At 65.7% G+C, this 51,750-nt stretch carries 46 protein-coding genes and 2 pseudogenes; 33 read left to right on the top strand and 15 right to left on the bottom strand.

Translation table 11 applies throughout. The features are described from left to right. Positions 1 to 94 precede the first annotated feature (94 nt). The 3 genes from QMX82_RS14365 to QMX82_RS14355 are packed head-to-tail and all read left to right on the top strand — an operon-like array spanning position 95 to position 3,017. Positions 95 to 1,387, top strand: a complete 1,293-nt coding sequence (locus QMX82_RS14365; protein ID WP_282284686.1) for an L-fuconate dehydratase — start codon at positions 95 to 97, stop codon at positions 1,385 to 1,387. Then, on the top strand, positions 1,384 to 2,244 hold the full coding sequence (locus QMX82_RS14360; protein ID WP_282284684.1) for an amidohydrolase family protein: 861 nt from the start codon (positions 1,384 to 1,386) through the stop codon (positions 2,242 to 2,244). Before QMX82_RS14365 ends, QMX82_RS14360 begins: the two co-directional genes overlap by 4 nt. Next, entirely contained in the window at positions 2,241 to 3,017 is a 777-nt protein-coding gene (locus QMX82_RS14355) for an SDR family oxidoreductase (protein ID WP_282284682.1), read from the top strand. The genes QMX82_RS14360 and QMX82_RS14355 overlap by 4 nt, the downstream gene beginning before the upstream one ends. A 732-nt stretch (positions 3,018 to 3,749) precedes the next feature. On the opposite strand, the gene QMX82_RS14350 is transcribed toward QMX82_RS14355, so the two are convergent. Together QMX82_RS14350 and QMX82_RS14345 are read right to left on the bottom strand one after the other, a co-directional pair. After that, positions 3,750 to 3,887 carry a hypothetical protein gene (locus tag QMX82_RS14350; protein ID WP_166655913.1) on the bottom strand — a complete coding sequence of 46 codons (138 nt, stop codon included), beginning with the start codon at positions 3,885 to 3,887 and terminating at the stop codon, positions 3,750 to 3,752. A 60-nt stretch (positions 3,888 to 3,947) separates the two neighbouring features. After that, positions 3,948 to 4,511, bottom strand: coding sequence for a TetR/AcrR family transcriptional regulator (locus tag QMX82_RS14345; protein ID WP_158893508.1), 564 nt, complete (start codon positions 4,509 to 4,511; stop codon positions 3,948 to 3,950). 73 nt (positions 4,512 to 4,584) lie between these two features. Between QMX82_RS14345 and QMX82_RS14340 the strand changes: the two genes are divergently transcribed. From QMX82_RS14340 to QMX82_RS14280, 13 genes are all read left to right on the top strand, one after another. Beyond that, positions 4,585 to 5,457, top strand: a complete 873-nt coding sequence (locus QMX82_RS14340) for an alpha/beta hydrolase family protein (RefSeq protein WP_282284676.1) — start codon at positions 4,585 to 4,587, stop codon at positions 5,455 to 5,457. A 123-nt stretch (positions 5,458 to 5,580) separates the two neighbouring features. Further along, entirely contained in the window at positions 5,581 to 6,699 is a 1,119-nt protein-coding gene (locus QMX82_RS14335) for a Re/Si-specific NAD(P)(+) transhydrogenase subunit alpha (RefSeq protein ID WP_282284674.1), read from the top strand. A 35-nt stretch (positions 6,700 to 6,734) separates the two neighbouring features. Next, entirely contained in the window at positions 6,735 to 7,049 is a 315-nt protein-coding gene (locus tag QMX82_RS14330; protein ID WP_133861386.1) for an NAD(P) transhydrogenase subunit alpha, read from the top strand. Position 7,050: 1 nt separating this feature from the next. Continuing rightward, positions 7,051 to 8,487, top strand: coding sequence for an NAD(P)(+) transhydrogenase (Re/Si-specific) subunit beta (locus QMX82_RS14325; RefSeq protein ID WP_282284672.1), 1,437 nt, complete (start codon positions 7,051 to 7,053; stop codon positions 8,485 to 8,487). Positions 8,488 to 8,692: 205 nt separating this feature from the next. Next, on the top strand, positions 8,693 to 9,007 hold the full coding sequence (locus QMX82_RS14320; RefSeq protein WP_208693939.1) for a type II toxin-antitoxin system RelE/ParE family toxin: 315 nt from the start codon (positions 8,693 to 8,695) through the stop codon (positions 9,005 to 9,007). 5 nt (positions 9,008 to 9,012) lie between these two features. Beyond that, entirely contained in the window at positions 9,013 to 9,300 is a 288-nt protein-coding gene (locus tag QMX82_RS14315) for a helix-turn-helix domain-containing protein (RefSeq protein ID WP_208693938.1), read from the top strand. Between the two features lie 137 nt (positions 9,301 to 9,437). Continuing rightward, positions 9,438 to 10,175: a hypothetical protein gene (locus tag QMX82_RS14310; RefSeq protein ID WP_282284669.1), complete on the top strand. Its 738-nt coding sequence runs from the start codon at positions 9,438 to 9,440 to the stop codon at positions 10,173 to 10,175. Positions 10,176 to 10,239: 64 nt separating this feature from the next. Beyond that, positions 10,240 to 10,548, top strand: a complete 309-nt coding sequence (locus QMX82_RS14305) for a DEAD/DEAH box helicase family protein (protein WP_282284667.1) — start codon at positions 10,240 to 10,242, stop codon at positions 10,546 to 10,548. A 20-nt stretch (positions 10,549 to 10,568) separates the two neighbouring features. Next, a complete protein-coding gene (locus tag QMX82_RS14300; RefSeq protein WP_282284664.1) occupies positions 10,569 to 11,408 on the top strand; it encodes a DEAD/DEAH box helicase in 840 nt (279 codons plus the stop codon). A gap of 186 nt (positions 11,409 to 11,594) precedes the next feature. Beyond that, positions 11,595 to 12,737, top strand: coding sequence for a hypothetical protein (locus QMX82_RS14295; protein WP_282284662.1), 1,143 nt, complete (start codon positions 11,595 to 11,597; stop codon positions 12,735 to 12,737). A 627-nt stretch (positions 12,738 to 13,364) separates the two neighbouring features. Beyond that, positions 13,365 to 14,486, top strand: a complete 1,122-nt coding sequence (locus QMX82_RS14290) for a hypothetical protein (RefSeq protein ID WP_282284660.1) — start codon at positions 13,365 to 13,367, stop codon at positions 14,484 to 14,486. A 124-nt stretch (positions 14,487 to 14,610) separates the two neighbouring features. Next, positions 14,611 to 15,090 (top strand): hypothetical protein, encoded by a 480-nt coding sequence (locus QMX82_RS14285; protein WP_208693934.1) that lies wholly within the window; start codon positions 14,611 to 14,613, stop codon positions 15,088 to 15,090. Between the two features lie 69 nt (positions 15,091 to 15,159). Continuing rightward, positions 15,160 to 15,990 carry a glucose 1-dehydrogenase gene (locus QMX82_RS14280; protein WP_282284658.1) on the top strand — a complete coding sequence of 277 codons (831 nt, stop codon included), beginning with the start codon at positions 15,160 to 15,162 and terminating at the stop codon, positions 15,988 to 15,990. Positions 15,991 to 16,181: 191 nt separating this feature from the next. Here the strand turns inward: QMX82_RS14280 and QMX82_RS14275 are convergent, their stop codons facing one another. Continuing rightward, positions 16,182 to 16,433 (bottom strand): hypothetical protein, encoded by a 252-nt coding sequence (locus tag QMX82_RS14275; protein ID WP_208693932.1) that lies wholly within the window; start codon positions 16,431 to 16,433, stop codon positions 16,182 to 16,184. Between the two features lie 359 nt (positions 16,434 to 16,792). On the opposite strand from QMX82_RS14275, the gene QMX82_RS14270 reads away from it, so the two are divergent. Next, the gene (locus tag QMX82_RS14270; protein ID WP_442969392.1) at positions 16,793 to 17,839 is read left to right on the top strand and encodes an alpha/beta fold hydrolase; all 1,047 of its coding nucleotides are present in this window, start codon (positions 16,793 to 16,795) and stop codon (positions 17,837 to 17,839) included. A 9-nt stretch (positions 17,840 to 17,848) separates the two neighbouring features. On the opposite strand, the gene QMX82_RS14265 is transcribed toward QMX82_RS14270, so the two are convergent. After that, a complete protein-coding gene (locus tag QMX82_RS14265; RefSeq protein ID WP_282284654.1) occupies positions 17,849 to 18,349 on the bottom strand; it encodes a GNAT family N-acetyltransferase in 501 nt (166 codons plus the stop codon). A gap of 180 nt (positions 18,350 to 18,529) precedes the next feature. Here QMX82_RS14265 and QMX82_RS14260 point away from each other — a divergent pair, with 180 nt between their 5' ends. Continuing rightward, positions 18,530 to 19,090 (top strand): carboxymuconolactone decarboxylase family protein, encoded by a 561-nt coding sequence (locus QMX82_RS14260; RefSeq protein WP_208693929.1) that lies wholly within the window; start codon positions 18,530 to 18,532, stop codon positions 19,088 to 19,090. 13 nt (positions 19,091 to 19,103) lie between these two features. Here QMX82_RS14260 and QMX82_RS14255 read toward each other — a convergent pair whose 3' ends face one another. Further along, positions 19,104 to 20,273, bottom strand: a complete 1,170-nt coding sequence (locus tag QMX82_RS14255) for an MFS transporter (protein ID WP_282284649.1) — start codon at positions 20,271 to 20,273, stop codon at positions 19,104 to 19,106. 96 nt (positions 20,274 to 20,369) lie between these two features. Between QMX82_RS14255 and QMX82_RS14250 the strand changes: the two genes are divergently transcribed. The 4 genes and pseudogenes from QMX82_RS14250 (at position 20,370) to QMX82_RS26045 (ending at position 24,957) form a co-directional block, all read left to right on the top strand. Further along, a complete protein-coding gene (locus QMX82_RS14250) occupies positions 20,370 to 21,263 on the top strand; it encodes a LysR family transcriptional regulator (protein WP_282284646.1) in 894 nt (297 codons plus the stop codon). A gap of 184 nt (positions 21,264 to 21,447) precedes the next feature. Beyond that, on the top strand, positions 21,448 to 22,860 hold the full coding sequence (locus tag QMX82_RS14245) for a sugar porter family MFS transporter (protein WP_282284643.1): 1,413 nt from the start codon (positions 21,448 to 21,450) through the stop codon (positions 22,858 to 22,860). 153 nt (positions 22,861 to 23,013) lie between these two features. Continuing rightward, positions 23,014 to 24,102: pseudogene (locus tag QMX82_RS26050) on the top strand (cache domain-containing protein); the annotation flags it as partial. Positions 24,103 to 24,189: 87 nt separating this feature from the next. Next, positions 24,190 to 24,957 carry a methyl-accepting chemotaxis protein gene (locus QMX82_RS26045; protein WP_410003716.1) on the top strand — a complete coding sequence of 256 codons (768 nt, stop codon included), beginning with the start codon at positions 24,190 to 24,192 and terminating at the stop codon, positions 24,955 to 24,957. Positions 24,958 to 26,347: 1,390 nt separating this feature from the next. Here the strand turns inward: QMX82_RS26045 and QMX82_RS14235 are convergent. Continuing rightward, a complete protein-coding gene (locus tag QMX82_RS14235) occupies positions 26,348 to 27,784 on the bottom strand; it encodes a dihydrolipoyl dehydrogenase (RefSeq protein ID WP_282284639.1) in 1,437 nt (478 codons plus the stop codon). Between the two features lie 234 nt (positions 27,785 to 28,018). Between QMX82_RS14235 and QMX82_RS14230 the strand changes: the two genes are divergently transcribed. Then, on the top strand, positions 28,019 to 28,540 hold the full coding sequence (locus tag QMX82_RS14230; RefSeq protein ID WP_208693923.1) for a hypothetical protein: 522 nt from the start codon (positions 28,019 to 28,021) through the stop codon (positions 28,538 to 28,540). A gap of 351 nt (positions 28,541 to 28,891) precedes the next feature. Further along, positions 28,892 to 29,944, top strand: coding sequence for an acyltransferase family protein (locus QMX82_RS14225; protein ID WP_133861401.1), 1,053 nt, complete (start codon positions 28,892 to 28,894; stop codon positions 29,942 to 29,944). Between the two features lie 19 nt (positions 29,945 to 29,963). Here QMX82_RS14225 and crcB read toward each other — a convergent pair whose 3' ends face one another. Both crcB and nhaA read right to left on the bottom strand, forming a co-directional pair. After that, positions 29,964 to 30,341 carry a fluoride efflux transporter CrcB gene (gene crcB / locus QMX82_RS14220; protein ID WP_133861402.1) on the bottom strand — a complete coding sequence of 126 codons (378 nt, stop codon included), beginning with the start codon at positions 30,339 to 30,341 and terminating at the stop codon, positions 29,964 to 29,966. 12 nt (positions 30,342 to 30,353) lie between these two features. After that, the gene (gene nhaA / locus QMX82_RS14215; RefSeq protein ID WP_282284630.1) at positions 30,354 to 31,523 is read right to left on the bottom strand and encodes a Na+/H+ antiporter NhaA; all 1,170 of its coding nucleotides are present in this window, start codon (positions 31,521 to 31,523) and stop codon (positions 30,354 to 30,356) included. Between the two features lie 257 nt (positions 31,524 to 31,780). Between nhaA and QMX82_RS14210 the strand changes: the two genes are divergently transcribed. After that, complete coding sequence (locus QMX82_RS14210) at positions 31,781 to 32,938, top strand: HPP family protein (RefSeq protein WP_282284628.1); 1,158 nt, start codon at positions 31,781 to 31,783, stop codon at positions 32,936 to 32,938. Positions 32,939 to 32,941: 3 nt separating this feature from the next. Here QMX82_RS14210 and QMX82_RS14205 read toward each other — a convergent pair whose 3' ends face one another. After that, on the bottom strand, positions 32,942 to 34,567 hold the full coding sequence (locus tag QMX82_RS14205) for a methyl-accepting chemotaxis protein (protein WP_282284625.1): 1,626 nt from the start codon (positions 34,565 to 34,567) through the stop codon (positions 32,942 to 32,944). 157 nt (positions 34,568 to 34,724) lie between these two features. Between QMX82_RS14205 and QMX82_RS14200 the strand changes: the two genes are divergently transcribed. The 4 genes and pseudogenes from QMX82_RS14200 (at position 34,725) to QMX82_RS14185 (ending at position 37,158) form a co-directional block, all read left to right on the top strand. After that, a complete protein-coding gene (locus QMX82_RS14200; protein WP_133861405.1) occupies positions 34,725 to 35,156 on the top strand; it encodes a DUF4398 domain-containing protein in 432 nt (143 codons plus the stop codon). 29 nt (positions 35,157 to 35,185) lie between these two features. Further along, positions 35,186 to 35,569 (top strand): annotated as a pseudogene (locus QMX82_RS14195) (DUF4398 domain-containing protein); the annotation flags it as partial. 105 nt (positions 35,570 to 35,674) lie between these two features. Then, on the top strand, positions 35,675 to 36,682 hold the full coding sequence (locus QMX82_RS14190; protein ID WP_208693918.1) for a zinc-dependent alcohol dehydrogenase family protein: 1,008 nt from the start codon (positions 35,675 to 35,677) through the stop codon (positions 36,680 to 36,682). Between the two features lie 83 nt (positions 36,683 to 36,765). Beyond that, positions 36,766 to 37,158, top strand: coding sequence for a response regulator (locus QMX82_RS14185; protein WP_208693917.1), 393 nt, complete (start codon positions 36,766 to 36,768; stop codon positions 37,156 to 37,158). Here QMX82_RS14185 and QMX82_RS14180 read toward each other — a convergent pair. Continuing rightward, positions 37,155 to 37,538: a response regulator gene (locus QMX82_RS14180; protein WP_208693916.1), complete on the bottom strand. Its 384-nt coding sequence runs from the start codon at positions 37,536 to 37,538 to the stop codon at positions 37,155 to 37,157. The genes QMX82_RS14185 and QMX82_RS14180 overlap by 4 nt on opposite strands. Before the next feature lie 244 nt (positions 37,539 to 37,782). Here QMX82_RS14180 and QMX82_RS14175 point away from each other — a divergent pair, with 244 nt between their 5' ends. Continuing rightward, on the top strand, positions 37,783 to 41,124 hold the full coding sequence (locus tag QMX82_RS14175) for a PAS domain S-box protein (protein ID WP_282284614.1): 3,342 nt from the start codon (positions 37,783 to 37,785) through the stop codon (positions 41,122 to 41,124). A 738-nt stretch (positions 41,125 to 41,862) separates the two neighbouring features. Here QMX82_RS14175 and prpF read toward each other — a convergent pair. From prpF to QMX82_RS14155, 4 genes are all read right to left on the bottom strand, one after another. Further along, a complete protein-coding gene (gene prpF, locus QMX82_RS14170; RefSeq protein ID WP_282284612.1) occupies positions 41,863 to 43,014 on the bottom strand; it encodes a 2-methylaconitate cis-trans isomerase PrpF in 1,152 nt (383 codons plus the stop codon). 21 nt (positions 43,015 to 43,035) lie between these two features. Continuing rightward, positions 43,036 to 43,926: a YghX family hydrolase gene (gene yghX / locus QMX82_RS14165; protein ID WP_208693913.1), complete on the bottom strand. Its 891-nt coding sequence runs from the start codon at positions 43,924 to 43,926 to the stop codon at positions 43,036 to 43,038. Between the two features lie 271 nt (positions 43,927 to 44,197). Further along, complete coding sequence (locus QMX82_RS14160) at positions 44,198 to 44,980, bottom strand: nucleotidyltransferase domain-containing protein (RefSeq protein WP_208693912.1); 783 nt, start codon at positions 44,978 to 44,980, stop codon at positions 44,198 to 44,200. Next, entirely contained in the window at positions 44,980 to 47,334 is a 2,355-nt protein-coding gene (locus QMX82_RS14155; RefSeq protein ID WP_442969391.1) for a DNA polymerase II, read from the bottom strand. Before QMX82_RS14155 ends, QMX82_RS14160 begins: the two co-directional genes overlap by 1 nt. Positions 47,335 to 47,521: 187 nt before the next feature. On the opposite strand from QMX82_RS14155, the gene QMX82_RS14150 reads away from it, so the two are divergent. Both QMX82_RS14150 and QMX82_RS14145 read left to right on the top strand, forming a co-directional pair. Continuing rightward, on the top strand, positions 47,522 to 48,214 hold the full coding sequence (locus QMX82_RS14150) for a 3'-5' exonuclease (RefSeq protein WP_261793957.1): 693 nt from the start codon (positions 47,522 to 47,524) through the stop codon (positions 48,212 to 48,214). A 94-nt stretch (positions 48,215 to 48,308) separates the two neighbouring features. Beyond that, the gene (locus QMX82_RS14145; protein WP_282284603.1) at positions 48,309 to 49,352 is read left to right on the top strand and encodes a zinc-dependent alcohol dehydrogenase family protein; all 1,044 of its coding nucleotides are present in this window, start codon (positions 48,309 to 48,311) and stop codon (positions 49,350 to 49,352) included. Here QMX82_RS14145 and QMX82_RS14140 read toward each other — a convergent pair. Then, positions 49,349 to 49,840 (bottom strand): hypothetical protein, encoded by a 492-nt coding sequence (locus QMX82_RS14140; RefSeq protein ID WP_178083908.1) that lies wholly within the window; start codon positions 49,838 to 49,840, stop codon positions 49,349 to 49,351. The genes QMX82_RS14145 and QMX82_RS14140 overlap by 4 nt on opposite strands. Before the next feature lie 387 nt (positions 49,841 to 50,227). Here QMX82_RS14140 and QMX82_RS14135 point away from each other — a divergent pair, with 387 nt between their 5' ends. After that, entirely contained in the window at positions 50,228 to 51,247 is a 1,020-nt protein-coding gene (locus QMX82_RS14135; protein WP_282284601.1) for a branched-chain amino acid aminotransferase, read from the top strand. Positions 51,248 to 51,750: the final 503 nt, after the last annotated feature.

The following is a 51,750-nucleotide window of genomic DNA, read 5'->3' as shown; positions in this document are numbered from 1 at the left end:
CCCCCCTCCACACCCCCCCCCCCGCCCCCGCTTACAGCGCCCGCCCCCGGGGCCGGGCTCGCTCAGCCCGCGAAATCCCCTCGAGGACAGCGCCATGCCAACAACAATTACCGGCCTGCAGATCGAAGACATCCGCTTCCCCACCAGCCAGGCGCTGGATGGCTCCGATGCCATGAACCCCGATCCGGACTACTCCGCCGCCTACGTCATCCTGCAGACCGACCAGCCGGGGCTGGAAGGCCACGGCCTCACCTTCACCATCGGCCGCGGCAACGAGATCTGCTGCGCCGCCCTGCGCGCCCTGGAGCCGCGGGTGCGCGGCCTGACCCTGGAGTGGATCCAGGAAGACCCGGGGCGTTTCTGGCGCCACATCACCGGCGACAGCCAGTTGCGCTGGATCGGCCCGGACAAGGGCGCCATCCACCTGGCCACCGGCGCGGTGGTCAACGCCGCCTGGGACCTCTGGGCGCGCGCCGTGGGCAAGCCGGTCTGGCGCCTGGTCGCGGAGATGAGCCCCGAGGAGCTGGTGCGCTGCATCGACTTCCGCTATCTCACCGACTGCATCACCCCCGCAGAGGCCCTGGCCCTGCTGCGCCAGCGCGCCGAAGGCAAGGCCGAGCGGCTGCAACGCCTCGAAGCCGAAGGCTATCCCTGCTACACCACCTCGGCCGGCTGGCTCGGCTATCCCGACGACAAGCTGCGCCGCCTCTGCCAGGAGGCCATCGACGCCGGCTTCTCCCATATCAAGCTCAAGGTCGGCCGCGACCTCGCCGACGACATCCGCCGGGTGCGCATCGCCCGCGAGGTGATCGGCCCCGAACGCCACCTGATGATCGACGCCAACCAGGTGTGGGAAGTCGGCGAGGCCATCGACTGGGTGCGCGAACTGGCCTTCGCCAAGCCCTGGTTCATCGAGGAGCCCACCAGCCCCGACGACGTGGAAGGCCATCGCGCCATCCGCGAGGCGGTGGCGCCGGTCAAGGTGGCCACCGGCGAGATGTGCCAGAACCGCATCCTCTTCAAGCAATTCATCATGCGCGGCGGCCTGGACGTGGTGCAGCTCGACGCCTGCCGCCTGGGCGGCCTCAACGAGGTGCTGGCGGTGCAGCTGATGGCCGCCAAGTACGACCTGCCGGTCTGCCCCCATGCCGGCGGCGTGGGCCTCTGCGAATACGTGCAGCACCTGGCGATGATCGACTACCTCTGCGTCGCCGGCACCCACGAGGGCCGGGTGGTGGAATACGTCGACCACCTCCACGAACACTTCGAGGACCCCTCCCGGGTGCGCGGCGCCGCCTATCTCGCGCCCCAGGCGCCGGGGTTCTCCATCGCCATCAAGGCCGCCTCCCGGGCGCGCTATCGCCATGCCGGGGAGCAGCCGTCATGAGTCCGCGCCTGGATGCCCACCAGCATTTCTGGCGCTATCGGCCGGCCGAATTCGCCTGGATCGACGGGCGCATGGCCGGGCTGCAAAGGGACCACCTGCCCGCCGATCTGCAACCGCACTTGCAGCGGGCCGGTTTCGACGGCTGCGTCGCCGTCCAGGCGCGCACCCTGGAAGAGGAGACGGACTTTCTGCTCGACCTCGCCGCCCGGACGCCCTGGGTGCAGGCAGTGGTCGGCTGGACCGATCTGCGCGCCGCCGACCTGGTGGCGCGCCTGGAACGTCGCCAGGGCAGTCGTCACCTGCGCGGTTTTCGCCATCCGGTGCAGGACGAGGCCGATCCCGGCACCTGGCTGGCCGATGCCGCCGCCAACCAGGGCGTCGCTACCCTGCAGCGGCATGGCTATCTCTATGAACTGCTGATCCACGCCGAGTCCCTCCCCGCCGCCACCGCCTTCGCCGCCCGCCACGACCACGGCGTGCTGGTGCTGGACCACCTGGGCAAGCCGCCGGGCCGGGTGGCGCCCGCCGACTACGCCCGGCTGCTGGCGCCCCTGGCGCGGCTGCCCCATGTGCATTGCAAGCTGTCCGGGCTGGTCACCGAGGCCGACTGGCACGGCTGGCAGGCGGAGCAGTTGCTGCCCTATGCGCGCATCGCCCTGGAGGCCTTCGGGCCGGAGCGGCTGCTGTTCGGCTCCGACTGGCCGGTCTGCACCCTGGCCGCCAGTTACGCCGAGGTGGTCGACCTGGCCGAACAGGCGCTGCTGGATCTCACGCCCAGTGAGCGCGAAGCGGTCTTTGGCGGCAACGCAGCCCGCCTCTATGGCCTCGGCACCCAGCCACGGGAGAAGGTGGCATGAATCTGCAGCTGACCGACAAGGTGTTCCTGGTCACCGGCGGCGGCTCCGGCATCGGCGCCGCCATCTCCCTGGCCCTGGCCGCCGAGGGCGCCATCCCGGTGATCCTCGCCCGCGAGCCGCTGGCCGCCGATTTCGCCGCGCAACTGGCCGAACGTCAGCCCAGGGCGCGGGCCTTCACGGTGGAGCTGTGCGACGAAGCTGCCTGCGAGCGGACCGTGGCCGCGGTAAAGGATGCCTATGGGCGCATCGATGGACTGGTCAACAACGCCGGGGTCAACGATGGCGTGAGTCTCAGCGCCGGTCGCGCCGCCTTCGTCGCCTCCCTGGAACGCAACCTGGTGCACTACTACCATCTGGCGCACCTCTGCCTGCCGGCGCTGCGCGCCAGCACCGGCGCCATCGTCAACATCGCTTCCAAGACCGCCCTTTCCGGCCAGGGCGACACCAGCGGCTACACCGCGGCCAAGGGCGGCGTGCTGGCCCTGACCCGTGAGTGGGCCGCCTCGCTGCTGGACGACGGCATCCGCGTCAACGCAGTGATCCCCGCCGAGGTGATGACGCCGCTCTACGAACGCTGGCTGCAGGGCTTTCCCGACCCGGCCGCCAAGCTCGCCGCCATCACCGCGCGCATCCCCCTCGGCCGCCGCATGACCACCCCGGAGGAGATCGCCGACACTGTGGCCTTTCTGCTGTCGCCACGCTCCAGCCATACCACCGGCCAGTGGCTGAGCGTGGACGGCGGCTACCTGCATCTGGATCGGGCGCTGACGTGAAGACGTGGCCGTAGGTTGGCGCTGAGCACAGCGAAGCCCAACAAGGGGGCAGGCGCCCTCACCCCGACCCTCTCCCAGAGGGAGAGGGAGAGGGAGCGGTTCAGTGGATCGTGTTCAGGTTCGGCGTTAGCCGGGATCATCAGCGCGTGAAAACGTTGCGCGCGCTCGACGTAGGTTGGCGCTGAGCACAGCGAAGCCCAACAAGGGGGCAGGCGCCCTCATCCAATCCTCTCCCAGAGGGAGAGGGGGCGGTTCAGTGGATCCTGTTCAGGTTCGGCGTTAGCCGGGATCATCGGTGCGTGAAAACGTTGCGCGCGCTCGCCGTAGGTTGGCGCTGAGCACAGCGAAGCCCAACAAGGGGGCAGGCGCCCTTCCTCCAACCCTCTCCCAGAGGGAGAGATGGCGGTTCAGTGGATCCTGTTCAGGTTCGGCGTTAGCCGGGATCATCGGCGCGTGAAAACGTATCGCGCTCGACGTAGGTTGGCGCTGAGCACAGCGAAGCCCAACAAGGGGGCAGGCGCCCTCACCCCAACCCTCTCCCAGAGGGAGAGGGAGCGGTTCAGTGGATCCTGTTCAGGTTCGGCGTTAGCCGGGATCATCGGCGCGTAAAAAAGCCGCGCGCTCGACGTAGGTTGGCGCTGAGCACAGCGAAGCCCAACAAGAGGACCACGGCAAGGCACCTGTAGCGTGGACAACGGCGCAGCCTTGTCCACCCGCCGGGCACCCAACCCGCTAACGCTTCGGACTCAAGGGACTGTCGTCCTGATCCTCGCGCTCTTCGGTGGTGGTGGTGTTCGCCGAATCCGGCACGTCGCCGTATTCGTCGTAGTCGTGGGGGGTCTGCTGGTCGTCCGCGGGTTCGGGATTCATGAGGTACTCCAATAAAAGAAGTGCCCTCGGTGGAGTCCGCCAGCCCAGGTGGCGTTCCCGCTAGACCAGCGCCACCAGACGTTCGGCCACCCGGTCGAAGGGGTCGATGCTGCGCTGGGCCCGGCACAGCGGGATCACCCCCTGCACCGCCGCCACCAGCAGCGTGGCCAGCCCCGTGGCCGCTTGCGCTGTATGGCCATGCTCGACCAGCGCCACCTGCAAGCGCGCTTCCCAGCGGCGATAGATGCCCGCCGCCGCGTCCAGCTCGCGCTGGGCGATCTCGTCCACCGGCTCTTCCACCGCCACCGCCATCACCGGGCAGCCGACGCGAAAGTCCGAGTCCAGCAGGATGTCGCGCCACAGGCGCAAAAAGCCCTGGATCCCCGCCAGGGCCCCGGCCTGCAGCTGCCGCTCCAGATCGCGACTGACCTGGGCGCCGGCCAGCTCCACCGCCTCCACCACCAGCTGGTGCTTGCCACCGGGAAAGTGATGATAGGTGGACCCCAGCGGCGCCTCGGCGCGCTTGATGGTCTCGCGAATGCTGGTGGCATTGAGGCCGTGCTGCGCCAGCATGGCCGACGCCGCCACCACCACCCGTTCCCGTACCGTCGACTGCTCGGTCATCCATTCTCCTTGCTATGACAGTCGTCATAATCTACCGTCCAGCCATTATAACAACTGTCATAGGGACCACCCCATGCCCAGCGACGCCCTCGTCGAGGATTTGATCACCGCGGACGGTTATCGCCTCAGCACCAGTCGCTTTCCCGCCCAGGGGCCGCTGCAGGGACGGCTGATCGTCGCCGGCGCCACCGCCGTGCCCCAGGGCTTCTATCGGCGCTTCGCCCAGCACGCCGCGGCGCGTGGCTTCGAGACCCTGACCCTGGACTATCGCGGTGTCGGCCGTTCGGCGCCGGCCTCGCTCAAGGGCTTTCGCATGGACCTGCTGGACTGGGCGCGCCAGGACCTCGCCGCCGCCGTGGACGCCATGGCCCAGGGCGACGTCCCCCTCTACCTGGTCGGTCACTCCTATGGCGGCCATGCTTTCGGCCTCCTGCCCAACCACGCCAAGGTCGCCGGCTTCTATGTCTTCGGCACCAGCGCCGGTTGGTACGGCTACATGCCGCCATTGGAAAGACTCAAGGTGCTGACCATGTGGAAACTGGTGCTGCCGGTGCTGACCTGGTGGAAGGGCTACTGCCCCTGGAGCGCCCTGGGCCTGGGCGAAGACCTGCCGCGCGACGTCTATCGCCAGTGGCGCCACTGGTGCAGCTATCCCCACTACTTCTTCGACGACCCGGCCATGCGGGGCATCGAAGCCGGCTACGCCGCGGTGCGCACGCCCATCGTCGCGGTCAACGCCCTGGACGATCTCTGGGCCACGCCGCGCTCGCGCGACGCCTTCATGCAGGCCTATCGCAACGTCGACCTGCAGCGCGAAGACCTCGATCCCCGCCAGCACGGCGGCGCCATCGGCCACATGGGTTATTTCCGCGCCAGCGCCGAGCCACTCTGGGACCGCGCCCTGGACTGGTTCGCCGCCCTGCCCCGGGCACCGGGCGTGAACTGAGCCCCGAACCGGCCGCCCCAGGGCGTGCCTGTCGCTTTTCCAAAAGCTCTCCGTCGTTTCCGGACAGTCATCCCGCTGCCCCAGGTCCCATTGTGGCGGCACGAATAACAAGGAGAAATACCCGTGCTGATCGGCATCCCGATGGAAACCGGTGCGGGGGAAACGCGCGTGGCCGCGACCCCCGAAACCCTCAAAAAACTGATCGGCCAGGGCCACCAGGTGGTGGTGCAACGGGGTGCTGGCGAGCGCGCCAGCGTGCCCGACGCGGCCTATGCCGCCATTGGCGCCCAGCTCGGCGATGCCGCCGCGGCCCTGGGCGCCGACCTGGTGCTCAAGGTGGCGGCGCCCGATGCCGCCGAGCTGGGGCTGATGAAGCCCGGCGCCGTGCTGATCGGCATGCTCAATCCCTTCGCCCAGGAGATCCTGGACCAGCTCAACGGCCGCGGCCTCACCGCCTTCGCCCTGGAAGCGGCGCCGCGCACCTCCCGCGCCCAGAGCCTGGACGTGCTCTCCTCCCAGGCCAACATCGCCGGCTACAAGGCGGTGATGCTGGCCGCCGACCACTATCCGCGCTTCATGCCCATGCTGATGACCGCCGCCGGCACGGTGAAGGCCGCGCGGGTGCTGATCCTCGGCGCCGGGGTGGCCGGCCTGCAGGCCATCGCCACCGCCAAGCGCCTCGGCGCGGTGATCGAGGCCTCGGACGTGCGCCCGGCGGTCAAGGAGCAGATCGAATCCCTCGGCGCCAAGTTCGTCGACGTGCCCTTCGAGACCGAGGAAGAGCGCCAGTGCGCCGAAGGCGTCGGCGGCTATGCGCGGCCCATGCCGGCCACCTGGATGGAGCGCCAGGCCAAGGCGGTGCACGAGCGCGCCAGGCAGGCCGACATCGTCATCACCACCGCGCTGATCCCCGGTCGCCGCGCCCCCACCCTGCTGCACGCAGCCACCGTGGCCGAGATGAAGCCCGGCTCGGTGGTCATCGACCTCGCCGCCAGCCAGGGCGGCAACTGCCCGCTGACCGAGCTGGACCGGGTGGTGGTCAGGCACGGCGTCACCCTGGTCGGCTACGGCAACCTGGCCGCGCGCGTCCCGGCGGACGCCTCGGCGCTCTATGCCCGCAACCTACTGGACTTTCTCAAGCTGGTGCTCAGGGACGGGGCCTTCCACCTCGACCTGGCCGACGACATCGTCGCCGCCTGCCTGATGTGCCACGGCGGCGAATTGCGCCGCAAGAACGCCTGAGCGCCCGCCCTCCGCCCCTCACAAGGACTGCCCCCATGGACCTGATTTCCGACGGCCTCTACAACCTGATCATCTTCGTGCTGGCCATCTATGTCGGCTACCACGTGGTCTGGAACGTCACCCCCGCGCTGCACACCCCGCTGATGGCGGTGACCAACGCCATCTCCGCCATCGTCATCGTCGGCGCCATGCTCGCCGCCGCCCTCACCGTCACCCCGCTGGGCAAGACCATGGGCACCCTGGCCGTGGCCCTGGCGGCGGTCAATGTCTTCGGCGGCTTCCTGGTCACCCGCCGCATGCTGGAGATGTTCAAGAAGAAGGCCCCCAAGGCCCCGGCGGAGCAGCGCTGACATGAGCATGAACCTCATCACCCTGCTCTACCTCGTCGCCTCGGTGTGCTTCATCCAGGCGCTCAAGGGCCTTTCCCACCCCACCACCTCGCGCCGCGGCAACGCCTTCGGCATGGCCGGCATGACCCTCGCCGTGCTCACCACCCTGGCGCTGATCCACAAGCTCGGCAGCGAGCTGGCGGTGCAGGGCATCGGCTACGTCATCGTCGGCCTGCTGGTGGGCGGCAGCGCCGGCGCCTACATGGCCAAGCGCGTGGAAATGACCAAGATGCCCGAGCTGGTGGCCTTCATGCACAGCATGATCGGCCTGGCCGCGGTGTTCATCGCCATCGCCGCGGTGGTCGAGCCGCAGTCCCTGGGCATCGTCGCCACCTTTGGCCAGCCGATCCCCAGCGGCAACCGCCTGGAGCTGTTCCTCGGCGCGGCCATCGGCGCCATCACCTTCTCCGGTTCGGTGATCGCCTTCGGCAAGCTCTCCGGCAAATACAAGTTCCGCCTGTTCCAGGGCGCCCCGGTGCGCTTCGCCGGCCAGCACCCGCTCAACCTGGTGATCGGCCTGGCCATCCTCGCCCTGGGCCTGGTCTTCACCTTCAGCGGCAATCTCGGCGCCTTCGCCGTGCTGGTGGCCCTGGCCTTCGTCATCGGCGTGCTGATCATCATCCCCATCGGCGGCGCCGACATGCCGGTGGTGGTCTCCATGCTCAACAGCTACTCCGGCTGGGCCGCCGCCGGCATCGGCTTCTCGCTCAACAACTCCATGCTGATCATCGCCGGCTCGCTGGTGGGATCGAGCGGCGCCATCCTCTCCTACATCATGTGCAAGGCGATGAACCGCTCCTTCTTCAACGTCATCCTCGGCGGCTTCGGCGGCGCGACGGAGGCCGCGGCCAGCAACGGCAGCGGGGAGCAGCGCCCGGTCAAAGCCGGCTCGGCGGACGACGCCGCCTTTCTGCTCGGCAACGCCGACAGCGTCATCATCGTCCCCGGCTACGGCCTGGCAGTAGCCCGCGCCCAGCACGCCCTCAAGGAGCTGACCGAGAAGCTGGTGCACAACGGGGTGACGGTGAAATACGCCATCCACCCGGTGGCGGGTCGCATGCCCGGCCATATGAACGTGCTGCTGGCCGAGGCCGAGGTGCCCTACGACCAGGTGTTCGAGATGGACGACATCAACTCCGAATTCGGCCAGGCCGACGTGGTGCTGGTACTCGGCGCCAACGACGTGGTCAACCCGGCGGCCAAGAACGATCCCACCTCGCCCATCGCCGGCATGCCCATCCTCGAAGCCTTCAAGGCCAAGACGATCATCGTCAACAAGAGATCCATGGCCAGCGGCTACGCGGGTCTGGACAACGAACTCTTCTACCTGGACAAGACCCTGATGGTCTTTGGCGACGCCAAGAAGGTCATCGAGGATATGGTCAAGGCGGTGGATTGACGGATCTGGATCGCCGCCTGGTGGCTCCGCTCATCAGGCGGCGACTCGGCGCTTCAGCCAGCCCTCTTCCGCAGGTCACTCAACGCCTCACCCTCTCTCCGCTGGCTGTCCAGGCCACCGTGCTCTTCAAGCCCCCATACGCCATTGACGTAGGCCCGCGACTCTAGTCCAATGGCTATACGTCACTGACGCATGGACGCTGCAGATGATCTTCATCGAAACACCGGTTTTCACGCGGCTCGTCAAGGAGTTGCTCGACGACGACGCCTATGCCGAATTTCAACGCTTTCTAGCGGAGCACCCCACGGCAGGGGACGTGATCAAAGATACCGGCGGACTGCGCAAAATCAGGATCGCTAGCAGCGGTCGTGGCAAGCGTGGTGGCTCGCGGGTGATCTACTACCACTTCACCGCAGACGCTCGCATCGCCCTGTTGCTGATCTATCCGAAGAACCAACAGGACGACCTGACCGACGACCAGCGCAAGGCCCTCAAGGGCCTCATCGAACACTGGAGATAAGCATCATGGCCAAGTTCTTCGACGAGCTCTTGCAGAGCGCCACCGAAATGGACGAGATCGTCCGGGGTGAACGCCAACCCTCGCGCGAATTCCACCTCGATGCCCTGCAGATCAAGCAGATCCGCCAGGCCACCGGCCTGAGCCAGGCGCAGTTCGCCAGGAAGATCAACATAGACGTCGGCACCCTGCGCAACTGGGAGCAATGCCGACGCGAACCTACCGGCCCTGCCAAGGCGCTGTTGATCGCTCTCAAGAATGATCCTGAGCACGTCCTCGCCGCACTGGGTGCTTAGGCTCAAGCCACCTTTCATCTGTAAGACTATTCCGCCAAAACGCCCTTGACGCCTCGCCCCACCCCACCTAACGTGAACTTCATCACAAGGATGTAGCCGTCACGATCCCCCGTCGCGGCCCCGGCCAGGACGCCGCCATGCCCCCCAAAGATCGTCACGGCAAGACCGCGCAAGACTACCGCGCCGCGCTCGTCGCCGAACTCGATGCCGTTCCCGACTGCCATCGCCGCCGCAAGGCTCAGCGCTCTCCCTTGCTAGTCGTCTGGCTACTGGTGCCTGTCGCCCTGCTCTGGCTCAACTGGCCTGGGGTGGAGCGCTGGCTGCATCCCGCTCCTGTGGTTGAACCTTCCATTGAAGTCGCGGAAAGCCAAACTCCCGCACCTCCGCCTGTTCCCTCTGCACCTGCCCCGCGCCAAGCCATAGCCGCCCCTCAACCGCTGGATGCCTGCCTCAAGCAAGGCAACGCCGTGGATGAAGAGGTACTGCGCTGCCGCTATGGCGCCGTGCCTCGCGCGCAGGAATCCGCTTCGGCGCCCCAAGGAATGGTGTCGGCAGCCTACCTCGCTCAGTACAAGGCTAGGCGGGAGTTAGCTCCCGTGCATACCTCTTCCTCGCCCTCTTTCAGCGAAAGCCACTGGGTTCCTAAATGGGACGGCAGTGGTTCGTATTTAGCTACTTGGGACGTGCAGAACAACCGGATTGATTACGGCAGCGTTTGTGGGAATCACCGTAAGGGTTCGATTGAGTACCGGGAATGTAGGAAGGGGGCGAAGCAGTGGTTTAAGAATGAGTGCAGAAAATTTGAGAATAAGGATTTAGCGTCACCCCGCGAGCGGTATTGCTCAGCAGCGGAAGGTTTCAGCACAATAAATTAATTAATATATACCATACGCTTCTAGCAACCAGCCACTAGACACAACTATTCATGGAGAGCTCACAATGGCGCCAAACGATAAACTTTATGAGACCAACTTAATCTACAAAAGTTGGATTGAGCACCCACTTAAAGTTATCACTCCATCTGTGGCAAATCAAAATCTAGGGTTTCGAAAACCGCAACGAGCAGCAATTTACACATCTCTAGCGCACCTAATCTCTTCACCCGAAAAGCCCGCAACTATTGTAATGCCTACAGGCACAGGAAAAACAGATACAATAATCGCAATAATCATTGTCGCACACTTCGAGAAGACTTTAATCATTGTTCCTTCAGACGCACTTAGGCGCCAGACAGCTGGGAAATTATAGAGTTAAAAAACATAAGAAGAATGGGTGCCATTGCCGCAACCACTATGGCGCCAACAGTTCACACATTAAGCGGAGCGCCTGATACTAATGACTGGAAGGCGATCGCATCATGCAACGTTATTATATCCACACCGAACTCCCTAGACCTCTGCAATGATTCAGATCTTTCTAAATTAGCGATGAGCTTTAGCCATCTGCTAATAGACGAAGCGCATCATGTAGCAGCAAAAACTTGGAGTCGCGCAAAAAAAGCATTCACAGGAAAACCTTGCTTACAATTTACTGCAACTCCATTCAGGGAAGATGGAGCCTCCTTAGATGGCGACATTATCTACAACTACCCATTAAAAGAAGCTAAAAACGACGGATACTTTCAAGCTATAGAATTCCATCCTATTCGAGAATATCAAGCATCACTCGCTGACAAGTCGATAGCGGACAAAGCTGTCAGCCTTCTTAGAAAAGATCTCTCTGATGGAAAAAATCATCTTTTGATGGCCCGTGCAAAAACAATTTCAAAGGCCAAGGAAATATTCGAAATCTACAAGCAGCATAGTGACCTCTCACCCATTTTAGTGCACAGCAAGTCAAAATCGCCACAAGAAATAACAAAAGCCATAAAAGAAAAAAGACATAGAATTATTGTCTGCGTAAATATGTTAGGTGAGGGATTCGATCTTCCAGAACTAAAAATTGCAGCCCTGCACGACCAGCATTGTAGCCCTGCAATAACCCTACAATTTATCGGAAGATTAACTCGCGTCGACCCAACGTTGGGATGCGCAAAATTTGTCGCAAACATTGCAAACCAAAAAGTAGATAGCCAAATGTCCGCCCTATACTCTGAAAGCGCGGACTGAAGTTCTATAATAGAAGAAGTTAGCGAACGAAAAATATCACGTGAACTGCAAAAAGAAAAATTCAATGCTCAATTTAAAGAACTTGAAGATGGCGAGCAAATACTTGCACTAAACCCATCACCCAATATAAGTGCAGTCGCATATCTTTTGCCCCCAAAGGACTGGAAACCTGAAGGCGCAAGAGACATGAAATCAAAAAACGAAACAGTCAAACTTTATTCAGTTAGCGAAAAAAATGACTTAGTCATGGCCGTCACTCGCATCGAAAATACCGTTCTGTGGGCGAGTTCGACAGAAATATCCACCATCGATTGGCATCTATATCTTGCCTACTACAAAAAGGAAAACCAGACTTTATTCATAACCACCTCTGGCGATGAAGGGCAAGCATTAAAATTTAAGAACCTTATCAGTAAAGACGCAGTAAGGTTTACTGGAGACAAGACCTTCCGAGTCTTGCACAATATAAATCTTTTAAAATTCCAAAATATTGGCCTTACACGCGGCACACGGGATCTTCGATTCACAATGCATGTTGTTAGAGATGTAACTGCCATTTTAGGAGAGCTAGAAGACGGCACAGCCATAAAATCCAATGTATTTGGAATTGGCTTTGAAAACGGCCAGAAGAGTACAGCAGGATGCTCTGCAAAAGGAAAAATGTGGAAAATGACGGCCGACTCGATTGATGAGTGGGTTAGATGGTGCGACACCACATCTCAGAAAATAAACAACAAAAAAATAGACACTCGAAGCATTCTCGATTACGTAGTAAGGACAGAGCAAATCGAGAATGAATGGCCAAGCGGAATATTTTATGCCGACTGGCCAGAAACCATCTATATCGAAAATGAAAAAAATATCGACATAACAATAAACGGAGTCTCTTACAACCTAACAGACTTGAATTGCGACACTCCGTCATACAACAGCAATAAGGAAATATCCATACCCATATCATCATCCGAACAACAGTTATTTGAGGTAAAATTAATACTTCTAGAGGATGGATACAATGTTGCATGCGACAATATAGAAATATCACTTAATAGGGGAATGAACCTATCTGACTATTTAGAAATCAATCCGCTTCGATTATTAAAGACCGATGGTTCTGTAATACTTGGAAACTATAGAAACTATTCGCCAAAAACGCTCAACGTGACCCTCCCCTCCCGACTACTAAGCAGCTGGGACTGGGGACAAACCAAAATCAATAAAGAGTCAATGGGAAAAGAAGAAGATTTTGACACTGTTCAAGGCTTCACATTCAATAAGATAAAGAAAGCTACAAAATTATCTTCAATGATGATGGATCTGGAGAGATAGCTGATCTAGTAGCCATAAATGAAGAGCCTGATCACATCCAAGTCGACTTTTACCATTGCAAATACTGCAACAAAGGCGAAAAACCTGGCGCAAGAGTCGATGACACATACATCGTAACCGGACAGGCAAGCCGATCAGTAAAATGGCTACATAGCGGCGTAGGGCTTTTCTCCCAACTTCTTTTTAGATACAGCAGATCCCTAGACGATGGCTTTAACAGACTATTAAAGGGCGACCCCATCGAGCTCGAAATCTTGCGTAATAAGTGTAGAGATATAGAGCTGAGATTAGGATTTTACATAGTTCAGCCTGCGATCTCTAAAGCGAAGATCACTGAAGAAATGAAGACCGTTCTCGGCACAAGCTACTCTTATGTAAAAGCGATATCTGGATGCGAAGTCAAAGTAATAGTAAACACTTAATCTATCGCCTCTACAGCTAAACAAATCTCACAACCATCAATAAGCGATGGATGTTGACAATCTGCAGCATCCATCCTTTCGACTGATTGTCTGCTCGAACCTAATAGTAAGATTATCTGCCTACGATTTTCTTGCTTACTGCACATACCCTTTCGCTCGCCTTGTGGCTCTTATCCCTCAAACAATCTCTACAAGGATCGTCCCCATGCCAACCTCCCGCTCCCTCATGGTCGCGTTATTGCTGGCCAACACCAGCGCCGCCTGGGCCGCGTCCAATACGGCCAACGTCCAGCAGAACGGTGGCTTCAACGTGGTGAACCTGAACCAGGGCAGCGAGCTGTCGGCGCGCAACCAGGCGGATATCCAGCAGAACGGCAGTTTTCTCAATGCCCAGGTCACCCAGCAGAACGATGCCGATGACCGCGTGCGGGTGCTGCAGACCAATGGCAAGAGCGCTGTCGAGGTCAACCAGGCGTGGGGCTCGCAGCGTCTGGTGGATATCGAGCAACGCGATGGCGGCTATGACCGGGTGCAGGTCGATCAGGGGCCGGGCAGTGGCAACGAGACGGTGGTGCGGCAGAGTGGTTTGCGGCAGGACACCTATGTCCATCAGGACGGTGGCTACCACCGGATCGATATCGAGCAGGACAGCTATGCGGCGGGCCAGAACACCCTGACGGTGCGGCAGGATGGCCTCGATGGCAGGATCGACCTGGCTCAACACGGTGACCGCCAGGACCTGCAGGTGACCAGCTTCGGCCTGCGCGACGGGGTCTGGGTGAGCCAGAACGGCGAGGACTCCAAAACGATCATCGAGCAGCGCGGCAATGACAACTATGTCGGTCTCAAGCAGGCCGGCGAGCGGGTGGACTCCAAGGTGGTGCAGGAGGGCAACGGCAACGATGTCCGGGTCCGGCACTCCAGCAGCTACTCGCGGCCCAGCAATGTCGACATCGCCCAGCGCGGCGATCTCAACCGCGCCGATGTCAATGTCTATGGCGTGGGCAACCAGCTGACCCTGGCGCAGACCGGTAATGGCAATAGCGCCAACGCCATCGTCTCCGGCGCGGGCAATCAGCTGGACCTGGCGTCCACTGGCGACGGCAATGGCATCAATGCCTATTACCTCGGCAACGACGGCCAACTGAAGGTGGATCAGCAGGGCAACGGCCTCGGGGTAACGGCCTATGTCACCGGCGACGCCTCCCGCATCACCGCCAGCCAGAGCGGCTTCCAGCACACCGCCGACCTGACCCAGAACACCGCCGGCAATGCCATCAACATCACCCAGAGCGGCTTTTCCAACCACGCCGTCATCAGCCAGTAGTCAGGGATCGGCGGGGCCAGCCCCCGCGCGCTCCGGCGGCGGCTGAGGTTGCTGCCACCCCGCTCGCTCAATCTTTGCCCCAGGCGGCCGCTATCCTTGAGATGTACCTTTCAAGGAGTCCGCGATGTCCAGCACGCTGTCGGTGAATGGCATTGGCCACGGCATCTCGCGCGCGCCCACGCTCAGGCTGGGTGGCGCGACTGCCAAGCCCACCGCCGAGGACGAGGCGGCCAAGGTGGAGCAAGCCAAGAAATCCAAGGGCATCGGCAAGCCCAATCCGCTGAACCAGATCAAGGATCAGGCCGAAGCCGACGCCACCCCTGCCAGCGAGAAGGGCAGCACCGGCAACAAGACCCTGGATACCCTCCAGAAGGCCATCGACATGGCCAAGCGGCAACTGGAGCTGGCGCAGAAGCAGTTGCGCGCGGTGGAGGCCCGGAGCAAGGGCGAAGGCAAGGCTGACGAAGCCAGCCAGGCCGCGCGCGAGGCCGCCCAGGCCAATGTCGCTGCCGCCAGCGAAGCCCTGACGACTGCCTACGCCGCCTACACCGAAGCCCTGAAGAAGGCCGGCGAGACCACCAGCGGGGTCAGCGCCCGGGCGTGATGCTGGCCCCCTCACCGAACCGCCTGGGCTACCCTCGGAGGCTAGTCACGATCTGGAGGGCGTACTCGCATGGCAGCCAAACTCAAGGACAAGACCGCGCTGGTCACTGGCGCGGCCCAGGGCATCGGCGCCGCCATCGCCCGGGCCTTCGTGGCGGAAGGCGCCTTCGTCTATATCACCGACCTCAACGCTGACCTTGGCCGCGCCGTCGCCGCCGAGCTGGGGGACGGTGCCCGCTACCTGCCCCTGGACGTGCGCCTGGAAGCCGACTGGCAGCAGGTGACGCGGCAGATCCTCGATGAGCGCGGTCGGCTCGACGTGCTGGTGAACAACGCGGGGATCACCGGCTTCGAGCAAGGCGTGGTGGCCCACGATCCTGAACACGCCAGGCTCGAAGACTGGCACGCGGTGCATCGCACCAATCTCGATGGCGTCTTTCTCGGCTGCAAGCATGGCATCCGCGCCATGCGCCGGGCGGGAGCAGGTTCCATCATCAATATTTCGTCGCGTTCAGGACTGGTGGGTATTCCCGGCGCGGCGGCCTATGCCTCGTCCAAGGCGGCCGTGCGCAATCACAGCAAGACGGTGGCGCTCTATTGCGCGGAGCAGGGCCTGGCTATCCGCTGCAATTCCATCCACCCCGCCGCCATCCTCACGCCCCTGTGGGAGCCCATGCTGGGCGATGGCCCGGACCGCGCGGCGCGCATGGCGGCGCTGGTGCAAGACACGCCGCTGCGGCGCTTTGGCCGCCCCGAGGAGGTGGCGGCCGTGGCGCTGCTGCTGGCGTCGGACGAAGCCGCCTACATGACCGGCAGCGAGCTGAACCTGGACGGCGGCCTGCTGGCCGGTTCGGCGGTGACGCCCGCGACGGCGGAAGCGCCCTCGCCCACTCCGCCCTGACCTTGACGCTCAGCCGCCACTGGGCGACGAGCTGGCCGGCCAGGACTTCGGTCGGCGTGATGCCGGCGGCGGCCAGAGGTCCGTACTGGCGATGTTGATATCCATCGCCAGCAGTCCGCCGTGGCCATCCGTGAGCAGCCACCTGCGGCAGCCCCTAAGTCGGCCGCCAGGTAGGAGGATCGCGCAGGTCGCTAGCTATCCGGATAGATGTCTGCCGCGGTGATGTCCGGAAGGCTGCCGCCGGCGCGCAATTCGTTGATGGCGTCGCGGATCACCTCGTAGAGCAGCGCGGTGTTGCGCACCAGGGTCTGGTTGAGGGTACGCGACACCCGCGCTGGCCGGGCGGGGTCGATGAGGGTGATCAGCAGGTTGTCACCCTGGGATTGGATTTCGTGCTTGATGGGAGGGTCCAGCGCCGCCAGTTGACTACGAAGAGCTTGCATAGAGCCAAGGGTTCTCCAGGTGGTATTGCTCTTTACGACTCGACCGCTGGCGCCCGTGTTCCAGCGCTTCGCTCGCCAACGTCGGTCAGGGCTGACGGGAGCCCTTACCCGCCCCGCCCTGCACAGCGCCGTTTCACAACGGGCGCGCACCTGACCCTCAGCGCACCGACTCAGCGGCGAAGACGAGAGAGTGCCTGGCTGCGGCTGGACGACTGCCGCGGTGGCCAGGCGCCTGAGTTGTCAGCGGCGCGGTTAGGACTTATACCTTTCGATTCATCATTATTTTAATAAGAAACGGAAAGGCCTCAATGAACAGCATTCTCACCGTGCGACGCGCCACGGCCACCCTGTACTCGGTCATGACCTTCCTGTTGCTGCTGACTACCCTGGGCGTCAAGGCGGACGAGCCACCCAAGCCGGTCGAAGGCGACTTCGTGGTGCCGCGCTTCACCTTCCATACCGGTCAAACCCTCGACGACTTCCGCCTGCACTACCTGACGCTGGGCAAGCGCGGCAATCCCGTGGTCCTGGTGCTGCACGGCACCGGCCAGCAGGCGGCGGCGATGCTGAGCAAGGATGTCGGCGGCCAGTTGTTCGGTCCGGGCCAGCCGCTGGATGCGAGCAAGTTCTTTATCGTGATTCCGGATGCGATCGGCACCGGTAGCTCGACCAAGCCGTCGGATGGCCTGCGCGCCGCCTTTCCCCATTACAACTATGCCGACATGGTGCAGGCGCACTACCTGCTGCTGACCCAGGGGCTGGGGATAGAGCACCTGCGGCTGATCATCGGCAATTCGATGGGGGGCATGCAGACCTGGCTGTGGGGCGGCCTGCACCCCGGCTTCGCCGATGGCCTGGTGCCCATGGCGGCGCAGCCGACGGAGATGGCCGGCCGCAACTGGATCATGAGGCGCATGCTGGTGGAATCCATCAGGCAGGACCCGGCCTGGAACCAGGGCAACTACCAGTCCCAGCCGCCGTCCCTGCGCCTGGCCAAGACGATGTTCGAATTCGCCACCAGTGGCGGCACCCTGAACTACCAGGAGATCGCCGGCACCCATGCCCAGGCGGATGCGCTGGTCGACAAGCGCCTGGCGGCCTCGGTGGCCGTCGACGCCAATGACTTCATCTACCAGTGGGACTCCTCGGCCGACTACAACGCCGAGCCGGGACTGAGCAAGATCAAGGTGCCGGTGCTGGCCATCAACGCCGCGGATGACGAGCGCAACCCACCGGAAACCGGCCTCATGCAGGCAGCGCTCAAGCAGGTGCCGAGTGCCCGCTATCTGCTGATTCCGGGCAGCGCCGACACGCGCGGGCACGGTACCACCGGGTTGGCCAGGCTCTATGCGGCGGAGCTGGCGCAATTCGTCGCTAAGCTGCCCAGCGTCCCTGCCGGGCGCTAGGGCCCTGGCCTAGCGCGGGGTCGTTTCTTCCTGGTAGATCCGCAATCCACGCGCCTGGTAGTTGGCCAGGGCCGCCGGGTGATCCAGGGTGCAGGTGTGTACCCAGACGCGCTCGGTGCCCGCCCAGTCCCAGGCGCAGCGGAGGGCGTGACTCAGCAGCGGACCGCCGAAGCCGAGCCCCATGAAGGCGCCGGCCAGGCCGAAATAGCGGATCTCCACGTTGCGGCCATCCGGGCGGTACAGCTCGTAGTAACCGGCGATGGCGCCGCGGTGATAGGCGACCCAGGTGCGATGCCCCTCCTGCTCCACCAGTTCGCGCCACTGCGCCTCGCTCCAGCTGTCGAGATCGCTCCAGTCCCAGGCCTGGCCGACCAGGGCATAGAGAAAGCGGTTGAGTTCGGGTTGCGGCACCTCGCACTCGACGATCTGCAGGTCAGGCCGTGGCGGCTTCTCGCGCAACTCGGCCGAAGACGTCATTTCAAGGTAGAAGGTGGTGCAGGTCCGGTCCATCGCCAAGACTCCCTGGAAAAGGTCAGCGCCGATTGTGACCAGACCCGGGGGTAGGCTGCCAGTCTGATTGCGACCCTTGGCAAGGCTGTTCGAGCGCGGCAGCGCGACCTTGCCCTGGGGGCCCGAGGTGGTATTGGATGAGCCAACCGAGCTATCCGCTCCCTTTCGAGGATCACTGCCATGCCCATTTCGTCGCGCCTGACGCCCCTGTCCGACCAGAACACCACGCCAGAACAGCAGCGGGTGCTGGACGACATCCAGAGCGGCCCGCGGGGCAATCTCGATGGTCCTTTCCTGGCCTGGGTACACAGCCCGGCGCTGGCCGATCATGCCCAGCGGCTGGGCGCCTTCTGCCGCTATGGCACCCGGCTGGACCTGCGTCTCACGGAGCTGGCGATCCTCACCACCGCGGCCTGGTGGCGCTCCCAGGCGGAATGGCAGATCCATGAACCCATCGCCCGGCAGGCGGGCCTGACGGAGGCCGTGATCGAGGCGCTCAGGCTAGGCAGCGTGCCGACCTTCGAAACGCCCGCGGAGACCTGTGTCCATGCCATCGGCGTCGCGCTCTACGATACTCGGCGGATTCCCGAGGATCTCTATCAGCAGGGGGTCGCGCTGTTCGGTGAAGCGGGAATGGTCGAACTGGTGGGCGTCTATGGCTACTACAGCCTGGTGGCCATGACCCTCAATGCCTTCGCGGTGGATCGGGGCGGCGATACGCCCCGCCCCTTCGCCGAGTGACGCCGACGCGGCCCTAGGCGGCCACCGCCGCAGCGCTGGCCCGACCGCGCCAGGCCAGGACCAGGGCCATCGCCAGGCCCAGGGCGGCCATGCCGGCGCCGGCCAGGGAGATCGCCGGATAGCCGAGACCGGCGTCGATCACCGCGCCGCCCAGGGCCGCGCCAAGAGCATTGCCCAGGTTGAAGGCGCCGATATTGACCGCCGAGGCCAGGTTGGGGGCGTCCTTGGCGGCTTCCATCACGCGCATCTGCAGCGGCGGCACCAGGGCGAAGCTGGCGATGCCCCAGACGAGGATGGCCACCGCGGCCGCCAGCGGCCAGCGCATCAGCACGCTGAAGGCCAGCAGCACCACGATGAGCACGCCCAGGGAGGCGATCAGGGTGCGGTCGATGGATTTGTCCGCCGCCTTGCCACCCCAGAGATTGCCCAGGGTCAGGCCGACGCCGAACAGCACCAGCATGGCGGTGATGAAGGCGGTGGAGCCATGGGTCTCGCGGGCGAGGATGGGCGCGATATAGGTGAAGACGGTGAACATGGCGCCCGAGCCGACCACGGTCAGCCCCAGGGCGGCCAGCACCGGCGGGCGACCCAGCACGCGGATCTCGGCCAGCACCCCGTCGCTCGGTGGCAGGGCCACGTTGGGCAGGGCGAACCAGAGCGCGGCCATGGTCAGCAGGCCGAGACCGGCGATGCCCCAGAAGGCCTGGCGCCAACCGAGCAGTTCGCCGAACCAGGTGGCCAGGGGCACGCCGCCGATGGTGGCGAGGGTCAGGCCCAGGAACATGGCGGCGACCGCCCCGGCGCGCTTGTCCGGGGCGACCACGCTGGCCGCCACCAGGGCGCCGACGCCAAAGAAGGCGCCATGGTTGAGCGAGGTCACCACCCGGGCGATCAGCAGGCTGGTGTAGTCGGTGGCCAGCGCCGACATCAGGTTGCCCAGGGTGAAGATGGCCATCAGGCCGATCAGCAGATGACGGCGCGGAATGCGGCCGGTGGTCAGGGTCATCAGCGGCGCGCCGATCAGCACGCCCAGGGCATAGGCGCTGATCAGGAGGCCCGCGGCCGGGATGGAGACGCCAAGATCGGCGGCGATGCCGGGCAGCATGCCCATGGGCGCGAATTCGGTGACGCCGATGCCGAAGGCACCGGTGGCCAGGGCCAGCAGGGGTGGATTGATACGCATGGGAAGGACTCCTTATCTATGCGGTGAATGCTAAGCTCATCATTCGAGCGCCGGTAGACGGCGGTTTTGGCATGCACCTTTGCCCTGGAGTCACAAGTGGATCTCAATGGTCGCTCGGGAGAGATGGCGGTGTTCGCCCAGGTGGTGGCGGCCGGCAGCCTGTCCGCCGCCGCCAGGGCCCTGCACCTGACGCCTTCGGCGGTGAGTCGCTCCATCGCCCGCACCGAGCAGCGCCTCGGCACGCGGCTGCTGTTGCGCACCACCCGGGCCATCACCCTCACGGCCGAGGGCGCGGCCTATCTGCGCGCGGCGCGGCGCATCCTGGCGGACCTGGCCGAGGTGGAAGACGCCATCGCCGACCAGGGCGTGCCCAGAGGACGACTGAGGGTCAGCGCCGCCCTCGGTCATGGCCGCATGACCCTGGTGCCGCTGGTGGCGGCCTTCAGCACGCGCTATCCGGATATCGTCGTGGACCTGGCGCTGGGCGACGAGGTGGTGGACATCCTCGCCGGCCAGGCCGACGTGGCGATCCGCTTCGGCCAGTTGGCCGACAGCCCCCTCAGCGCCCGCCCCATCGGCGTCACCGGGCAGGTGGTGGTGGCCTCGCCCGCCTATCTCGCCCGCCACGGCACGCCCCAGGTGCCGGAAGACCTGCTCGACCACAACTGCCTGAGATTCAACTTCCGCCGCGCCCTGCCCGACTGGCCCTTCGTCCGTGACGGCCAGGCCTTCGCCCTGAAGATCAGCGGCAACATCGAATGCAACAGCGGCGAGGCCCTGGCCCTGCTCGCCCGCGAAGGCGCCGGCATCGCCCGCATCGGCGAATTCAGCGTGGCCGAGGACCTGCGCAGCGGCGCCCTGGTGCCGCTGCTGGAAGCCTGGAATCCGGGCGATCTGGAGCCCATCCACGCGGTCTTCGTCGGCGGCTCGACCATGCCGGCGCGGGTCCGGGTGTTCGTGGATTTCCTGGTGGAGCGGCTGGGCAGCTGAAGGTGCGCGGCGCGCCCGGCCGGCCCACCTCGGGAACTCCAGCCGGCATCCCTGCCCTAACCCCCCACGCCCGCATCCATGGCGCCCCTTCGCTGACTCGCAACGCTCCAATCGTTCGCTTCGCTGGCCTGAGGGCGCCCCGTTCGCCGGTCCCCCTCGTGTCTTGCCAGGATCCCGCTCTGCCATGTCCGCTTCCGCTTCCCCCGCCGTCGACCCCGACCAGAAGGCCTCGGCCCGTCGGCTGATCTTCATTACCGTGCTGGTCGCCACCATGGGCGCCCTGGCCTTCGGCTACGACACCGGCATCATCGCCGGCGCCCTGCCCTTCATGACCCTGCCCCCCGACCAGGGCGGCCTGGGCCTCAACGCCTACACCGAGGGCCTGGTCACCGCCGCCCTGATCGTCGGCGCGGCCTTCGGCTCGCTGGCGGCGGGTTATCTCGCCGATCGCTACGGCCGCCGCACCACCCTGCGCCTGCTGTCGATCCTCTTCGTCGTCGGCGCCCTGGGTACCGCGGTGGCGCCCTCGGTGGAACTGATGGTGGTCGCGCGCTTCGTGCTCGGCCTGGCGGTGGGTGGCGGCTCGGCCACGGTGCCGGTGTTCATCGCCGAGATCGCCGGGCCCAAGCGCCGCGGTCGCCTGGTGAGTCGCAACGAGCTGATGATCGTCAGCGGCCAGCTGCTGGCCTATGTGCTCAGCGCCCTGCTCGCCTGGCTGGTACACGACAACGGCATCTGGCGCTACATGCTGGCCATCGCCATGGTGCCGGGCATCCTGCTGTTCGCCGGTACCTTCCTGCTGCCCACCTCGCCGCGCTGGCTGGCGGCCAAGGGCCGGATCGAAGAAGCCGAAGCCGTGCTGGAACGCCTGCGCGACACCCCCGAGGAGGTCGAGCGCGAGGTCCAGGAGATGCGCGAGAGCGAGGAGCAGGCCAGGCATCGCCCGCCACTGCGCGAACTGCTCGGCCAGGGCTGGGTGGTCAAGTTGCTGTTGCTGGGCATCGGTCTGGGCTTCGTCGCCCAGTTCACCGGGGTCAACGCCTTCATGTACTACACCCCGATCATCCTCAAGAGCACCGGCATGGGCACCAGCGCGGCCCTCACCGCCACCATCGGCAACGGCGTGGTCTCGGTGATCGCCACCCTGCTCGGCATCTGGGCCATCGGCCGCGCCGGACGGCGCACCCTGCTGCTGATCGGCCTGGTGATCGTGGTCGTGGCGCAACTGGCGCTGGGCAGCGTGCTGCTGTGGCTGCCGCAGAATCTTACCCAGAGCTACCTGGCGCTGGCCTGCATCCTGGTGTTCCTGCTGTTCATGCAGATGTGCATCGCGCCGGTCTACTGGCTGCTGATGTCCGAACTGTTTCCCAACCAGGTCCGTGGCCTGCTGACCGGGGTGGCGGTGGCCGTGCAATGGCTGTGCAACGCCACCGTGGCCTTCAGCTTTCCGGTGGCTCTGGAAGCCATCGGCAACTACACCTTCTATGTATTCGCCGCCATCAACCTGGGCTCGCTATTGTTCGTCTATTTCTGCCTGCCGGAAACGCGCGGCAAGACCTTGGAAGAAATCGAACGCCATCTGAAGAAAGAGCTATAGCGGGTCGTTAGCCGACCGATCGGCGATTTTCCGGCTTGCTGCGGACCAAATGGAATAATTTTTCATTCCGTATCAAGTCGGACTTATCCAAGCCGATGCAGAGTGAAGGCATGTTGCCGTCACTCTTCGCGCAGCGCGCGACCGGGGCTTTCGATGAATATCAAACAAAAACTCACCTCGCTTTTCGCGGTAACCGCCTGCCTCCCGGTGATCCTGGTGGCGGGCGTGGTCATCATGAACGTGCGCAGCCAGGCCACCGGCGACTTCCTCGACGGCAGCGGGCGCGAAATCCGCCAGATCGATCGCAACATCCAGCAGTTCTTTGCCGGCATCCAGCAGAACGTCGACTTCCTCGCCAAGGAGCCGAACATCCTCGCCCTGGAAGGCCTGAAGAACTACAGCGGCGCCGATGCCGCCCAGATCCCGCAACCGGAAGCCGGCCAGCAGGCGCTGAGCTATTTCACCCGCTTCGCCAAGACCCACCCCACCACCGCCTACCTGTCGGTGGGCCTGGCCGATGGCGGCTACATCAGCTGGCCGGACGACGCCAAGCTGGCCAACTACGATCCGCGCGTGCGCCCCTGGTACCAGGCGGCCATGAACAATCCGGGCAAGGTGGTGCGTACCCCGGCCTACTACTGGGCGACCGATGACGTCTCCCTGATGGGCGTGGTGCGGACCATGGAAGACGCCAGCGGCAAGGTCCGCGGCGTGGTGGGCCTGGACATCTCGCTCAAGCAGCTCACCGACCTGGTCAAGAGCATCACCCTGGGCCAGAGCGGCTACCTGCTGCTGGTGGAAGACAACGGCAATGTGCTGGTCGACCCCCGCGATCCCAAGCACAACTTCAAGCAGCTCAAGGAGCTGGGCGACGCCTACCAGACCCTCAGCGGCATCCAGAGCGGGCTGGGTGAGGTCAATCTCAACGGCACCGACTACATGGTCAACGTCTATCAGGCCAAGGATCTCGGCTGGAAATTCATCGGCCTGATCGAGCGCAGCGAAGTCATGGGCAAGGCCACCGCCCTGACCTGGCAGATCGCTGGCATCACTGCGGTACTGGCATTGCTGTTCGCCGTGCTCGGCGCGGCCTTTGCCGGCATGATCGTGCGGCCGATCCGCGGCGTCTCCGCCGGCCTGGAATCCATCGCCCAGGGCGAAGGCGACCTGACCAAGAGCCTGAACGTGCAGGGCAAGGACGAAACCGCTGCCCTGGCGGGCTGGTTCAACCAGTTCCTTGCCAGCATCCGCCAGCTGGTGCAACGCATCGGCCAGGCCTCCAACGATCTGCAGCAGGCTTCGCAGACCACCACCCAGGCGGCGGCCAGCATGAACGAGGTGGCCGGTCGCCAGCGCGAAGCCGTGGAGCTGGTCTCCACCGCCTTCAACGAGATGGTCGCCACCTCCAACGAGGTCGCGCGCTCCTGCAGCCAGGCCGCGGCCTCCGCCGACGCCGGTCATCACAAGGTGCAGGAAGGCTACGGCCAGATCGAGAAGGCCACCGGCAACGTCAACCGCCTCAGCGGCAGCCTGGCCCAGTCGGCCCAGGCCATGGCGGTGCTGGAGCAGGACAGCCACAACATCAACACCATCCTCGACACCATCCGCGGCATCGCCGAACAGACCAACCTGCTGGCGCTCAACGCCGCCATCGAAGCGGCGCGGGCCGGCGAGCAGGGGCGCGGCTTCGCCGTGGTGGCCGACGAGGTGCGGGCCCTGGCCAAGCGCACCGCCGACTCCACCGGCGAGATCGACGGCCTGCTAGGCAGTCTGGCGCGGCGCACCCAGGAGGTCACCCGCCAGATCGAGACCAGCCTGGAGCTGTCGCAGACCAGCGTGACCTCCATCAGCGAGGCGCGCGGCAGTTTCGAAGGCATCCGCCAGTCGGTGGACGAGATCCGCGACCAGGCCCTGCAGATCGCCGCGGCGGCCGAGGAACAGCATCAGGTGGCCGAGGACATCAACCGTCACATCGCCCAGATCCACGACGACGCCCAGCAGGTGGAAGGCCTGGCCCAGTCCACCACCCGCGACTCCTCGCGCCTGTCGCAACTGTCGGGCGAACTGGATGGCCTGGTGCGGCGCTTCCGCGCCTGATGGTTGCCTGGAGGTAGCAGAAGCTCCGCGGGTGATTCCGGCGGGGCTTTTTGTTGGGCGGGATTTCGGTGGTGCCTGGATAAGGCTGCGCCGTTATCCACCCTACAGACGTTGAACCTATCCACTGCGCCGAACAGCCCCCTCTCCCCCTGGGAGAGGGCTGGGGTGAGGGTGCCTTGAGCAAGCTCGTAGCGTGAAAAACGGCGCAGCCTTTTCCACTGCCAGGATCGGGCACCCCCGTTGGACTTCGCTGCGCTCAACTCAGCCCACGACGCTGGTGATAACAGAAACCCCGCGGGTGATCTTGGCGGTTTTTTTTGTTGGGCGGGATTTCGGTGGCGCGTGGATAAGGCTGCGCCGTTATCCACCCTACGGACGTTGAACCTACCCACTGCGCCGAACAGCCCCCTCTCCCCCTGGGAGAGGGCTGGGGTGAGGGTGCCTTGAGCAAGCTCGTAGCGTGGAAAACGGCGCAGCCTTTTCCACTGCCGGATCGGACACTCCGTTGGGCTTCGCTGCGCTCAACCCAACCTACGGTGCTGGTGGTAGCAGAAGCCCCGCGGGTGATTCCGGCGGGGCTTTTTGTTGGGCGGGATTTGGGTGGCGCCTGGATAAGGCTGCGCCGTTATCCACCCTACGGACGTTGAACCTATCCACTGCGCCGAACAGCCCCCTATCCCCGTGGGAGAGGGCTGGGGCGAGGGTGCCTCTAGCAAAACCGTAGCGTGGAAAACGGCGCAGCCTTTTCCACTGCCGGATCGGACACTCCGTTGGGCTTCGCGGCGCTCAACTCAGCCCACGACGCTGGTGATAACAGAAACCCCGCGGGTGATCTTGGCGGTTTTTTTTGTTGGGCGGGATTTCGGTGGCGCGTGGATAAGGCTGCACCGTTATCCACCCTACGGACGTTGAACCTACCCACTGCGCCGAACAGCCCCCTCTCCCCCTGGGAGAGGGCTGGGGTGAGGGTGCCTCTAGCAAAACCGTAGCGTGGAAAACGGCGCAGCCTTTTCCACTGCCGGATCGGACACTCCGTTGGGCTTCGCTGCGCTCAACCCAACCTACGGTGCTGGTGGTAGCAGAAGCCCCGCGGGTGATTCCGGCGGGGCTTTTTGTTGGGCGGGATTTCGGTGGCGCGTGGATAAGGCTGTACCGCTATCCACCCTACGGACGTTGCACCTACCCACTGCGCCGATCAGCCCCCTCTCCCCCTGGGAGAGGGCTGGGGTGAGGGTACCTCTAGCAAAACCGTAGCGTGGAAAACGGCGCAGCCTTTTCCACTGCCGGATCGGACACTCCGTTGGGCTTCGCTGCGCTCAACCCAGCCTACGGTGCTGCACCTCGTAGGTTGGGCTGAGACGGCCCTATCGTCGAAGCCCAACACCTCCCCTCAAGCCCCGGACGGCAAGCCCTGGTCACGATCGCCACGCAGGTCGCGGTGGGCGGCCTGGCAGATCTCGCGCAGGCCGCTCTTGAGGCCTTCTTCGAGGGTGGGGTGGTAGAAGGGCATGTCGAGCAGCGAGCTGGCGGTTTCGCCATGGATCAGCGCCAGCACCAGCAGGTGGCCGATATGGTCCATGCCCGGCCCGACCATGGCGGCGCCGGTCAACTTGCCGGTGCCCGGCTCGGCATAGAAACGGGCGAGGCCCTGGTTGCGCGCCTCGACCCGGGCACGGCCCTGGTCGTGGTAGGAAGAGGTGCCGATCAGACTGCCTTCGGCGGGCGGACTGCCCAGCACGGCCACCGGCGGATCGGTGAAGATCAGCGAAAACAGCGGCGATCTCGGGGTAGGCCGCACCTCGGGATAGCAGGCGGCATTGTGCCCGGCGATGGCGCCTTCGTCGGAGGCCTCATGGAGGATCGGTCGGTCGTGGTCGGCATCACCGGCGATGAAGATCGACGAAGCGCCGCACTGCAGCGTCTCGGGGTCGTAGACCGGGGTGCCATGGTCGTCCAGCTGGATGCCGGTGGTTTCCAGACCCAGGCCCTTGAGTCGTGGCGGTCGCCCGGCGGCCACCAGCACGTAGTCGAAAACGCCCTCGCCGCTCGCCGCGCCGGACCAGGACAGCCGCACGCCCTCGCCTTCGCGACGGGCATCCACCTCGACGTCCAGCAGCAAGGTCAGGTCCTGTTCCAGGATCTTGCGCAACTCGGCCTTGACCTCCAGGTCCTCGAGCGCGCCCAGGCCATCGTCCTGACCGAACAGGGTGACGGCCACGCCCAGACGAGCCATGGCCTGGGCCAGTTCCAGGCCCACCGGACCGGTGCCGATCACCGCCAGGGAGCGCGGCAGATCGGGCAGCTCGAAGATCGTCTCGTTGGTCAGCGCCCGCTCGCCCAGCGCGGCGAAGGGTTCCGGCACCAGGGGATAGGAGCCGGTGGCGATGACCACGCTGCGGGCGCTTATAGTCTTACCATTGCTAAGCTGCAGGCGATCCGCCGCTACGAAGCGCGCCGTGGCCTGCTGGGCCACGCCCGCAGGCAACGTGGCGAAACCCTTTTTGGTGGCGGCGACGAAATGATCGCGCTCGCGGCGTACCCGGGCCATGACAGCCGCGCCATCGACGCTGACGCTACCTACTTCGATACCGAAGGTAGCGGCGCGCTGGACCGCATGATGGGCTTCGCTGGCAACGATCAGCAGCTTGGAGGGCATGCAGCCCACGGCGGCACAGGTAGTCCCGGCCCAGCGATCGTCGATCAGCAGGGTCCGCGCGCCCTGGCGCCGGGCGGCGCGTTCGGCGGCAAGGCCGGCGGTTCCGGCGCCGATCACGGCGACATCGCAGTCGAGATCGGCAGAGCTGGAAGGGGCTGCGGGATCACTCATCTCATCACCTGACGTTGCGAAGGATTAACCCGACTCGCGCCAGGGCTCCAGCAAGGGACCCCAAGCGCAGCGTTGAGGTTGCATTCCCAAGGCGTGACCCACTTCGACAAAAAACCGACAATTCTTGTCAGGACCGTCAAATTCCATGCCACTCGTCACCTTATACTGGCCAACTGGAACCATTGAGGGTGTCCTATCCTCAATTAGCCAACTTAAATGGACGCAGGCACTCACATGGAACGTGACATCAGCAAGATTCCGCTCATCAACGATTGGTCCTACCTGATCGCCCTGGAAACCGGCCTGTTCACCCGTGGCGAACTCAGCGGCGTGGTACTCAAGGCCCTCAACGACCAGGCCCGTCTGCTCTCCCGTCGCTACCTGGTGCAGAAGTCCAAGCTGGACGTGCGCAAGCTGTCGCCGGCCGAGACCGAGATCCTCGATACCCTCAGCGACACCGCCGCCAGTCTGAGACGCCGCCAGCGGCTGCCGCACAACATCGTCAAGAGCCTCAGAGCCGGCGGCCTGATCGCCGCGGTCGAGCGCAGCGTCTGCGCCTCGGGCATCCTGCAGTGCCACAACGGCTTCTACGAAGACGGCCTGGAGCCGGGCGCCTTCGAACAGATCGTCATGCGCCATCCGCATGAATTCGGCGATCACGCCCGCCAGAGCGCCGCCCTCTATTTCGCCCAGGAACCCTTCGCCTTGGAACAGGCGCAAGACGTGCACGAACAGCCGCTGCAGGCCAGCGCCTGATGAGCGAGGCGTACGCAACGACCGGGGCGGCCGGGAGGCCCCAGACCCCGATCGCCTGCGCGCGCCTCGCCGCCCCCGTTCCTTCTTGCAGTACCGCTTTTCCGGAGTCCTGGCGCATGACGCCCGCTTTCGCGCCGCTCAGCCCCCCATAGCGCCCCTGCCCTCGCCGGCCGACCGATCGCGCTGATCGCGTCGGCGGTCGCCCTTTCGTTGGCGGTCCAGCCGGCAGCGGCCTTTGCCTGCGCGCGTCTCACGACGGGCGTTTCCGCCGATGCCGTCTGCGTCGCTGTCCGCCTGGAGTTCGCTCCCGGGCGGCGGCCGCGGCATGGGCCACGGCTGCGAGGAGCAGACATGACCACCGCTCACGTCCCCCACGGACGCAACAACTTCGATTTCCTGAGATTCGCCGCGGCGTCCACCGTGGTGATCGGCCATGGCTTCTGGCTCTCGGGACACATCGGCGCCGAGCCGATCCTCAATTTCACCGGCTTCACCGACGCGGCCAACATCGCCGTCTATGTGTTCTTCGTGATCAGCGGCTTCCTGATCACGGCGTCCTTCCAGCGCAGTCGCAATCCCCTGGACTTCATCCTCAAGCGCGCCTTGCGGATCTTTCCGGCGCTGATCGTCTCGGTGCTGTTCTCGGTGCTGGTGGTGGGCTGGCTCGCCACCAGTCGCGAGACGAGCGCCTACTTCAGCGATCGCCAGACCCTGGGCTTCTTCAAGAACATCCTGCTGATGACCCGCTTCGAGCTGCCCGGCGTCTTCACCGGCAATCCCTTTCCGGACACGGTGAACGGCAGCTACTGGACCCTGCCCTACGAGGTGTTCATGTACCTGTCGCTGCTGATCATCGGGGTACTGGGGCTGCTGACCCGCTCGGTGGTCATGGCCACCCTGGTGGTGCTGGTGCTGGGCAACTTCCTGCTGCTGCCGCAGATGGGCGTCGCCAGTTTCGTGCTGCACAAGGTGTTCAGCCTGGGCATGTTCTTTTTCGCCGGCGCCTTGCTGCAACTCGCGGGACCGCGCATCCCCTGGCGCCTGGATATCGCCCTGGCGCTCTGCCTGCTGTCGCTGGCGGCCATCGTCTGGCACATCCTGCCGGTGATCCACCTGGTGTCGCTGGCCTATGTGATCATCTACCTGGCCCAGGTGCAGGTACCGGTGCTGCACGGCTTCGGCCGCTTCGGCGACTATTCCTACGGCCTCTACCTGTTCAACTTCCCGGTCCAGCAACTGCTCATGCACTGGTTTCCCGACAGCTTCTCGCTGCCCGTCTTCCTGCTGGTGAGCTACGTCCTGACCCTGGGTTTCGCGGTGCTCTCCTGGCACCTGATCGAGGCGCCGGCGCTGAGATTCAAGCCGCGGCGGCAGCCCCCGACCGCGCCCGTGGCACCGGCCTGAGTCCGGGTGGCCGGTCGCTTCAGCCGAGGCGACCGGCCAGGGCGAAACCGGCCAGGGTCAGCAGCAGCGACCCCAGCACATGGACGGTCACGGTGAGCGCCGCCCAGCCCAGGCGGCCGCTCTGCAGCAGCCCCACCACCTCGGCGGAAAAGGTCGAGAAGGTGGTGAAGCCGCCGCAGAAGCCGGTCACCAGCAGCAGCTTCCACTGGGGGTCCACGCCTGGATAGCGGGAGAAGAAGCCCAGGGCGAGGCCGATCACGAAGCCACCGAGCAGATTGACCAGCAGCGTGCCCATGGGCAGCAGCGGAAACAGCGCATTGAGACGCAGGCCAACCCACCAGCGGCAGGCGCTGCCCACGGCCCCGCCAACCATCACCGCGAACAGCGCATAGGGCATCTCAGACTCCTCTCAACGACGGCGGGCGGCCAGGAGCAGGACGGCGATGCCGGCCAGGGCCGACAGCAGCGACCCCAGCAGCACGCCGATCTTGACCTCGTCGACCAGGAAGGGCGCCCCCGGAAAGGCCAGGGCGCCAATGAACAGACTCATGGTAAAGCCAATGCCGCAGAGCAGCGCCACGCCATAGAGCTGCAGCCAGCTGGCGCCTTCCGGCAGCCGCGCCAGACCGCTGCGGATGGCCAGCACCGCCATGAGGGAGATGCCGATCTGCTTGCCGAGAAACAGCCCCAGGGTCACGCCCAGGGGAACCGGATCCAGCAGGTTGGCGGGCGACATCCCGGCCAGGGACACCCCGGCATTGGCGAAGCCGAACAGGGGCACGATCAGGAAGGCCACCCAGGGGTGCAGCGCGGACTCCAGCTTGAGCAGCGGCGAGGCATCGTCGGCCTCGGTATCGCCCAGCGGAATGAACAGCGCCAGGATCACCCCGGCCAGCGTCGCATGGATACCCGAGCGCAGCATGCAGAACCACAGCAGCGCCCCGACCAGCAGATAGGGCAGCAGGGCGGTGACCTTGAAGCGATTGAGCAGGAACAGCACAGCCACCAGACCGGCCGCGGCCAGCAGCATGGTGGTGGAGAGGTCGCTGGTATAGAACAGCGCGATGATCAGCACGGCGCCGAGGTCATCGAGGATCGCCAGCGCCGAGAGAAACACCTTGAGCGATGCCGGCACCCGCGAACCCAGCAGCGACAGCACACCGAGGGCGAAGGCGATGTCGGTGGCGGCCGGAATCGCCCAGCCGGCGAGGGTCTGGGGATCGTGGCGATTGACCAGGGCATAGAGCAGCGCCGGCACCAGCATGCCACCCAGGGCGGCGAGCCCCGGCAGGGCGCGATCGCCCCAGCTGGCGAGTTGACCGACCGCCATCTCGCGCTTGATCTCCAGCCCCACCAGCAGGAAGAAGATGGCCATCAGGCCGTCGTTGATCCAGTGACCGAGCGAAAGGCCACCCACATACCAGTGCAGACTGGCGAAATAGCCGTCGGCCAAGGGCGAGTTGGCGACGATGAGGGCGACGGCCGCGGCGACCATCAACACGACACCACCGGCCGCTTCGGCGGCGCAGAAACGATTGAGATAGGCCAGGGCCTTGGCAGGGGATAGCGGGGATGACATGGGCAGCCGTACTCCGCGCGGCGGCCCGACCTGCGCTCGATTCAACCTGTCCTACCGCGAGGTTGCGGCGACACCCAGCCGATAATCCTACTACGGCAACCCGGGTGGTCGCAGCAGAAAATCGCTCCGGGACCGCGGTCGCCCTGGGTCGCCGCCCGGCCGCTTGCGGTGGTTGCCCGCGGTCCTCGCCCACCTTGTCAGGGCTCCGTACAGAGAGGACCATCGGCGACCTCGTTCGACCCAGCAGCTGCTCGCCCATGTCCCAGCAACCCCCTGCACCCGCCCTCCTCGCCCGTCTGCTCCAGGGCCTGCGCGCCTTCTGGCCAGCGCCCTTGCCCATCGACGGTCGCGAGCGCCTGCGCGCCAGCCTGGGCGCCGGCCTCGGCATCCTGCTCGCCGCACTGCTGGCGGCCTGGTGGCTGGAGGGCCAGCCGGTGCATCAGCACGGCGCCCTGGCGCTGGCCCTGGTGGCACCGCTGGGCGCCAGCGCCGTGCTGGTGTTCGCCCTGCCCTCCAGTCCGCTGGCGCAGCCCTGGTCGGTGGTGGGCGGCAACACCCTGTCGGCGCTGATCGGCATCGCCTGCGCGCTGTGGATTCCCGAAGCCAACCTGGCCGCCGCGCTGGCGGTCGCCCTGGCCATCGCCGCCATGTTCACCCTGCGCTGCCTGCATCCGCCGGGCGGTGCCTCGGCGCTGCTGATGGTGCTCATCGGCGCCCAGGACTTCAGCTATGCCTGGAGTCCGGTGGCGCTGGATTCGCTGCTGCTGGTGAGTGCCGGCCTGCTCTACAACAACCTGACGCGGCGCCCCTGGCCCCATGTGCCACGCCCGGCCGAGCCGAGCGGCGAGACGCGCCTGCAGCGCGCCGACCTGGACGCCGTGCTGGCGCGCTACAACCAGGTGCTGGACATCAGCCGCGACGACCTCGCCGAATTGCTCGAACAGGTGGAGGCACGTGCCTACCAGCGCAAGATGGGCGAATTGCGCTGCGCCGACGTCATGAGCCACGAACCGGTGACAGCCCGCGCCGAGATGCCGCTGCAGGAGGCCTGGGCGCTGATGCGCGCCCGCCGCATCAAGGCGCTGCCGGTGGTGGATCGCCAGGGCCATCTGCTGGGCATCGTCACCGTCGCCGACTTCATGCGGCAGATCGATCTGGACGTCCACGAAGGCCTCGGCTGGCGCCTGCGCTCGCTGGTCCGGCCGAAGGCCCGCCAGGACGAAAACAGCGTCGGCCGCATCATGACCCGCACCGTGCGGGTGGCCAGCGCCGACCGCCTGCTGATCGACCTGGTGCCGGTGTTTTCCGAGAACGGCCACCGCCACATCCCCATCATCGACGGCTCGCGCCGCCTGGTGGGCATCATCACCCAGTCGGATCTGATCCGAGCGCTGTACCGGGCGGTGCGGGCCTAGGGCTCACACCTGGAAGCGATTCACCAGCCCCTGCAGGTCCACCGCCAGCCGCGACAGCTCCTGGCTGGCGGCGTTGGTCTGGCGGGCACCGTCGGCGGACTGGATGGCGAGATCGCGGATGTTGACCAGGTTGCGATCCACTTCCCGGGCTACCTGCGCCTGCTCTTCGGCCGCGCTGGCGATCACCAGGTTGCGCTCGTACATCTCGCCGATGCGGCTGTTGATCTCGTCCAGCGCCACCCCCGCCGTTTCCGCCAGGGCACGCGTGGCCTGGGCCCGCTGACTACTGCTGTGCATGGAGCCCAGGGCCTGACTGGCACCGCTGCGCATGCCGGAGACCATCTGTTCGATTTCCAGGGTGGACTGCTGGGTACGGCTGGCCAGGGCGCGCACCTCGTCGGCGACCACGGCGAAACCGCGACCGGCCTCGCCCGCCCGCGCCGCCTCGATGGCCGCATTGAGCGCCAGCAGGTTGGTCTGTTCGGCGATGGCGCGAATGACGTCAAGCACCTTGCCGATGTCCTGGGACTGCTCGGCGAGCCGCTGGACCAGCGTCCCGGTGGCGGACACCTCGTCGGACAGGGCGGCGATGGCGCCCAGGGTGTCGGCGACCCGGGTCTGACCCTGCTGCGCGGCCTGGCTGGAGGCCCGCGAGGCTTCGGAGGTGGAGACGGCGTTGCGCGCCACCTCGTCCACCGCGGTGCTCATCTCGGTGACGGCCGTGGCCGCCTGTTCAATCTCGTCGTTCTGTCGCTGCAGGCCCTGGCCAGCGGCCTCGGTGACCGCGTTGAGCTCTTCGGCAGCGGTCGCCAGCTGGGTGGAGGAGCCGGCGATACGCGAGAGGGTCTCGCGCAGTTGCGCCTGCATCTGCTGCAGGGCGCGCTGCAATTCGCTCACCTCGTCGCGGCCTTGCACGGCCAGGGTCTGGGTCAGGTCGCCCTGGGCGACACGGCGGGCGGCCAGCAGCGCCTCGCGCAGCGGTCCGACGATGCTGCGGGTCAGCAGCCAGGCCATCAGCACCGTGGCCAGGGCGGCCAGGGCGATCACCGCGATGACGATCAGCCGTGAGGCGGCGTAACGATCCGCCGAGAGCTTGCCGTCGCGTTCGATGCCCTCGGCATAGAAGTCGCCCAACTCGCCCAGCTGCTTGCCGGTGCCGTCCACCACCGGCTTCATGTCCACCAGCGTCAGCTTGTTGAGCGCGGCGGTATCGCCACGGCGGGCCAGGGCGAAAGCTGCTGTCATGCCCTGCTGATAGGTGGCGAAGTCACGCTTGAAGAGGTCCCAGCGCTGGTGTTCCTCGGGGGTATCGACAAGCACCTCATAGGCCTTGATGCCGTCCATGAGTACCTTGTTGCGTGCCTCGTACTGACCGACGTAGGTATCGATGTTGCGCGGGTCCGAATCCAGCGCCAGGCGCAGGGAAATGGTCCGGATGCGCAGCATGTTTTCGCGAATGGCGTCTACCGCGCGGATGCTAGGCACCCAGTCGCGCTCCGTCACCACCTGGCGCTCGCGGATACCCGCCATCTGCGCCAGGGAAAACAGCCCGAGAAACGCCACCATCAGGGCAATCAGGCCGAAGCCCAGGGCGGCTCGGGGCGCGATGTTGCAGTTGCGTAACAGCATGAAAGTCTCCGTGGCCTCTGGCCCTGTTGTTATCAGACAACAGATATCGGCCGCCACCCCCGGGCCTTGAGCACAGCGGTCGCAGCGAACCTCGCCGCATTTTCGCCGTCTCAAAGGCACTGTCGCCCATTCCGGGCGACCTGCCAGGAATGTTCGGATGAAAACCGGTCCCTCTCGCGCCTCCCCGTTCTCCGCGCCTCGTGCGCTGCTCGCCAGCCTGGTCCTGGGCGGCGGTCTGCTGCTCGCGGGCTGCGCCGGCAACCCGCCGACTGCGCAGATGGCCGTGACCCAGTCGGCCGTCAACGAAGCCGTGAGCGGCGGCGGCAACCAGTTCGCCCCGATCGAGACCAAGTCGGCCCAGGACAAGTGGACCCAGGCCCAGACCGCCCTCTCCAACGAGAAGTACGACGAAGCCAAGCAACTGGCCGAGCAGGCCGAGTGGGATGCCCGTCTGGCGACCCGCAAGACCCAGGCCGCCAAGGCCCAGGCAGCGCTGCAGGATGCCCAGAACAGCATCCAGCAGATCCGTGAGGAAGGTCAGATCAACCTCCAGCTGCAACAGAATCTACAGAAAAAGGTGCAGCAGTAAGGCTGCCCGCTCTCTTGAAGGACGAAACCATGCGTAAACGTTTTCTGCTCCCGCTGATGTCGGCGCTGACCCTGACCCTGGCCGCCTGCGCCACCCCGCCCAACCCCAATCTGGAAAAGGCGCGCAACGACTACGCCGCCCTTGAATCCCAGCCCCAGGCCACCCAGCTGGCGGCCCTGGAAACCAAGGATGCCGGTACCTGGCTGGCCAAGACCGACAAGGCCTACAAGGACGGTGAGAACGAGCGCACCGTCGACCAGCTGGCCTACCTGACCCAGCAACGCATCCAGACCGCCATGCAGACCATCAAGCTGCGCATGGCCGAGGCCGAGCTGAAGAAGGTCGACGCCCAGCGCGGCGAAACCCGCCTGAACACCCGCACCCAGCAGCTGCAGCAACTGCAGAAGGCGATCAAGTAAGGTCTAGGGCGCAGGATCCTTTCGGGAATCCTGCGCCCCCTGCCGTGGTCCTCTACTGACCCGCGAGCGTCCTGCTCGCCACAGTCCGGAGGATCTCTCATGCACGCCATACGCCTACGCAAACCCGGTGGTCTGGACCAGCTGGAAGCCTGCGAACTGCCCGATCCCGGGCAACCGGGAGCTGGCGAGATCCGGGTGCGGATCAAGGCCAGCTCGCTGAATTTCCACGACCTGGGCGTGGTGCTGGGCAAGATGCCGACGGCCGATGGGCGCATTCCGATGTCCGACGGTGCCGGCGTGGTCGAGGCCGTGGGCGCGGAGGTCAGCGAGTTCGCCGTGGGCGATCATGTGGTCTCGACCTTCTTTCCCCACTGGCTGGATGGCGAGCCGCCCATCGATGACTTTTCCACGACCCCTGGCGATGGTGTCGACGGCTTCGCCTGCGAGGTGGTAGTACGCCCGGCCACGGCCTTCACCCGGGCGCCCAAGGGCTACAGCCATGCCGAGGCGGCGACCCTGACCACCGCCGGACTCACCGCCTGGCGCGCCCTGGTGGTGGACGGCGGCCTCAAGGCCGGCGACAGCGTGCTGGTCATGGGGACCGGCGGGGTGTCGATCTTCGCCCTGCAGATGGCCAAGGCCATGGGCGCCACGGTGATCGCCACCTCCTCCTCGGACGAGAAGCTGCAGCGCGCCTATGCCCTGGGCGCCGATCACCTGATCAATTACCGCGACGAACCGGAATGGGGTGCCAAGGTACAGGCCATCACCGGCGGCCGTGGCGTCGACATCGTGGTGGAGGTGGGCGGTCCGGCGACCCTGGCGCAGTCGATCCAGGCCGCGCGTATCCACGGTCACCTGGCGCTGATCGGCGTGCTCACCGGCGTCGAGGGGCAGGTCCCCACGGCCAATCTGATGCGCCGCCACCAGCGCCTGCAAGGGCTGATCGTCGGCAGCCGCCGCCAGCAGCAGGAGATGATCCAGGCGCTGGAAGGCAACGGCATTAAGCCGGTCATCGATCGCAGTTATCCGCTAGACGAGATCGCCGCGGCCTTCGCCTTCCAGAAGGACGGCAGCCACTTCGGCAAGATCGTCCTGGAGTTCTGACAATGGTCAGACGAAAGCCGGACTAACGTCGGCAGGGCTCTGCTAGACTTCCGAGATCGTCTCAGTGCGTTCCGGAAGTCTCGATGACCTCGCCTGATCCCCGCCCCTATCTCGTCGTCATCGAAGACAACAGCCTGCTCGCCGAGCTGCTGAGCACCCATCTCGAAGACCGTCTGAGCTGGACCTGCCTGCAGTTCGAAACTGCCGACGATGCCCTGGTGCACCTGCTCCAGCAGCAGGAGGCCCCCGGGCTGGTGATCACCGATCACCTGATGCCCGGCCAGCTGCGCGGCGGCGAACTGGCGGAAATGCTCCTCCAGCGCTGGCCCGCGTTGCCCCTGGTCATCACCTCGGGCTATGGCTACGAGATCACCACGGCATTGCCCGACCAAGTGGTCTTCCTGCAGAAGCCCTGGACGCTCGATGAGGTGGATTCGGCGGTGCGCCTGGCGCAAGTGCGGCAGGCGGGGAATTAGAGACCGAGCTGGCCGCAGGCGCTGAGCAACTGGTCGATGGTCCAGGGCTTGGGCAGAAACAGCGCCCGGTCTTCGCGTTCGGCGTACTGCTGGCCGGTATAGCCGGACGACACCAGGATCGGCAACTGCGGAAAACGTTGGCGGACCTGTTTGGCCAGGGCGAGACCATCCAGCCGACCGGGCATGCGCACGTCGGTGAACAGGAGATCGGGCGGCAGGGGATCGGCTTCAAGCCAGCCCCAGGCGGCGTCGGCGGTGTCGAAGGACTGGACGGCATAGCCCTCCATTTCGAACACCTCGGTTGCCAGCGATCTCAGCACCGGATCGTCTTCGACGACCAGCACGGTGGTAACGGCTGGGGAAACTTCTACATCGGTCATGGCAACGCTACTTCATTAGTACGACTAAATAGACCGAAATTATTCGAATTGGATCACAACCCTCGGATGGACGGCTGGCCGCTTGATACCGGCACTTGTCTGATGCCGTAACGGCTACTTAATTCCCTGCCTGTCGGAAAAAGGTGCTGGCAGATCGCTAGCCGGCGGCCGACTCTCTTACTCTAGGGCTCCCGCTGGACGTCACTGGCGTCCGCCTCCGCTGCCCACGCGCTTGAAAGACCCCATGGCTGAATCCGCTCCCTCCCACGCTGAACTCCAGGCCGAAGTCCGCCGCCTCCGCGCCGCGCTCGATCAATGCACCACGCTGCCACCCCAGGACGCCCAGCGGCGCCTGGCGATCTTCGATGGCGCCATCGATTTCGCCATGGTGGTACTGGATCCGGCCGGGGTGATCACCGACTGGAACACCGGCGCCGAACGCCTGCTGGGCTGGACCGCCGCGGAGATCCGCGGCGCACCAGCGGAGTGCTTCTTCACCCCGGAAGACAACCGGAGCGGCCGGGCCGCGCTGGAAATGCGGCTGGCGCTGCAGGACGGTCGCGCCGAAGACGAACGCTGGCACCTGCGGCGCGACGGCACCCGTTTCTGGGCCAGCGGCGAGATGCATCCGCTGCACGACGACGCCGGCAGCCATACCGGCTTCGTCAAGATCCTGCGCGACCGCACCCCCCAGCACCTGGCCGGCGAGGCCCTGCGTGACAGCCAGCGCCACGTGGGCGAGGTGCAGCAGCAACTGGCGGAGAGCGAGCGCTATTGGCGCGGCCTGTTCGAGCAACTGGACGAGGGCTTCATCCTTGGCACCATCCTGCGCGATGACCAGGGCCATGGCCGGGACTGGCGCTACGATCAGGTCAATCGCGCCTGGTGCAAGCACTTCGGCCTGAGCGCGGAGCAGACGATCGGCCAGACCGCCCGCACCCTGTTTCCCGAACTCGAAGCACTCTGGGTGGAGGATTTCACCCGGGTGGTGGATACCGGGCAGTCGTTCAGTTACGTGCGGCAATTCCAGTTCAACGGCCGCTGGTACGAAGGCCATGCGCACAAGGCCGGCCCGGACAGCTTTCTGGTGCTGTTCCTGGATGTCACCGAGCGCGAGCAGGCCGCCCAGGCCACGCGTGACGAAGAGCGCTATCGCCGCGCCCTGGCCGAATTGGGCGAAGGCTTCAGCCAGCTGAACGACATCGAGGCGGTCACCGAACTCGCCTGCAGGGTCCTGGGCACCAGCCTGGATGCCCATCTGGTGGGCTATGGACTGGTGGACGCCGAGACCGAGACCATCACCGTGGAGCGCGACTGGACGATCCCGGGCGCGCGCAGCCTGATGGGCACGCTGAATTTTCGCGACTACGGCAGCTACAGCGAGGCCTTCAAGCGCGGCGAAACCGTGGTGATCGAGGACGTGCAGCAAGACCCTCGTACCCGTGACAACCTCGCGGCGCTGCACCGGCTGGAGACTCGCGCCCTCGTCAACCTGCCGCTGTTCGAGCAGGGCAACCTGGTGGCCCTGCTCTATGTCGGTTCCAGTCAGCCGCGGCGCTGGGCGCCGGCCGAGCTGCAGTTCATCCGCGAGGTCGCCAATCGCACCCGCTCGGCCACGGCGCGACTGACCGCGGAACGCGCCCTGCGCGACAGCGAACTCAATCTGCGCCTGGTGGCCGACACCCTGCCCTGCCTGATTGCCTTCGTCGATCGCGACCTGATCTATCGCTTCGCCAATATCGAGGCGCCCAAGTGGTTCAAGGACGCGCCGCAGAGCATCCTGGGCCGCAGCATGGCCCAGGTCTTCGCGCCGGAGCTGTTCGCCGCCCGGCGTCCGGCCATCCAGGCCGCCCTGGACGGTACCCCGGCGCGACTGGACCTGCCGTGGGCCTGGCCGGATGGCCGCCGGCGCATCGCCGACATCCACTATCGTCCACGGCGCGATGCGCGCGGTGCGGTGGACGGCTTCTATGTCTTCGCCCAGGACGTCACCATCCAGCGCGACGCCCAGGCGCTGATCCAGGCGCAGAATCTCAGCCTCAGCCAGGAGGTCCAGGCGCGTACCGCCGAGCGCGATCGGCTCTGGGCGCTCAGCGAGGACCTGCTGCTCACCGCCGACTTCACCGGGCAGCTCCTGCGGGTGAGTCCGTCCTGGTCGCGCGGCCTGGGCTATTCCGAGGCCGAGTTGCTCAGTCGCCCCTACACCGAACTCATCCATCCCGATGATCTGCCCGGCGTGCTGATGGCGCTGGACGAACTGCGCCGCAGCGGCCTGCCGGCGCGGGTGGAGAATCGCGTCCAGGCGGCGGACGGCAGCTGGCGCTGGCTGTCCTGGACGCTGTCGCTGGACACCGACCAGGATCGCCTCACCGGCGCCGGGCGCGACATCACCCGGGAAAAGGACGCCGCGGAGACCAAGGCGCTGCTGGAAGAGCAGTTGCGCCAGTCGCAGAAGATGGAAGCGGTCGGCCAACTCACCGGCGGCCTGGCCCACGACTTCAACAACCTGCTCGCCGGCATCGTCGGCAGTCTGGACCTGCTCACGGTGCGCATCGGCCAGGGCCGGCTGAACAATCTCGAGCGCTACACCACCGCCGCCCAGGGCGCCGCCATTCGCGCCGCCGCCCTGACCCACCGGCTGCTGGCCTTTTCCCGCCGGCAGACGCTGGACCCCAAGCCCACCGACGTCAATCGCCTGGTGGCCGGCATGGAAGACCTGATCCGCCGCACGGTGGGTCCGGCGATCCAGATCGAGGTGGTGGCCAGCAGCGAGCTGTGGTCGACCCTGGTCGATCCGCCGCAGCTGGAAAACGCCCTGCTCAACCTCTGCATCAACGCCCGCGACGCCATGCCCGAGGGCGGCCGGATCTTCATCGAGACCGCCAATCGGGCGCTGGATGCGCGCATGGGCCGGGTACGCGACCTGGACCCGGGCGAGTACATCGCCCTCTCGGTGACCGACAATGGCTGCGGCATGCCACCCGAGGTGATCGCCAAGGCCTTCGATCCCTTCTTCACCACCAAGCCGATCGGGGTCGGCACCGGCCTCGGCCTGTCGATGATCTACGGCTTCGTGCGCCAGTCCGGCGGCCAGGCGCGCATCCATTCCCAGGTCGATCAGGGCACCAGCGTCACCCTCTTCCTGCCGCGCCATCGCGAAGTGGCCACTGGGGTTGACCTCGCCGCCAGCCAGCCGACCCTGCCGCGCCAGGGCCACGGCGAGACGGTGCTGGTGGTGGATGACGAACCCACGGTGCGGATGCTGGTGGTGGAGGTGCTGGAAGAACTGGGCTACGCCGCCCTGGAAGCGGCGGATGCCAGCTCCGGGCTGCGCCTGCTGGAATCCGATGTGCGCATCGACCTGCTGATCAGCGATGTCGGCCTGCCCGGCGGCATGAACGGCCGGCAGATGGCCGACGCCGCCCGCCAGCGCCGCCCCGGACTCAAGGTGCTGTTCATCACCGGCTACGCCGAGAACGCGGTGGTCGGCAACGGCCACCTGGAGCCCGGCATGCACGTGATGACCAAGCCCTTCGCCATGGACGCCCTGGCGGTCCGCATCCGCGATCTGATCGTGGGGATCTGAGGGCCGCTTTCGAGTGGGTCCCCCCCTCACCCCAGCCCTCTCCCAGAGGGAGAGGGGGCGGTTTGGGATGCCCTGGGTGGATAAGGGTGCGGCCTTGTCCACGAATGGAGTCAGGCTACTGCGCAGTGGCAAACGCTGCGCGGTTTTCCACGCTACGGTGACTTAATTGCCCCCTCTCCCTCCGGGGGACGGTTGGGGTGAGGGCGCTCCAGCACAGAGGCCTCCCCTCGTTGGGCTTCGCTGCGCTCAACCCAACCTACGCGGCCGATCTCGGCCGTAGGGTGGATAACGGCGCAGCCTTATCCGCGGATGGAGTCAGACTTGCGCCGTGGAAAACGCTGCGCGGTTTTCCACGCTACGGTGACGCGGCCGTGTTGCACGAACCACAACCCCGCACCAGGCTCGACCACCCCCTCTCCCCTTGGGAGAGGGCTGGGGTGAGGGTTGAAGTGCGCCAGGGTTTCCCCGCTGTTGGGCTTCGCTGCGCTCAACCCCACCGACGCAGCCGATCTCGGCCGTAGGGTGGATAACGGCGCAGCCTTATCCGCGAATGGAGTCAGGCTTGCGCAGTGGAAAACGCTGCGCGGTTTTCCACGCTACGGTGACGCGGCCGTGATTCGCGAACCACAACCCCGCAGCTGGCTCGACCGCCCCCTCTCCCCTTGGGAGAGGTTTGGGGTGAGGGCTGAGGTGCGCCAGGGTATCCCCGCTGTTGGGCCTCGCCGCGCTCAACCCAACCTACCGAATCTCCATCGGTACCCGCACCCAGCCTTCCATCAGGCGCCGGGCGCTACGGCTCAGGCTCGCCTTTTCCACCTGCCAGACACCGGCGACCTCGCGGGCCTCGGCGCCGACCGCCACGGTACCGGCGGTATGCCCTATCCGTACCTGGCGGCCACCCAGGTCGCCGGTCAGGGCATGAACCAGGGTCCCGGGCAGCGCCGCGGCCACCGCCACGGCGATCGCGCCGGTGCCCGGGATGGCGTGGTGCAGCTTGCCCATGGAAATCATCCGTGCGATGACGTCGAGTTCCTCGGCCTGGACCTGCTTGCCACCGGCCACCCGGTAGGTCTGGGGTGCGGCGATGAGGCACAGCTTGGGCGTATGCGGGCGCTCCGCCGTCGCCTGGGCAGCCGTGGCGGCCAGGCCCATGGCGACCGCGCCCGCGGCGCGCAGGGCTTCCAGGCGCACCAGCAGCGCCGTATCGCCGTTGACCTGTGCCTGGGTCTCGGTGCCGCTGAGACCCAGCGTCTCGGCCCGCACGAAAAGGGTGGGATTGCCGGCATTGAGCAGGGTCGCCGGCAGCCGGCCCAGGCCTGGGACGTCCAATTCGTCAACGGCCCGTCCGGTGGGCAGCACGCTGCCATCGGTGCCGGTGGGATCGAGGAAATCGAGCACCACCTCGGCCGCCGGAAAGGCCACGCCGTCGAAGCGAAAATCGCCTTCTTCCTGCACCTCGCCATTGGCCATGGGGACGTGGGCGAGGATGCGCTTGCCGAGATTGGCCTGCCAGATGCGTACCCTGGCCAGGCCCTCGGGCGGCGCCTGGACCAGCCCCTCGCTGATGGCGAAGGGCCCGACGGCGGCGCTGAGATTGCCGCAGTTGCCCGACCAGTCGATCACCGGCGCCTCGATGGCCGGGGCGCCGAACAGGTAGTCGACGTCACAGTCCGGGCGGCTGGAGGGCGCGATCACCACCACCTTGCTGGTGCTGGAGGTGGCGCCGCCCAGGCCGTCGATCTGCTTGCCGTAGGGGTCGGGGCTGCCGATCACCCGCAGCAGCAGCGCATCGCGCGCCGGACCGGCCGGTGGCAGGTCGCGGGCATGGAAGAACACGCCCTTGCTGGAACCGCCGCGCATGTAGACGGCGGGAATACGCAGTTGCGGCATCTAAGGTCTCCCTTGGGGTGCCTAGGCGAGATAGCGCCCGAACCAGCCCAGGGTACGGTCCCAGGCCAGGCGCGCGGCGGCTTCGTCGTAGCGCGGGGTGGAATCGTTGTGGAAACCATGGTTGGTGCCGGCATAGCGATGCACCTCATAGGTCTTGCCGGCCGCCTTGAGCGCGTCTTCGTAGGCGGCAGCGCCCTCGTTGATGCGCGGATCGTTCTCGGCGTAATGGATCAGCAGCGGCGCCTTGATCGCGGCCACCTCCTCGGCGCGCGGCTGGCGACCATAGAAGGGCACGGCCGCGGCCAGTTCCGGATAGGCCACGGCGGCCGCGTTGGCCACCCCGCCGCCGTAGCAGAAACCGGTGATGCCGACCTTGCCGGTGCTGAATTCGTGGCCCATCAGGGTTTCCACGGCGGCGAAGAAGTCGTTCATCAGCTTCTCGGGATCGACCTGCTGCTGCAGTTCGCGGCCCTTGTCGTCGTTGCCGGGGTAACCGCCCATGGAGGTGAGGCCGTCCGGCGCCAGGGCCAGATAGCCGGCCTTGGCCAGGCGCCGGGCGACGTCTTCGATATAGGGATTGAGGCCGCGATTCTCGTGGACCACCACCACCGCCGGCAGCTTGCCGCTGGCCTTGGCCGGGCGCACCAGATAACCGCGGACCCGTCCATGCCCCTTGGGCGAGGGGTAGTAGACGTATTCGGCGACGATATCCGGATCGGTGAACTCGACCTGGGTGGCCAGGGCATAGTTGGGCGTCAAAGCCGCCAGCACCCCGGTGGCCGACAGCCCCAGCACCGCGGCGCAGGCGCCGGCACGGTCGAGGAAGTCGCGACGGCTGATGCGACCGTGCACATAGAAGTCGTAGAGTTCGAGCAGTTCGGGCGAGAAATCCTTGGCGGTGAGGCGGGTCATCGCGGCGCTCCTCTGGGGGGAAACGAGGCATCCGGCCCGATTGGCCAGGCGCCCCGGGGGCTCCCGAGTGTGCCGCGAATCATCTGACTATGCCACTGCCCGCCTCAGCGGGAGACCTGCAACTCGTGCCGCCCGGCGAAGCTGACCCACTCCTTCAAATGAGCGGCGCAAATCACCGCCTGCGCCAGCGCTCATGACGCGATTCACGGCCACAGAAGCAAGGGGTCACGCCAACGCGCCCGTGCTTCTGCATCGTCAGCCACCCCCGGGATTACCCCTGCCGAAGCTGGCGTTCGAACCAGAGCAGGATGGCGTCCAGCTGCTGCGCGAACTCGACCGCTGCCGCCTGTGGCTGCCGGGCTTCGGCATAGAAGAAGTCCAGCGCGGCGCGCTGCGCGGGATGCAGTCGCCGGGCTCGGCGGTAATGGTCTTCCAGCGTCCAGGGCCAGCCCGTCTCGTCTGGCCGGCGCAGCACCTGTAGCGCCCGGAGCAGTCGCCGCGCCGCCTCGCGCTGTACGCCCAGGCGCTCGACCGGACTCGCACAGCTGGCGTGGGCCGAGCGGTAGCGCTGCATCACCGACAGCACGTCGCCATTCACCGCCCGGGCGATGCCGACCTCCGGTTTGAAGGGCGCGTAGCGCCGCGCTAGGTCTTCGCCCCACAGCCAGCGGCAGTGATGTCTGAGCCAGAAGCCCCAGCTGAGACGGTTACCGGGGGCCAGGGCCTCGGCCTGGCGCCCGATATCGAAGTCGATCTTGCTGACCTCGCCATGGCCGCGTTCCAGCAGACGGCGACGCTGCTCCAGCTGCACCAGCAGCCCGGCGGGGCAGGCATCGCTCAGGACCAGGGTGAGATCCAGATCTGATTGACCCGGTCGGGCGCGGCCTTCGGCCACGCTGCCATAGACATAGAGGGCTATCAGATGGCGGCCCAGGAGGGCTGGCAACTGGCACCGCACGGCAGCCAGCAGTGCCGAATACTCCACCTGGAATGGCACCCTGGGCACCTGGCGGAGAAAACCGTCCGCATCCACTCCGTCGTTGGCCGCTCGCATCAGAACAATCCCAACTGCTGATCCAGCAAGCGATCGAAGCGGTCGCCAACGAAGGGCAGGATGGCGTCGGCCACCGGGGCCAGTTGGCGCTGCACATAGTGGTCATAGTCCGGCGGCGCATGGGGCAGCTCGACCGGTTCGGCGCCGGCGGTGGTGATCAGGTAGCTGATCCAGCCGCCGCGGCGAAAGCGGCTACGGCGCCCCAGGCGGGCGTTGTCCGCCTCCAGCAGCCGCGCCGCGCGGACCTGCGGCGAGAGGTTGCTCTGGTACTCCTCCAGCGGTCGGCGCAGGCGCTTGCGATAGACCAGCAGGTCGTCGAAGTCGCCGGCGCGGGTCTGGGCGACGAAGTCGCGCACGTAGTCCTGGTGGGGCTCGCCGGTGAAGATGCGCAGATACAGCTCGCGCTGGAAGCGCTGGGCCAGCGGCGACCAGTCGCTGCGCACCGTTTCCAGCCCCTTGAACACCAGTTCCGGCTGGCCATCGGCACCGGATCGCAATCCGGCGTACCTCTTCTTGCTGCCCTCCTCCGCGCCGCGGATGGTGGGCATGAGAAAGCGGCTGAAGTGGGTCTCGTACTGCAGCTCCAGGTGGCTTTCCAGCCCCAGTTCGGTCTGCAGCTGCTCGCGCCAGTGGGCGTTGACCGCCGCCACCAGCTCGCGACCTATGCGCTCCGCCTCCGCTTCGGCATGGGCAGCCCCGAGCCAGACGAAGGTGGAATCGGTGTCGCCATAGATCACCCGATGACCGCGCGCCTCGATCAGCTCGCGGGTCCGGTGCATCACGGCGTGGCCACGCAGGGTGATGGACGAGGCCAGGCGGTGATCGAAGAAGCGGCAGTGCGGGGTGCCCAGCACCCCATAGAAGCTGTTCATGATGATCTTCAGTGCCTGGGCCAGGGGCGCGTTGCCGGCGCGCTTGGCGGCGTCGCGCCCTTCCCAGACCCGCGCCACCATCTCCGGCAGGCAGTGCCGGGTGCGATGGAAGCGCGCGCCGCGAAAGCCCGGCACCGTCTCGGCCTCGGGCAGGGCCAGGCCCTCCACCAGGCCCACCGGATCGATGAGAAAGGTGCGGATCAGCGAGGGATAGAGGCTTTTGTAGTCCAGCACCAGCACCGCGTCGTAGAGCCCGGGCCGCGAATCCATGACGAAGCCGCCGGGGCTGGCCTCGGGCGGCTGGGCGCCGAGGTTGGGCGCGACGAAGCCCTGGCGGTGCATCAGCGGCAGATAGAGGTGGTAGAAGGCGGCGATGGAGGCGCCGTGACGCTCCAGCGGCAGTCCGGTGACGCTGGCGCGCTCCAGCAGGAAGCGCAGCAGCCCGGTCTTGGCGAAGATCCGCGTGACCAGTTCGCAATCCACCAGGTTGTAGCGCGCCAGGGCGCTCTTCTCGCCGGCGAACATGCGGTTGATCGAGGCCATGCGGTCGTGGGGATTGTCGATGGCCTTGCCCTCGCCCAGCAGGCTGCGGCTGACGTTTTCCAGGCTGTAGGAGGGAAACACCCAGGTCGCCGACTTCAGCGCCTCCACCCCATCGATGATCGGCCGTCCGGCCAGCAGCGCCGAGAATTGCCGGCCCTGGCCGCCGGGTTCGTAGCGATCGTCCTCGGCGGCGCCACGGCCCAGGCGCAGCGGCACGCCCAGTTTGCGCGCGTGCTCGTGGAGCACGCGGATGTCGAACTGCAGCACGCTCCAGCCGATGATGACGTCAGGATCATGGCGCGCCATCCAGGCGTTGAGGCGTTCGAGCAGGGTGGCGCGGTCGGCGACGTATTCCAGGTCGAAGTCCACCGCGGCGTCTTCCCCGGTGGGGGGGCCGAGCATGTACACCTGGCGCTGGCCGCAGCCGTGCAGGCCGATGCTGTAGAGCTCGCCGCGCTCGCTGGTCTCGATGTCCAGCGACAGGGTGCGCAGCGTGGGGCGATAGTCGGGATCCGGCCGCAAGGGCGCGCCGTCGGCGGTGGGCAGCGTCACCGGCGCGGTGATGAAGCGCTCCATGAGGAAGCGATCCGCCGGGGCGATGTCCGTCTCGTAGACCTCGATGCCAGCGGCGGGGAGACGCTGCTCCAGTTCGCGCAGGGTGCGATAGCGCGGCGCATAGAGCCCCAGGACGGGGCGCCGCTGGAAGTCCTGCAGCGCCAGCTCGCGGATCTCCACCCCGGCCGGCAGCAGGCGCTCGATGTCCGCCCGTCGCGCGGCCGGGGCGAAGGCCACCGCCTGCTGCCCCGGCACCCGCAGCTGGTGCGGACCATTGTCGGTGGCGAACCAGAACACCAGCTCCATCCCGGTGGAAGTCTCGCGCCAGAGGCGTGTCAGCAAGAAACCCTGGACGGCGGCCAAAGCGGTGGCGCTCCTCGACATGGATGAGGGCCCATTCTCGCAAGGCCAGCCGGTACCGGCGACCTCGACGCGCCAAGTGGTCCGCTCGTCGCCCCCGCCGAATGGCCTGTGTCCTGTGGCGATGATCTTGCATCGAATGCCCACACCCGTCGTAGAGCCGACTTGTCGGCTTCTGGGCGCACCCTTGGTTTCAGCTGTCAGGCCGTGTATGAATCCGTTGTCATCGTCTTTTTCCAGCCCTGTCTCCCCCCGCTACAACGCCCAGCAAGCACGGGTGCGCGAGCAGGCGCGTCGCTGGCTGGAGCAGGACGTCCTGGTGCTGGATACCGAGGCGACCGGGCTGGGCGAGGATGCCCAGCTGATCGAGGTGGCGGTCATGACCCTCAGCGGCCGGGTGCTGCTCGATACCCTGGTCCGCCCGAGCATCGCCGTACCGCGCGAGGCGACCCTGATCCACGGTCTGACCGACGCCCACCTGGCCCAGGCGCCACGCTTTCCCGAGGTGTTCGCCACCCTCTGGCCCCTGCTGCGGGGCCGCACCGTGCTGGCCTATGGCATGGCCTTCGACTATCGCCTGCTGGCCCACAATGCCCGCCGCCACGGTCAGGCCCTGCCGCCGGAACTGGAGCGGGAGACGCCGCCGGTGCAACTGGTGGATGGCACCCGTCTGCACTGCCTGATGCAGCTCTATGCGCACTTCTGGCAGGAGCCGAGCCTGGACAGCCGCAACCAGGACGGCTGGCGCCGCAAGTCCCTGGCCATGGCCGCCCGCCAGCAGGGTGTCGCCGTGCAGGAAACCCATCGCGCCCTGCCCGACTGCCGGCTCAAAGCCGCCCTGGTACAGGCGCTGGGCGAGGACGCGCCGGCTACCTGGAGCGGGCTGCAGGCCCTGGCCGGCTAGCCGGGCGGCAGTCCGCCGGCAACATCGGCAAGCAGAACGGCTAAATTCGCGCGGCTTGCCATACTGGAGGCGTCATCCAGCCCGAGGCCCCGCCATGAAAGCCGTCGTCTATGAAGCCTTTTCCGCGCCACCCCGCCTGACCACGGTCGCGGACCCCACCCCCGAGCCCCACGGCGTCGTGCTCAAGGTCATGGCCACCGGCGTCTGCCGCAGCGACTGGCACGGCTGGGTCGGTCACGACAGCGACATCGAGCTGCCCCATGTGCCAGGCCACGAACTGGCCGGGGTGGTCGAGGCGGTGGGCAGGGACGTGACCCTCTGGCGCATCGGCGACCGGGTGACGGTGCCCTTCGTCGGTGGCTGCGGCGCCTGTCCGCAGTGCCATGCCGGCCACCAGCAGGTCTGCGATCACCAGTTCCAGCCCGGCTTCACTCACTGGGGGTCCTTCGCCCAGTACGTCGGCATCCACCAGGCCGATCTCAATCTGGTCGCCTTGCCCGAGCAGCTCGACTTCGCCACGGCGGCCAGCCTCGGCTGTCGCTTCGTGACGGCCTTTCGCGCGGTGGTCGATCAGGGCCGGGTCAGCGCCGGCCAGTGGGTGGCGGTGCACGGCTGCGGCGGCGTCGGCCTCTCGGCGATCATGATCGCCCGCGCCCAGGGCGCCCAGGTGGTGGCCATCGACATCACCACCGACAAGCTGGCCCTGGCGCGTCGTCTCGGCGCGGTGGCGACGATCGATGCCACCCAGGTGGCCAGCGTGCCCGAGGCGGTGCGGGAACTCACCGGCGGCGGTGCGCACGTCTCCCTCGACGCCCTGGGGCATCCCACCACCTGCTGCAACTCCATCGCCAGCCTGCGCAAGCGCGGCAAGCACATCCAGGTCGGGTTGCTGCTGGGTGACCAGGCGACCCCGGCGCTGCCGATGAATCTGGTGATCGCCCGGGAACTGGAGATCCTTGGCAGCCACGGCATGCAGGCTCATCGCTACGACGTGCTGATGGCCATGCTGCGCCAGGGCACCCTGGCGCCGGAGCAGTTGATCGGCCGCGAGATCAGCCTGGCCGAGTCCAGCGCGGCGCTGATGCACATGGACACCTTCGCAGGCACCGGGGTGACCGTCATCACCCGCTTCGACTAATCCGCCTCCGCCGCCTGCAACACCCAGCGCAGGCCCTGCAGGTCTTCGGCGGTCAGGGTTTCGCGCAGGCGACAGAGGCGATAGTGAACGCGGGTGTTCATGGCCACCCACTCCAGATCCTGGCGGGTGGGTTGGGCGACGAAATATTCACCGTAGCGCTCGTCCAGCCCGGCCATGCGGTACTGGCCCTTGAGCGGCAGGTAGATCTGGCCGTTCATCTCCCAGCGACTGGCGCTGCAGCCATTGAAGCGCACCTTGTCGCCAAAGGTGGAGAGCTGGGTGCGGAAGTCGGTGGTGGCGTTGCCGGCGCTGGTCTTGAACTGACTGGCGATCACGCTGAAGACGATGCCTTCCGGCGAGGGCGCGCCCCGCCATTCGATGACCCGGCGATTGAGCGCCGCGTCGAATCCATCGGTGAAGATACCGGCGGCCTGCGCCGTGAGCGTTGGCAGGGTCAAAGCACCCAGCAACGCCATCATTGTTTTCAAAACGAGCTCCTGGTGATGACCCCCGGCGTCTAGCCTGAGGGAGCAGGCCGAGGCGGCAAAGGGCCAGCTTCAGACTTTGGAGACCCGATTGGCTGAAAGGTGCCCCCGCCGGTCCGGATAAGCGGTATCTTTCACAGTCTAGGCTCTGTACGAAAAGTGCCTGCGCTCGGTGATGCTGCGGTAAAAATCAGCTCGGAATGCTCATTTACCACTCGTAAACTCCGCTTCCTCGCCGATTTTTGCCTTGCCTGACCTTCGCTCGGCCACTTTTCATACAGAACCTAGCGACGAGCCCGCCTCGTCCACCCCCTTGAACCGTCGCCGGCGAGGCGTACGGCCCGACCACGAAACGACCGGCCAAGCCGCCGGAGAGCACTGCGAGGATCTATGAGCGCTGCGGACATCGATTGGAAGACCCTCGGTTTCGACTACATCAAGACCGACTTCCGCTATATCGCCACCTATCGCAACGGCAGCTGGGGACCCGGCGAGCTGACTCGCGACAACCAGCTGCACATCAGCGAAGGCTCCACGGCCATCCACTACGGCCAGCAGTGCTTCGAAGGCCTCAAGGCCTATCGCTGCCAGGACGGCTCCATCAACCTGTTCCGTCCCGATCGCAACGCCGCGCGCATGCACAGGAGCTGCGCCCGCCTGCTGATGCCGCCGGTCCCCACCGAGATGTTCATCGACGCCTGCCAGCAGGTGGTCAAGGCCAACGAGGCCTGGATTCCGCCCCACGGCACCGGCGGCGCCTTCTACCTGCGTCCCTTCGTGATCGGCGTGGGTGACAACATCGGTGTGCGCACCGCCCCCGAGTTCCACTTCGTGGTGTTCGGCATCCCGGTCGGCGCCTACTTCAAGGGCGGCATGACCCCGCACAACTTCGTGATCTCCGGCTACGACCGCGCCGCGCCCCAGGGCACCGGCGCCGCCAAGGTCGGCGGCAACTACGCCGCCAGCCTGATGCCCGGCGCCCAGGCCAAGGCCGAAGGCTTCGCCGACTGCATCTACCTGGACCCCCTGACCCACAGCAAGATCGAGGAAGTCGGTTCGGCCAACTTCTTCGCCATCACCGGCGACGGCAAGTTCGTCACCCCGCGCTCCGAATCGGTGCTGCCGGGCGTGACCCGCATGTCGCTGATGGACCTGGCGCGCGAGCGGCTGAACCTGGAAGTAATCGAGGGCGACGTCCATATCGACCAGCTCGACCAGTTCGTCGAAGCCGGCGCCTGCGGCACCGCGGCGGTCATCACCCCCATCGGCGGCATCCAGTACGGCGAGAAGCTGCACGTCTTCCACAGCCTGACCGACGTCGGCCCGGTGACGCGCAAGCTGTACGAAGAACTGACCGGCATCCAGACCGGCGACAAGCCGGCGCCGGAGGGTTGGATCGTCAAGGTCTGATTCGCAGTCGGTTTGGTTCGAGAAAGGCGCCTCAGGGCGCCTTTTTCGTTGGAGAAGGGGTTGGCGGTAGGTTGGGTTGAGCGGAGCGCAGCCCAACGCTACGGTGCTACAGGCTTCGCTTTGTCGGTGCCTTGGCTGCTTATCGAGTGCTTTGACGGTTTTGATTTCGCCCACCCGGGCGAGTCACCTTTGCCAGCCACGGCTGCGCGCCCCGGACTACGCGTCCCGGACAAAAGTAACCAAAAACGCTTGCCCCGACCATCCGGCCCTCCGCTGCGCTCCGGGTGCGCTCCGGGTGCGCTCACGCCAGCCTGAACGTGTTGGTTGAAGAGCCACGAACAGCTCGTAGCGTGGACAACGGCGAAGCCTTGTCCACTGATGGTGTTGGTGCCCGACAGTGGAAAACGCTGCGCGGTTTTCCACGCTACGCCTTGACTCTACTGGAATCGCGGCCATGGGCCGCTCCTACGGAATATCCGGCTACTGTAGGAGCGGCCCATGGC

Origin of the sequence: Pseudomonas sp. PS02302, assembly GCF_029959585.1 — a bacterium.
GTDB classification, from domain to species: Bacteria; Pseudomonadota; Gammaproteobacteria; order Pseudomonadales; family Pseudomonadaceae; genus Chryseomonas; species Chryseomonas aestiva.
Note: the sequence above shows the minus strand (reverse complement) of the source record. Positions and strands in the feature narration are given on the sequence as shown.

What these genes read in the sequence shown, in the direction of transcription:
- QMX82_RS14365 (WP_282284686.1), top strand. Translation starts at nt 95, where the DNA reads ATGCCAACAACAATTACCGGCCTGCAGATCGAAGACATCCGCTTCCCC.
- QMX82_RS14360 (WP_282284684.1), top strand. Translation starts at nt 1,384, where the DNA reads ATGAGTCCGCGCCTGGATGCCCACCAGCATTTCTGGCGCTATCGGCCG.
- QMX82_RS14355 (WP_282284682.1), top strand. Translation starts at nt 2,241, where the DNA reads ATGAATCTGCAGCTGACCGACAAGGTGTTCCTGGTCACCGGCGGCGGC.
- QMX82_RS14350 (WP_166655913.1), bottom strand. Translation starts at nt 3,887, where the DNA reads ATGAATCCCGAACCCGCGGACGACCAGCAGACCCCCCACGACTACGAC.
- QMX82_RS14345 (WP_158893508.1), bottom strand. Translation starts at nt 4,511, where the DNA reads ATGACCGAGCAGTCGACGGTACGGGAACGGGTGGTGGTGGCGGCGTCG.
- QMX82_RS14340 (WP_282284676.1), top strand. Translation starts at nt 4,585, where the DNA reads ATGCCCAGCGACGCCCTCGTCGAGGATTTGATCACCGCGGACGGTTAT.
- QMX82_RS14330 (WP_133861386.1), top strand. Translation starts at nt 6,735, where the DNA reads ATGGACCTGATTTCCGACGGCCTCTACAACCTGATCATCTTCGTGCTG.
- QMX82_RS14325 (WP_282284672.1), top strand. Translation starts at nt 7,051, where the DNA reads ATGAGCATGAACCTCATCACCCTGCTCTACCTCGTCGCCTCGGTGTGC.
- QMX82_RS14320 (WP_208693939.1), top strand. Translation starts at nt 8,693, where the DNA reads ATGATCTTCATCGAAACACCGGTTTTCACGCGGCTCGTCAAGGAGTTG.
- QMX82_RS14315 (WP_208693938.1), top strand. Translation starts at nt 9,013, where the DNA reads ATGGCCAAGTTCTTCGACGAGCTCTTGCAGAGCGCCACCGAAATGGAC.
- QMX82_RS14310 (WP_282284669.1), top strand. Translation starts at nt 9,438, where the DNA reads ATGCCCCCCAAAGATCGTCACGGCAAGACCGCGCAAGACTACCGCGCC.
- QMX82_RS14305 (WP_282284667.1), top strand. Translation starts at nt 10,240, where the DNA reads ATGGCGCCAAACGATAAACTTTATGAGACCAACTTAATCTACAAAAGT.
- QMX82_RS14300 (WP_282284664.1), top strand. Translation starts at nt 10,569, where the DNA reads ATGGGTGCCATTGCCGCAACCACTATGGCGCCAACAGTTCACACATTA.
- QMX82_RS14295 (WP_282284662.1), top strand. Translation starts at nt 11,595, where the DNA reads ATGAAATCAAAAAACGAAACAGTCAAACTTTATTCAGTTAGCGAAAAA.
- QMX82_RS14290 (WP_282284660.1), top strand. Translation starts at nt 13,365, where the DNA reads ATGCCAACCTCCCGCTCCCTCATGGTCGCGTTATTGCTGGCCAACACC.
- QMX82_RS14285 (WP_208693934.1), top strand. Translation starts at nt 14,611, where the DNA reads ATGTCCAGCACGCTGTCGGTGAATGGCATTGGCCACGGCATCTCGCGC.
- QMX82_RS14280 (WP_282284658.1), top strand. Translation starts at nt 15,160, where the DNA reads ATGGCAGCCAAACTCAAGGACAAGACCGCGCTGGTCACTGGCGCGGCC.
- QMX82_RS14275 (WP_208693932.1), bottom strand. Translation starts at nt 16,433, where the DNA reads ATGCAAGCTCTTCGTAGTCAACTGGCGGCGCTGGACCCTCCCATCAAG.
- QMX82_RS14270 (WP_442969392.1), top strand. Translation starts at nt 16,793, where the DNA reads ATGACCTTCCTGTTGCTGCTGACTACCCTGGGCGTCAAGGCGGACGAG.
- QMX82_RS14265 (WP_282284654.1), bottom strand. Translation starts at nt 18,349, where the DNA reads ATGGACCGGACCTGCACCACCTTCTACCTTGAAATGACGTCTTCGGCC.
- QMX82_RS14260 (WP_208693929.1), top strand. Translation starts at nt 18,530, where the DNA reads ATGCCCATTTCGTCGCGCCTGACGCCCCTGTCCGACCAGAACACCACG.
- QMX82_RS14255 (WP_282284649.1), bottom strand. Translation starts at nt 20,273, where the DNA reads ATGCGTATCAATCCACCCCTGCTGGCCCTGGCCACCGGTGCCTTCGGC.
- QMX82_RS14245 (WP_282284643.1), top strand. Translation starts at nt 21,448, where the DNA reads ATGTCCGCTTCCGCTTCCCCCGCCGTCGACCCCGACCAGAAGGCCTCG.
- QMX82_RS26045 (WP_410003716.1), top strand. Translation starts at nt 24,190, where the DNA reads ATGAACGAGGTGGCCGGTCGCCAGCGCGAAGCCGTGGAGCTGGTCTCC.
- QMX82_RS14235 (WP_282284639.1), bottom strand. Translation starts at nt 27,784, where the DNA reads ATGAGTGATCCCGCAGCCCCTTCCAGCTCTGCCGATCTCGACTGCGAT.
- QMX82_RS14230 (WP_208693923.1), top strand. Translation starts at nt 28,019, where the DNA reads ATGGAACGTGACATCAGCAAGATTCCGCTCATCAACGATTGGTCCTAC.
- QMX82_RS14225 (WP_133861401.1), top strand. Translation starts at nt 28,892, where the DNA reads ATGACCACCGCTCACGTCCCCCACGGACGCAACAACTTCGATTTCCTG.
- crcB (WP_133861402.1), bottom strand. Translation starts at nt 30,341, where the DNA reads ATGCCCTATGCGCTGTTCGCGGTGATGGTTGGCGGGGCCGTGGGCAGC.
- nhaA (WP_282284630.1), bottom strand. Translation starts at nt 31,523, where the DNA reads ATGTCATCCCCGCTATCCCCTGCCAAGGCCCTGGCCTATCTCAATCGT.
- QMX82_RS14210 (WP_282284628.1), top strand. Translation starts at nt 31,781, where the DNA reads ATGTCCCAGCAACCCCCTGCACCCGCCCTCCTCGCCCGTCTGCTCCAG.
- QMX82_RS14205 (WP_282284625.1), bottom strand. Translation starts at nt 34,567, where the DNA reads ATGCTGTTACGCAACTGCAACATCGCGCCCCGAGCCGCCCTGGGCTTC.
- QMX82_RS14200 (WP_133861405.1), top strand. Translation starts at nt 34,725, where the DNA reads ATGAAAACCGGTCCCTCTCGCGCCTCCCCGTTCTCCGCGCCTCGTGCG.
- QMX82_RS14190 (WP_208693918.1), top strand. Translation starts at nt 35,675, where the DNA reads ATGCACGCCATACGCCTACGCAAACCCGGTGGTCTGGACCAGCTGGAA.
- QMX82_RS14185 (WP_208693917.1), top strand. Translation starts at nt 36,766, where the DNA reads ATGACCTCGCCTGATCCCCGCCCCTATCTCGTCGTCATCGAAGACAAC.
- QMX82_RS14180 (WP_208693916.1), bottom strand. Translation starts at nt 37,538, where the DNA reads ATGACCGATGTAGAAGTTTCCCCAGCCGTTACCACCGTGCTGGTCGTC.
- QMX82_RS14175 (WP_282284614.1), top strand. Translation starts at nt 37,783, where the DNA reads ATGGCTGAATCCGCTCCCTCCCACGCTGAACTCCAGGCCGAAGTCCGC.
- prpF (WP_282284612.1), bottom strand. Translation starts at nt 43,014, where the DNA reads ATGCCGCAACTGCGTATTCCCGCCGTCTACATGCGCGGCGGTTCCAGC.
- yghX (WP_208693913.1), bottom strand. Translation starts at nt 43,926, where the DNA reads ATGACCCGCCTCACCGCCAAGGATTTCTCGCCCGAACTGCTCGAACTC.
- QMX82_RS14160 (WP_208693912.1), bottom strand. Translation starts at nt 44,980, where the DNA reads ATGCGAGCGGCCAACGACGGAGTGGATGCGGACGGTTTTCTCCGCCAG.
- QMX82_RS14155 (WP_442969391.1), bottom strand. Translation starts at nt 47,334, where the DNA reads ATGTCGAGGAGCGCCACCGCTTTGGCCGCCGTCCAGGGTTTCTTGCTG.
- QMX82_RS14150 (WP_261793957.1), top strand. Translation starts at nt 47,522, where the DNA reads ATGAATCCGTTGTCATCGTCTTTTTCCAGCCCTGTCTCCCCCCGCTAC.
- QMX82_RS14145 (WP_282284603.1), top strand. Translation starts at nt 48,309, where the DNA reads ATGAAAGCCGTCGTCTATGAAGCCTTTTCCGCGCCACCCCGCCTGACC.
- QMX82_RS14135 (WP_282284601.1), top strand. Translation starts at nt 50,228, where the DNA reads ATGAGCGCTGCGGACATCGATTGGAAGACCCTCGGTTTCGACTACATC.